Origin of the sequence: Clostridium sp. (genome assembly GCF_051650885.1) — a bacterium.
Taxonomy (GTDB): domain Bacteria; phylum Bacillota; class Clostridia; order Clostridiales; family Clostridiaceae; genus Clostridium.
This window is the reverse complement of the sequence record NZ_JBOFRG010000313.1, coordinates 1-57,671: the sequence shown is the minus strand read 5'-3', so window position 1 is coordinate 57,671 and position 57,671 is coordinate 1. Positions and strand designations below refer to the sequence as shown.

General features: G+C 29.4%; 44 protein-coding genes, 2 pseudogenes and 1 riboswitch. Of the genes and pseudogenes, 10 read left to right on the top strand and 36 right to left on the bottom strand.

Annotated elements, in window-relative coordinates:
* Positions 1 to 346 precede the first annotated feature (346 nt).
* From ACRC28_RS15230 to ACRC28_RS15220, 3 genes and pseudogenes are all read left to right on the top strand, one after another.
* Positions 347 to 1,188, top strand: a pseudogene (locus ACRC28_RS15230) (IS1595 family transposase); the annotation flags it as partial.
* Between the two features lie 264 nt (positions 1,189 to 1,452).
* On the top strand, positions 1,453 to 1,710 hold the full coding sequence (locus ACRC28_RS15225; RefSeq protein WP_438544290.1) for a DUF3781 domain-containing protein: 258 nt from the start codon (positions 1,453 to 1,455) through the stop codon (positions 1,708 to 1,710).
* Entirely contained in the window at positions 1,707 to 2,174 is a 468-nt protein-coding gene (locus tag ACRC28_RS15220; protein WP_438544289.1) for a GyrI-like domain-containing protein, read from the top strand. Before ACRC28_RS15225 ends, ACRC28_RS15220 begins: the two co-directional genes overlap by 4 nt.
* Positions 2,175 to 2,283: 109 nt before the next feature.
* On the opposite strand, the pseudogene ACRC28_RS15215 reads toward ACRC28_RS15220, so the two are convergent.
* The 12 genes and pseudogenes from ACRC28_RS15215 to ACRC28_RS15160 all read right to left on the bottom strand — a co-directional run bounded on the left by ACRC28_RS15215 (position 2,284) and on the right by ACRC28_RS15160 (position 20,264).
* Positions 2,284 to 3,963, bottom strand: a pseudogene (locus ACRC28_RS15215) (TnsD family Tn7-like transposition protein).
* Complete coding sequence (locus tag ACRC28_RS15210) at positions 3,963 to 5,546, bottom strand: ATP-binding protein (protein ID WP_438544288.1); 1,584 nt, start codon at positions 5,544 to 5,546, stop codon at positions 3,963 to 3,965. The pseudogene ACRC28_RS15215 and the gene ACRC28_RS15210 overlap by 1 nt, the downstream one beginning before the upstream one ends.
* Positions 5,536 to 7,656, bottom strand: a complete 2,121-nt coding sequence (locus ACRC28_RS15205) for a Mu transposase C-terminal domain-containing protein (RefSeq protein WP_438544287.1) — start codon at positions 7,654 to 7,656, stop codon at positions 5,536 to 5,538. Before ACRC28_RS15205 ends, ACRC28_RS15210 begins: the two co-directional genes overlap by 11 nt.
* Positions 7,637 to 8,440: a TnsA endonuclease N-terminal domain-containing protein gene (locus ACRC28_RS15200; RefSeq protein ID WP_438544286.1), complete on the bottom strand. Its 804-nt coding sequence runs from the start codon at positions 8,438 to 8,440 to the stop codon at positions 7,637 to 7,639. The genes ACRC28_RS15205 and ACRC28_RS15200 overlap by 20 nt, the downstream gene beginning before the upstream one ends.
* Before the next feature lie 243 nt (positions 8,441 to 8,683).
* Complete coding sequence (locus ACRC28_RS15195; RefSeq protein ID WP_438544285.1) at positions 8,684 to 11,182, bottom strand: DEAD/DEAH box helicase; 2,499 nt, start codon at positions 11,180 to 11,182, stop codon at positions 8,684 to 8,686.
* The gene (locus ACRC28_RS15190) at positions 11,136 to 12,578 is read right to left on the bottom strand and encodes a hypothetical protein (protein ID WP_438544284.1); all 1,443 of its coding nucleotides are present in this window, start codon (positions 12,576 to 12,578) and stop codon (positions 11,136 to 11,138) included. The genes ACRC28_RS15195 and ACRC28_RS15190 overlap by 47 nt, the downstream gene beginning before the upstream one ends.
* A gap of 3 nt (positions 12,579 to 12,581) precedes the next feature.
* Positions 12,582 to 13,709 (bottom strand): ComEC/Rec2 family competence protein, encoded by a 1,128-nt coding sequence (locus ACRC28_RS15185; protein ID WP_438544283.1) that lies wholly within the window; start codon positions 13,707 to 13,709, stop codon positions 12,582 to 12,584.
* Positions 13,710 to 13,843: 134 nt separating this feature from the next.
* Entirely contained in the window at positions 13,844 to 15,304 is a 1,461-nt protein-coding gene (locus ACRC28_RS15180) for a TnsD family Tn7-like transposition protein (RefSeq protein WP_438544282.1), read from the bottom strand.
* A gap of 78 nt (positions 15,305 to 15,382) precedes the next feature.
* Positions 15,383 to 15,538, bottom strand: a complete 156-nt coding sequence (locus ACRC28_RS15175) for a hypothetical protein (RefSeq protein WP_438544281.1) — start codon at positions 15,536 to 15,538, stop codon at positions 15,383 to 15,385.
* A 137-nt stretch (positions 15,539 to 15,675) separates the two neighbouring features.
* Positions 15,676 to 17,502 carry a glutamine--fructose-6-phosphate transaminase (isomerizing) gene (gene glmS, locus ACRC28_RS15170; RefSeq protein ID WP_438544280.1) on the bottom strand — a complete coding sequence of 609 codons (1,827 nt, stop codon included), beginning with the start codon at positions 17,500 to 17,502 and terminating at the stop codon, positions 15,676 to 15,678.
* A gap of 543 nt (positions 17,503 to 18,045) precedes the next feature.
* Positions 18,046 to 19,947, bottom strand: a complete 1,902-nt coding sequence (locus tag ACRC28_RS15165; RefSeq protein ID WP_438544279.1) for an FUSC family protein — start codon at positions 19,945 to 19,947, stop codon at positions 18,046 to 18,048.
* Between the two features lie 50 nt (positions 19,948 to 19,997).
* Entirely contained in the window at positions 19,998 to 20,264 is a 267-nt protein-coding gene (locus ACRC28_RS15160; protein ID WP_438544278.1) for a GIY-YIG nuclease family protein, read from the bottom strand.
* 106 nt (positions 20,265 to 20,370) lie between these two features.
* Between ACRC28_RS15160 and ACRC28_RS15155 the strand changes: the two genes are divergently transcribed.
* From ACRC28_RS15155 to ACRC28_RS15145, 3 genes are read left to right on the top strand one after another with little or no spacing between them, the layout of a single operon-like run.
* On the top strand, positions 20,371 to 20,823 hold the full coding sequence (locus tag ACRC28_RS15155) for a MarR family winged helix-turn-helix transcriptional regulator (RefSeq protein WP_438544277.1): 453 nt from the start codon (positions 20,371 to 20,373) through the stop codon (positions 20,821 to 20,823).
* 2 nt (positions 20,824 to 20,825) lie between these two features.
* Positions 20,826 to 22,559 carry an ABC transporter ATP-binding protein gene (locus ACRC28_RS15150; RefSeq protein WP_438544276.1) on the top strand — a complete coding sequence of 578 codons (1,734 nt, stop codon included), beginning with the start codon at positions 20,826 to 20,828 and terminating at the stop codon, positions 22,557 to 22,559.
* Positions 22,552 to 24,402: an ABC transporter ATP-binding protein gene (locus ACRC28_RS15145; protein ID WP_438544275.1), complete on the top strand. Its 1,851-nt coding sequence runs from the start codon at positions 22,552 to 22,554 to the stop codon at positions 24,400 to 24,402. The genes ACRC28_RS15150 and ACRC28_RS15145 overlap by 8 nt, the downstream gene beginning before the upstream one ends.
* Positions 24,403 to 24,467: 65 nt before the next feature.
* Here the strand turns inward: ACRC28_RS15145 and ACRC28_RS15140 are convergent, their stop codons facing one another.
* The 3 genes from ACRC28_RS15140 to ACRC28_RS15130 are packed head-to-tail and all read right to left on the bottom strand — an operon-like array spanning position 24,468 to position 28,226.
* Positions 24,468 to 25,868: a PTS galactitol transporter subunit IIC gene (locus ACRC28_RS15140; protein ID WP_438544274.1), complete on the bottom strand. Its 1,401-nt coding sequence runs from the start codon at positions 25,866 to 25,868 to the stop codon at positions 24,468 to 24,470.
* Between the two features lie 59 nt (positions 25,869 to 25,927).
* On the bottom strand, positions 25,928 to 27,082 hold the full coding sequence (thiI, locus tag ACRC28_RS15135) for a tRNA uracil 4-sulfurtransferase ThiI (protein ID WP_438544273.1): 1,155 nt from the start codon (positions 27,080 to 27,082) through the stop codon (positions 25,928 to 25,930).
* A 1-nt stretch (position 27,083) separates the two neighbouring features.
* Positions 27,084 to 28,226 carry a cysteine desulfurase family protein gene (locus tag ACRC28_RS15130; protein ID WP_438544272.1) on the bottom strand — a complete coding sequence of 381 codons (1,143 nt, stop codon included), beginning with the start codon at positions 28,224 to 28,226 and terminating at the stop codon, positions 27,084 to 27,086.
* A gap of 228 nt (positions 28,227 to 28,454) precedes the next feature.
* Between ACRC28_RS15130 and ACRC28_RS15125 the strand changes: the two genes are divergently transcribed.
* Both ACRC28_RS15125 and ACRC28_RS15120 read left to right on the top strand, forming a co-directional pair.
* Positions 28,455 to 29,279: a M15 family metallopeptidase gene (locus ACRC28_RS15125; protein ID WP_438544271.1), complete on the top strand. Its 825-nt coding sequence runs from the start codon at positions 28,455 to 28,457 to the stop codon at positions 29,277 to 29,279.
* A gap of 2 nt (positions 29,280 to 29,281) precedes the next feature.
* The gene (locus ACRC28_RS15120) at positions 29,282 to 30,538 is read left to right on the top strand and encodes a CapA family protein (protein WP_438544270.1); all 1,257 of its coding nucleotides are present in this window, start codon (positions 29,282 to 29,284) and stop codon (positions 30,536 to 30,538) included.
* A gap of 42 nt (positions 30,539 to 30,580) precedes the next feature.
* Here ACRC28_RS15120 and ACRC28_RS15115 read toward each other — a convergent pair whose 3' ends face one another.
* Entirely contained in the window at positions 30,581 to 31,210 is a 630-nt protein-coding gene (locus ACRC28_RS15115) for a cyclase family protein (protein WP_438544269.1), read from the bottom strand.
* A 101-nt stretch (positions 31,211 to 31,311) separates the two neighbouring features.
* Positions 31,312 to 31,412, top strand: a riboswitch (TPP riboswitch).
* Between the two features lie 52 nt (positions 31,413 to 31,464).
* Here ACRC28_RS15115 and thiT point away from each other — a divergent pair.
* Positions 31,465 to 32,139 carry an energy-coupled thiamine transporter ThiT gene (thiT, locus tag ACRC28_RS15110; protein ID WP_438544268.1) on the top strand — a complete coding sequence of 225 codons (675 nt, stop codon included), beginning with the start codon at positions 31,465 to 31,467 and terminating at the stop codon, positions 32,137 to 32,139.
* Between the two features lie 67 nt (positions 32,140 to 32,206).
* Here the strand turns inward: thiT and ACRC28_RS15105 are convergent, their stop codons facing one another.
* From ACRC28_RS15105 to kdpF, 19 genes are all read right to left on the bottom strand, one after another.
* Positions 32,207 to 32,851, bottom strand: a complete 645-nt coding sequence (locus tag ACRC28_RS15105; protein ID WP_438544267.1) for a hypothetical protein — start codon at positions 32,849 to 32,851, stop codon at positions 32,207 to 32,209.
* A 76-nt stretch (positions 32,852 to 32,927) separates the two neighbouring features.
* Positions 32,928 to 33,596 (bottom strand): M48 family metallopeptidase, encoded by a 669-nt coding sequence (locus tag ACRC28_RS15100; protein WP_438544266.1) that lies wholly within the window; start codon positions 33,594 to 33,596, stop codon positions 32,928 to 32,930.
* A gap of 124 nt (positions 33,597 to 33,720) precedes the next feature.
* Positions 33,721 to 34,725, bottom strand: coding sequence for a ketol-acid reductoisomerase (gene ilvC / locus ACRC28_RS15095; RefSeq protein ID WP_438544265.1), 1,005 nt, complete (start codon positions 34,723 to 34,725; stop codon positions 33,721 to 33,723).
* Positions 34,726 to 34,742: 17 nt separating this feature from the next.
* A complete protein-coding gene (ilvB, locus tag ACRC28_RS15090) occupies positions 34,743 to 36,413 on the bottom strand; it encodes a biosynthetic-type acetolactate synthase large subunit (protein WP_438544264.1) in 1,671 nt (556 codons plus the stop codon).
* A gap of 33 nt (positions 36,414 to 36,446) precedes the next feature.
* Positions 36,447 to 38,105 (bottom strand): dihydroxy-acid dehydratase, encoded by a 1,659-nt coding sequence (gene ilvD / locus ACRC28_RS15085; RefSeq protein ID WP_438544263.1) that lies wholly within the window; start codon positions 38,103 to 38,105, stop codon positions 36,447 to 36,449.
* A 3-nt stretch (positions 38,106 to 38,108) separates the two neighbouring features.
* Entirely contained in the window at positions 38,109 to 39,188 is a 1,080-nt protein-coding gene (gene leuB, locus ACRC28_RS15080) for a 3-isopropylmalate dehydrogenase (protein ID WP_438544262.1), read from the bottom strand.
* A 1-nt stretch (position 39,189) separates the two neighbouring features.
* Positions 39,190 to 39,684: a 3-isopropylmalate dehydratase small subunit gene (leuD, locus tag ACRC28_RS15075; protein WP_438544261.1), complete on the bottom strand. Its 495-nt coding sequence runs from the start codon at positions 39,682 to 39,684 to the stop codon at positions 39,190 to 39,192.
* 13 nt (positions 39,685 to 39,697) lie between these two features.
* The gene (gene leuC / locus ACRC28_RS15070; protein WP_438544260.1) at positions 39,698 to 40,957 is read right to left on the bottom strand and encodes a 3-isopropylmalate dehydratase large subunit; all 1,260 of its coding nucleotides are present in this window, start codon (positions 40,955 to 40,957) and stop codon (positions 39,698 to 39,700) included.
* Between the two features lie 45 nt (positions 40,958 to 41,002).
* Positions 41,003 to 41,515, bottom strand: a complete 513-nt coding sequence (gene ilvN, locus ACRC28_RS15065; RefSeq protein ID WP_438544259.1) for an acetolactate synthase small subunit — start codon at positions 41,513 to 41,515, stop codon at positions 41,003 to 41,005.
* A 249-nt stretch (positions 41,516 to 41,764) separates the two neighbouring features.
* Positions 41,765 to 43,324: an AAA family ATPase gene (locus tag ACRC28_RS15060; RefSeq protein ID WP_438544258.1), complete on the bottom strand. Its 1,560-nt coding sequence runs from the start codon at positions 43,322 to 43,324 to the stop codon at positions 41,765 to 41,767.
* 175 nt (positions 43,325 to 43,499) lie between these two features.
* On the bottom strand, positions 43,500 to 44,453 hold the full coding sequence (locus ACRC28_RS15055) for an ABC transporter permease (RefSeq protein WP_438544257.1): 954 nt from the start codon (positions 44,451 to 44,453) through the stop codon (positions 43,500 to 43,502).
* On the bottom strand, positions 44,454 to 45,536 hold the full coding sequence (locus ACRC28_RS15050; RefSeq protein ID WP_438544256.1) for an ABC transporter permease: 1,083 nt from the start codon (positions 45,534 to 45,536) through the stop codon (positions 44,454 to 44,456).
* Positions 45,529 to 47,061 carry an ABC transporter ATP-binding protein gene (locus tag ACRC28_RS15045; RefSeq protein WP_438544255.1) on the bottom strand — a complete coding sequence of 511 codons (1,533 nt, stop codon included), beginning with the start codon at positions 47,059 to 47,061 and terminating at the stop codon, positions 45,529 to 45,531. The genes ACRC28_RS15050 and ACRC28_RS15045 overlap by 8 nt, the downstream gene beginning before the upstream one ends.
* 93 nt (positions 47,062 to 47,154) lie before the next feature.
* Positions 47,155 to 48,246, bottom strand: a complete 1,092-nt coding sequence (locus tag ACRC28_RS15040) for a BMP family lipoprotein (protein WP_438544254.1) — start codon at positions 48,244 to 48,246, stop codon at positions 47,155 to 47,157.
* 340 nt (positions 48,247 to 48,586) lie between these two features.
* Positions 48,587 to 49,750, bottom strand: a complete 1,164-nt coding sequence (locus ACRC28_RS15035) for a universal stress protein (protein ID WP_438544253.1) — start codon at positions 49,748 to 49,750, stop codon at positions 48,587 to 48,589.
* Between the two features lie 64 nt (positions 49,751 to 49,814).
* A complete protein-coding gene (locus ACRC28_RS15030; protein ID WP_438544252.1) occupies positions 49,815 to 50,393 on the bottom strand; it encodes a potassium-transporting ATPase subunit C in 579 nt (192 codons plus the stop codon).
* A 10-nt stretch (positions 50,394 to 50,403) separates the two neighbouring features.
* Positions 50,404 to 52,473, bottom strand: a complete 2,070-nt coding sequence (gene kdpB / locus ACRC28_RS15025; protein ID WP_438544251.1) for a potassium-transporting ATPase subunit KdpB — start codon at positions 52,471 to 52,473, stop codon at positions 50,404 to 50,406.
* Between the two features lie 13 nt (positions 52,474 to 52,486).
* On the bottom strand, positions 52,487 to 54,172 hold the full coding sequence (kdpA, locus tag ACRC28_RS15020; RefSeq protein ID WP_438544250.1) for a potassium-transporting ATPase subunit KdpA: 1,686 nt from the start codon (positions 54,170 to 54,172) through the stop codon (positions 52,487 to 52,489).
* Positions 54,173 to 54,189: 17 nt separating this feature from the next.
* Positions 54,190 to 54,267, bottom strand: a complete 78-nt coding sequence (kdpF, locus tag ACRC28_RS15015; RefSeq protein WP_438544292.1) for a K(+)-transporting ATPase subunit F — start codon at positions 54,265 to 54,267, stop codon at positions 54,190 to 54,192.
* Positions 54,268 to 54,730: 463 nt separating this feature from the next.
* Here kdpF and ACRC28_RS15010 point away from each other — a divergent pair, with 463 nt between their 5' ends.
* Positions 54,731 to 56,011 (top strand): DUF4317 family protein, encoded by a 1,281-nt coding sequence (locus ACRC28_RS15010; RefSeq protein ID WP_438544249.1) that lies wholly within the window; start codon positions 54,731 to 54,733, stop codon positions 56,009 to 56,011.
* Positions 56,012 to 56,058: 47 nt separating this feature from the next.
* On the opposite strand, the gene ACRC28_RS15005 is transcribed toward ACRC28_RS15010, so the two are convergent.
* Positions 56,059 to 57,671: iron-containing alcohol dehydrogenase (locus ACRC28_RS15005; protein ID WP_438544248.1), on the bottom strand; the 1,613-nt coding region annotated here is incomplete at its 5' end.

Genomic DNA, 57,671 nt, shown 5'->3' with positions numbered 1-57,671 from the left:
AAATTTTTTTTAGTATAAAAAACTTTGCATAAATTTTATTTTATATCTCTATTTTAAACAATTCTTGATAATGGATATCAAAAAACTGACAATCAATATTGTGTATTTTAAGCTTATAACAGATTAACCTCATTCCGCTAGTCCAATCCGAACTTAGAATTTATTTAATAGTTTATGTCTATCTTTCTTAATATAAACAGTATTAGTTCTCTTTTGTTTTTATAATATTTTTGGTCTCATTAAACATTACATTATAGCTTCTATCAAGCTTATTTTTAACAAAATTAGTACTGTCATCAATATTAGCAAATGCTAGATAATATAATCAATTTTGGGAGGTATCACTATGAGTAATGTAACATCAGTATTATCACAAGCAAAAGCCTTGTCAGAACAAGAAGAACAAGAATTATTAACTCAATTAGAAGAATATCTTGTTTTAGGTTCTCAAGTTGTACAAGTGACTAAAGAGGGCAAAGAGATGAGATTTTCTAAAGGTAGAGTTTGTTGTCATTGTAATAGTACTGATGTAGTTAGAAATGGAAAAAGAAATGGCATTCAAAGATATTTATGCAGAAATTGCAGAAAATTATTCTCCGATTTAACTAACTCTGCTACTTACAGAAGCAAGAAAAACTTAGATAAATGGCTTAGATATGCAAAATGTATGTTAAATGGTTTTTCTATAAGAAAATCTGCCCAAGAAGTAAAAATTAACATTGCAACATCTTTTTATTGGAGACATAAGATACTTAACTGCATCAGTGAATTTCTTGGTGTAGGTTCTGTTGATGGTATAGTTGAAGCCGATGAAGTTTTCTTTGCTTATTCTTATAAAGGTACGAAACCAGCTAATATGCCAAGACCTTCTCGTAAAAGAGGTAAACAAGTTAAAAGCAGGTGTGTGTAGGGACTGCTCTTGATAGGCAAGGAAATATAATAATTGAATTATTATGTACTGGTAGAGTTACTACTAATGAATTAGAACTCTTATATGAAAATCGTATAGGGGCGCAATCTATTCTATGCACAGACTCGCACAAGTCCTACATTCAGTTTGCTATAGATATGGAATTAGACCACAAGAGAATTAAAAGAGGCAGACATAAGGAAGATATATACCATATAAATCACATAAATAGCTTACATTCTAATTTAAAGAGATGGATGAGCCGATTTAACGGTGTATGAAAAGTATTTTTTTATGAAATTAACATGTATCATCAAAATTTAACATAACTCCTGCCAAAATTACCTTTAATCAGATTCTGTTTTAAAACATCCTATTGAAGTTAATAAATATACACTGAATATGAGAGTACAAAGTATTTCCTCTAATTCATATGTAATTATATGGAACACCACTCCTATTATAAGGTATAATGAAATTATCAATTATGATGATGATATAAAATCAATATAATATATGTTTTATAAATATAGGGGGTGATTATGAATATGATTATAAACAATGGGTTACTTAAAAATTTAGAAAAATTACATACAACAGAATTGGGTGTTGTACGAATTAAAAAAAATATTTCTTTATGTACAGATGATGTGGTTGAATGGTGTAAAAATAAAATAAAATCACCTGAAGCTATTATTGTAAGAAAGGGTAAGAATTGGTATATTAATATAGATGGCGTTATTATAACAGTAAACGGATATAGCTACACAATTATTACAGCACATAGGGAGCGTAAATGAAGTATTATATAGATAAATTGGAAGAGTTTTCAGTTATAGGACAAGAAATTGAACTTTCAAATTTTCAGAAAATAAACATTCAAATTAGCACCAGGTTTTGGACACAATTTAATGTCAATTTGAAGAAAGCCTATTTATCACAATACGGAAATTGGGTTAAATATGCTTTTACAGAAAGACGAGCGAGAAAGCTATTCTATTATTGTGCTATACCTACGAAAACAGTTACGCCAAAACATTTTATGTTAAAAGAAGTTAAAGCACATAGATATTTAGTTGTTGAACATACAGGCTCTATGGATAATATTTATGCTACTTATAGAAAATTTTATCAAGAAATATTACCTAATAACAATTACAGACCCATTCAAAGTGATTTTTTACATTTTGAAAAATATGATTATCGCTTTAATTGGAATAGAGATAATTCTATTATCAATATTTATATTCCAATAGAGGGTTAAATGACTTCTAAACTGTTCTGTTATAACATTATAGTTTAGAATAAAAGTGGACAAGTTAATTATCCACTTTTATATACTCTGTTATCAACCTTCATTTAAAACATAGCCTTTAGTTTTTATCACAAATTTTTTTTAAATATTTTTTTGTTAATGGAATTTTATCTATTTTTTTCTGTAAAATTGCTTTACAACCTACTATCTTACCAATTTTAGATATCGTTATTTTCCTTATTACTTTTTCCTTTCTTGATTTTTCATATATCCCCTCTATCTCATTTAATATATTTAAATCTTTTTCTTTCCAATATTCAGTAAATTCTTTATTATTTCCTCTCTTTATTTTTTGAGGTAAATTTTTCATAAGCCATTCTTTATTATTTCTATATAAAAATGCATACTCTTTCTTCAATTTCTGCCTTAACTCTTTTCTATTTTTTTGTGGATATTTCTTTTTATACTCTATCAATGTATTTTTGTATGTTTTCTCCATAATATTCTTATGTTCACTATTTTCAAAATTTCTTTTAACTCTAACTTTTTGCTTTGAACTTAAATATATTGCTCCGCCTATTTTATGTGCATATTTAATCACAGTATCTCTGTTACATTTCATCTTTACTGCTAATTCCTTTATTGAATACTCTCCAGTTTTCAAATACATCATTAGCCTTTCCTTTCATACCTCCCCATACTCTATAATTCTTTCTCTCCCTTCTGATTTTCTATCAGTTCCTTTTGAATATCTCATTCCACAACTACACTTAATTTGTGCTATAACTTTTTTACTTTTGTAATCTTTTTTATAAGAAACCTCTACCCCATTATTTGTCATGAAATTATTACAAAATTGATTTAAGCATCCTAATTTTTCACTTTCCCCTTGCTTACAACTTATAAATGTTTCTACATCTCCAGCTAAAAATATCATATATACTATCCATCTTAATGGTTCTACCTTCTCACTTGATTCTAATAGAATTTTATTCAACCAATTTTCATAATTATCTAATTGAACATCACATTTAAAATTATTTAAAAATTCCTCTTCATAATATATTTCAAATTCCTTAAATAGCCTTTCTCTATCAACTTTCTGATATTCAGTCTTTAATCCCTTCCTTTTTAACCAATAATCTTGCATTTTATATAACTCTTTCTTGTTTAATTCTTTTGTATCATTTAAAATAAGTTCTATTCCTTGTGCAATCCTATGTAATCGACTTTCATAAATACCTTTCACATATTTTTCAACTAAGTCTTTTTCTATAATTATATATTCATTTGGTTTAATCTCTTTTGGGTAAACTTCGAGCATACATTTATGTTTCGTGCAAACCAACATACCTTCAATCTGGTGCAATTTATGTATATACGCTTCTCCAATTTTATCAAACTCTTCTCGTGCGCACTTTGGACAATAATATATATCTTTTTTTCGACAAACCCCACCTGCTATTTTTCCTGCTCTATATTCACACTCTATCGTACTTTTAGTTAAACAATCTCTTCTTAAATCATTCGCAACCTTTTCTTCCATAAAAACACATTGATAATTTATCAATGTGTGATTCCCTATTAATTCATCTTTCTCTAATCCAAGATATTTTCCAATTCTCATATAGAAGCTTTCTAAATATCCTTGAAAATAAACTGTTGCAACAAAATTTTTTTGTCCAAATAATTCATTTTTAGTATCTCCTATAGAGTTATTCCCTGAATATCTATGATATCTTCCAATAAAACTATATATTATCTCGTCCTCATAAATTCTAGGTAATATTGAAATCATTAAACTTTAAAATCCTCCTTTATATATTTTTCTGCAAACCCCTTTTCAACTCGGCTTTTCTTAATTTTACGCTCATTTTTTACATCAGATTTTATTTCTTTTGATAATAATTCCGTACAAATTTTTTTAAGCATGACTTTTTTCTCTATTTTTCCTTTACTATTTATATATATATCTTCAAATATAGGTATTATATCTTTTTCATTTAACCCCATTGCTGATAGCATAACTATAACTTCTGATTTTAAGTCATTTTTTCTTTGTATCTTCTCCTTCGTTATTGCTCTCGCTCTTTTTAATTCATTTTCATCGACTACTTGTAATGCTTCATTAACTATTTCCTTCCAATCTCCCGCATATAAATCATCATATTTCGCTAGCGCTTTAACATCACCTCTTTCTATTGCTTCAATTGCTTCAATAGTTATACTAAATTTTTCTTTAGCAATTTTCACTATATCTTGTATCCTTATCTTTTCTTGTTCTGATGTAATTGCATATATTTGAACACTCATAAAAATTTTAATGATTCTATCTACTATTCCTCCTGTTTTTTGATACATTACTTTTTTTATTTCATCTGTTAATTCTGTTGTTTTCTTAGTCCACTGATACTTCCAAAGTGTTTCTAAAAAAATATCATATTCTTCACCTTTGAGACTATCCCACTTAATAATTCCACTTCCATTTATTCTTCTTCTATGCCTAAAATCCCCTGTTATAGCTCCTTTATACGCCTTATATGTACCTATGTAAACTATAGGTACCTTACATTCATTTGTTAATGATAATAGAAAATCCATAAATTCATTTCTTTTTACACACTTACTCAAGTTTTGAATCTCATCTAAAATAATTATCCCGACTCCATGCTTATAAACTAAGTGCTTAACAGATGCAACCATATAATCTACCCCTCTATTCTGTTTTCCATGCATCTCTAGGTATTTTGTTCCTAGTACCTCATCAAATTCTTGAAATATCTTTTGACAAAGACCTTTAATTGCCCCATTATATGTGCATTCTATTTTTAAATATGGTACTTGTAAAAAATAAAAACTGCTATCATTCTCACCCCTATGCTCTATCACTCGTGGATAGTATTTTAAAATTTTTGTAATAGCTGTTGTTTTTCCTCCTCCACTTATTCCTATAATAGAAAATCCACTTGGAGCACTCGCTCTATTATCTATCAATTTTAAAAGGGATTTTCCTTTTTTCTTATCTGCTAAGTTTAATAAATCCCTTGTATACTCTGAACTTTCTATATGTTTATCTACATACCCATGCCTTAATGCTATTGATATCATTTGCTCTGTCTTAATATGATGTGCTATTGGTATTATGATATTTTCTAGCCTACAAACTGCATTAATTCTATATCTTTCAGATTCGTCTTTTTCTTTTTCATCATAAATAGGCATCTCACAGATATCTCTAAAAACTTGCTCTATATTTCTCTCAGGTGGTAACGCTTCAATTAACTTATTCCCTGTGAATGTAGGCTCTTCTTGCTTAGTGTATCTCGCCATAACATACATACTATTCATCATATACTCACTATTTTTTTCTTTAATTTCCATTCTTCAACCTCTCCCTCAGAAAATCTATAGTTTTTTTATTATATATGTCTTCAACAATTTTCTCTGATTTGTTTTCCTCATGTTTTTCAATCTCTTGTTTTTTGTACAATTTATTTATTAAATTCACCTCCTCATTCATTAACAATTTTTCATTCTTTCTATTATCTTTTATTCCTCGTATAGTCTTTTTACTAACCTTGGTCTTTTTAGCTGCTGCTATTATATTTTCTATTTCCTTATCAAAATTTATATCAATATTGTTATTGTGCTTTTCATATTCTAGCTTTTTAATACCAGTATTATAGTTATAATCCTCTACTTCATATACTGTAACACCTTCAAATTTTGTATTTCGTGTCATTGTTTCAATCAACCTAGCTTCTTCATATCTTCCTCTATCCACTTCTATCCAAATAACCGTAATATTTCTCTCATCATATCTTATGTTAACATAAAAATTTTTTTGAGATTGGGCAATAAAACACCAATTTTTTTCAATTGCATATTCACAATTATAGAATAACCCTTTAAATTTAATTCCCTTTCGTTCAACACATGCCCTATCTTTCCTTAATAAATTTAAAACTAAAGTTTTCTTTGGCACATTTCTCAAATTTCCACTTAGGTTCTTAATTCCCCAATTCCATATTTCTTGTGGAATTGGCTTCACTCCATCCTCCAACATTTTTTTTGTTAACGGATAATCAATACATTGATTATTTCTTTTTCTAACTGCCAGTATCATTATCTTGGTAAATTCTTCTATATTTAAAATTGCTTCTTTTCTATAATCCTTACTTCCTCTCTCTAAAAAATCTTTCTTCACAGCACCTGGCATATAATGCTTTATTTCTAAATTTATAACATTAAAGAATTGTTCTACTATCCCTTTCGCACACCCCATATAACTAGGTGTATTTTCAATAGTAATTTTTAATCCTTCAATAATATTGTTACTAATTGGACACACCATTTCACCTCTATCAGCCAACAAAATTGAGGGTAACCCTTTTACATTCCATTCACCATCATTTAGCTCAATTCCATATTTTTCACAATACTTTTGTTTATCTTCCATGCAGTTATACAATGTTGTTGCGGCACCATTCCATGATGGACCTTCGAGTCCTACATGAAGCCCAACAATCATTCGACTAAATGTATCGACTATCATATAAACTACTGGTCTTCCTATTATAGATGCTCTATCTACTGAACTTACTAAGTATACATCACCAATAGTAGCATCAATTTGATATCTTGCTCCAGGTCCTTTTGTTTCAAAAATACTATCGCTTTTTATTTTTTTGTAATTTAAGTCTACTTTTCTATTTCCAATCTTCGCTCTTTTTTCTTTCTCAATATCACGTTCCTTATAATACCAATATTTAAACTGTGCATATGATGGAATTTCATCATCAGCTTTCACTTTATATTCTGTACCATCAAAAATTGTAAATTCATTTCCTAACATTTTTTTATACACTTTCTTTAATGAAATAGTATTTGTGCTCAAATAATATTTTGCTATATATTTGTTAAATATTTTCTGAATCTCTGGTGTTATATTTATTCCAACTGCATATCCTGTAAGTTCAGTTATTACATTTTTTCTTCCTCTTTTTTTGATTCCCACACTTTTTACTTTATTCCTTCCTCCACATGAATTAAACCTCGGTATCAATGAATATTTCACTTGTCCCCCTTGTAGATATCTCATAATGTATCTGCGAACACTTTTTTCAGAACTCTTACATTCTTCTACACACTCTAAAATTGCTTTTCTTCTTTTTTTTCTATCTCTACAAAAAGTTTCCATACTTAATTTTGAAAAAATATTTTTTATAACTTCTAATCCTTTTCTCATAACTCTTTTTTCAGGTTTTGTTAACTCTTCTTCTTCAACAATCATCCCTTCATCATCAATCATATATTTTGCTCCATTAGCAAATGCCATTTCCATATCATTATTTGTGAGACATCTTATATCTTGTTTAATAGTATTTAATTTAATAGCATAATATATCATATTATCTCCACTCACATAAAGAATCCTAAATACTTCCCCTTCACTTAATTCAATAACATCATTAATGCTCATTAATATCATGATAATTTTCTCCTTTAAAAATTTTAATTCCATCATAATTTAATTTTATATTCATATTTACTTTAATTATTTTCTTTAGTATCAAAAAATTTAGAATACGTATCCCTTCTCCACATTGTAAATTTTGCTCTTTTTCTAAACTTCCAGTTGCTTCTAGTACATTATTCTTTTTCAAAACCTTTAATAATAACTCAGTAATTACTCGTTTCTTTTTTTCGATTTCATAATCACTCTCTTCATACCAAAAATAATCCATATATATTTGATATATATTCTTTGCTTTAGTCATTGGCATATTCTTTTCTGTTACTATTCCCCATTCAATATTTCTTTTTTCCCAAAATTCTTTTTCTATCTGCAGTTTTTCTAGTGTTCTTTTGCTCTTTATATCACTAGAACTTTTTATAGCTCGTGCTATATTTTTAGACTTGCCATTTTGATTTAATGTTATTATAAAGTCTGTTGTCATAACCACTTTTTCTTTACTATTTTTAGGTGGATGTGTTACTCCAAACTCTTCCGCAATAAGCTTTGTACATTCTATAGATAATAATGGGTACTGCTCTCTAATATCTATTACTTCATCCTCCCATTGTCTTAATACGAAGTAATACAATTCCAAATCAGACATAAATTGATATACCCTTCTTATTTTCCATCCTAAAATTCTATGAGTCCTTCCTTTTGACCCAAATTCATGAACCTGTATCCATGGAGAGTATTCTTCGAAATATCCAGTTCCTCTTTTTTCTTTTCGTTTTGCTTTATCTGTTTTTCTTCTCATTCTAAATCTCCCTATAATTCACACTACAATTATAAACCTTTTTATTACATTTTATACACTTTTTAGATGTTTTAAAAGCTATTTATACTAAAATAAATAGCATTAAGTAAATATATTTTTACTTAATGCTATTGCTCGCAATCTTAACTATCTCTTTATTCCTTAGAAAATTTTCTAATTCTAATCAAATTTATTAGAAAGACTTATTATTTCTAAAATAACAAGTCTTTCTCTATTTTTTATTTACAATATGTTTATTTGCTCCTTCAACCTTTGTTTTATATAATTACTACAAGTTATTTCCTCAATATTAATACTTTTTATTTCCTTCTTAATATCAAGTAATTCCTCACTTTTTACATATCTCTCCAACAAAATAGCTGTTTCTCTCATAAACCCCATACACATTAAATCCAAAGTTTTTTTTCTTGCTGCTCCAAACTCCAAATATAATGGATAATTAGGCATTTTAGCTATTAATACTTCTTTATTTTGTAATTTCAAAATTTCTTTCAAAATTTCTTGGTATGCATAAATATATTTACTCATTTCATAACGTATATCTGTATTAATCACCTTCAATGCCGTACTTATTTCATTATTTATTTTTTCATTGTCCATTAAAGCAATATTTTTATTTTCAAAAAGAATTTGTCTAAAACTATTTTCTCTTATCCATTTTAATGCTTTGCTAACAATATATCCTCTATACGCTACGCTTTTATATTTATTCTCTAAAAATATTTCACTTATAATTCCCAACACTTCCATCAATTTCTTGTTTGCATTCTTTGCAAATGGATTTACTAATATACATTCCTCAATATTTTCACAATCATTCATTTTCTCCCATAATAAATTTAATTTTTTTAAATCTATTCCTATAAGTTTTCTTACTATTTTTTCTGGCACTTTATTTTCCTTAATTTTTATTTCTATCAATTTATCTATTTTTTCAATTTTTTCGTCTTCTTTTTTTAAGAAACCTTCAATAACTAATGTACTTTCTATATTTTCATAAATTTTCTTCTTATTTTTATCTAAAAACTCATTATCTGCTTTTTCTATATAATTTTCTAATTGTTTTTTTTCATTATTAATTATTTCTTCCTTTGCAAAAACCACTCCCCCAATATCTGCCCTTCTATATTCAGGAAATTCTTCTGTTAACTTAAGATTTATTAATATAATATTTCCACATACATCATACTTCATCCGCCCTGCTCTTCCAATTAAATTCCAAAATTCTAAATTTGTTAATTCATCATTTTTCTTTTTGGTCTCATATACATATATATTATTTGCTTGAACATTAACGCCTGCTAGCAAAGTTGTCGTACATGCTATTACTTTTAACTTTCCTTTTGTTGCTAATTCCTCAATGCCATTTTTGATAATACTTGGTATTCCACTAAAATGGTATGCTACACCTCTTTTTATTAAATCAACCAATTCATATTGTTCACATATATAACTTTTTAAAAATTCTACAAATATTTCAATTTCACTATCTATTACTTCCTCCATCTCCTTAGCTATCTCTATAGCTATCTTTCTAGCTTCACTCGGTATTTTAGAATAAATAATGGAATTTTCATTATTATTAAAATTTCTAAAAATATAGGCAATCTTTTTCTCTTTCCTACTTAAATCTTCTTCTCTATACGGAAACTCCCCAATATGACTATTTTCATATCTTATTTCCATTTTTGATTTTCCTCTAATTCTTTCTAAAGATATTAAATTTTGATTAACAGTTCTAAACTCCTCTTTTTTACTATAACTTTTTTCCAAGTTAAACTTTTCTATAAATGTTTCAGGATTACCAATTAATGGTGCTAAGAATATAATATTGCATTTCTCCCATCTTCGTTTCGCATTATTAATAACATACTCAAGTAATACACCTCTCGCACCACCGCCTATTTCCTGTGCTTCATCCACCACTATAACATTTATATCTAAATTTATTCCTTCTTCAAAAAAAATTTGATTTAGTCGTTCTTGTGTAAGCACCAATATGCATCTATCTTTTAAATCTCCTTCTTCAATATGTGACGTACAACTTAGTGTTGTCTCTTTACTTAATCCTATATTTTTCAATTCTCTTTGAAAATCTGTCATTACTTGACTTATTAAAGCTCTCGTCGGTACTACATAAATAATTTTCATTACCTTTTCTTTGGATATCATATCAATAATATTTTTCTGCATTAGATATGATTTTCCTGCAGATGTTGAAGCTGAAATACTTACATTTTTATAATTGTTAATCGCATCATTTAACTCTGCTTGAAACTTATTTAATAAAACTTTTTCATTTCCAAGATTTCGTAAATATTTTCTTCTGTGTCCAAGTTCTTCCATTCCTGAAAAACCACTTCCACTCAATTCTACTTTGTCTTTCTCTTTTCTTCTAAGAACATCTTCAAATGTAAAAATTGTTAATCTATTTAATATATCACTACATCGCTTTATTATTTTTTTATCTTTAACTACAGTTGTTATTATTGTTGCATATTCTAATGCTAACTCCACATAATCATTATTTTTATATCCTATTAATAGCTCGCTAAGAGCAAGTCCATACTTTATTTCTTCTAAATTAATTTTTTCAATTACTTCATTCTCCAAAAATTCTTTTTTTATATAAAGTATCGTATATTTTTTATTGATTTCTTTTAAATATTTATACTCATCTTTTAACATTATCTCTCTCCAGTCCAAATTTATTAAATTCATTTACTGGTAATATAAATAAATTCAATTTTTTTTCACTAATTGTCGATACCATATACTTATAACTTTCATTTTGAATGTCGTCCATATATTGTCGTTGTATAACTCCTTTTTTATTTGTTATGTTTTTTGCCTTCTTGTACATTTTACTGTTATACATTATTAATGCAATAATTTCTATCTCTACCCCAGAATATCTTTTTTCTACCGCTTTTCTTAATTCATATTGCTCTATATATCCTAGACAAGCTACTGCCTCACCATCAAGTTGTATGTCATTTAAATTTATCAAAGTACTATCTTCTCTACTCATACTTGTAATTAAATTTTCAATCCCTTCTTTCAAATTTTCACTATAACTGATGAACGGAATCAAAAATTTTATTTTCCCTTCGCCATTATGTCTACTTATGAATATATCTCTTTCATAAAACTCTCCATTTCTCTCACACAATATTTTTCCTATTTTAGGTGCAAACTTTTTTCCTTCTGCTAACATCCATAGCACTATATACATACTATTAAAATCTTTACCTATATATTCCTCTACTATTGCTATTTTTTCATTAATATCTCTAAAATATCTACCTGTCCTTTCTACACTTTCATCATCTAATAATAATGCATATTTTTCTAGTACTTCAGTTATTTCATTTAAGATATGCTTTTCATTGATATTATTTTCAAAATTAAAACAGTTTGGTTCTATTTTTTCTATTGCTTCTCTATGTTCGATATCTCTATATAACTCTTGACATCTATTTTTATTTTCTCTAACTCTCTCATTTAACCTTTTTCCTATCGTCGCCCTTGGAAAGCCCGTTAATAATTCCTCTTCTTTTTTTTCTATTAAATAATTTATTATTTTATCAAATGAAATAGCTTCTAATCTTGTTTGAATTCCATCACCATAAATTTCTTTTAAAACAATTCCCCTAATGCCATCACTACTCCAAACAGGAGCTCCTGATATTCCCTTCCAACTTCTATCATCATTGCAGCCTCTAATCATAAGTGTTTCATCAATTATTTTATCTCCATATTCTGTCGGATACTCTTCTAGCTTTAATTTCATCCCCTCCGATTCCTCGCTATATAGATTTGTATAACCATATGTATAACTTTCCTTCTTAGTCCTCCCTAAATCTATATTAAATTCTATACTCCTCCTATCAAAAACCTCTTCATCAAATATAACAATTGCAAAGTCCAACTCTTCAATTTTCTTCACATTTGTGAAGCAATATTTCTTTTTTATCAACTCTACATAACCCTTCTCAATATCTTTAACACAATGTCCAGCTGTACACATTTGTTTATCATTTATAAAAAATCCTGTTCCTAAAAATTCTTTGTTATTACTATATATTTTACATATATAATTTTTATTCATTTCCATATTTTACACCTCTATAAGTATCCCTTCTTGTTCAGGCATTTCTATTTCATAATTTAAACTCTGTTTCAGTTCTTTTTTATTCAATTTACTTTTCACATCTTCTCTTAAGTAATTAAATATAATGGTTTTATATTCTTTCTGATGATAAATTATTTTACTTAAGCATTCCATATCTGGATGGTTAAATCTGTGCCCATTTGTAGATATTAAATATTTATCTGACTTGCAAATACTAAAAAACTCTTTGTCTGTATTATTTTTGCTACCATGATGACTCACTTTAACTAAATCTACTTTTAAATTATCTATATTTTTATCACTCATATATTCTTTCAATGCATTCACTACATCCTTACCGTTAGCATCACCTAAAAATAATATTTTTTTATCAAATATCTCTATCAAAAATGCAATTGATGAATTATTCACAACACTATTTTTATTTCCATCATAATCTGCTAGCTTTTCTATATCTAGCCCATTATTCCCACAATTATTCTGCACTCTTGTTGCAATATAATCATTACTTTTAATAAATTTATAAAAACTATTGATTTCATTTGTGTCATATTTCAACTTTACGTCTCTCATGTGTGCTATCCATGCCAAAAACAACTCATTTACTCTCTCTATATTCGGTGATAATAAAATAATTTTTCCCAAACCATTTAATATTTTTATTTCTTTATATTTTTTAGCATCACAACAAATTAGAGTATGATTTTTATTCCATACCTCTAAATAATTCTCATACAAATAATTGGAAATTGTTTTTGCTTTTGCATATCCTACCTCTCCTTGTTTCCCTTTGTTTTCACTAATATGCTCCATTGTCGTTTTTATTTTTTTATATTCATATATTTTATATAAATCATTAAACCATATCTCTTTTATATCTATTTTCGGTATCTGATTCAATATTTCTAAAGCTCCTCCAATATGGTCTTCATCAATATGTGTCAATATTAACATATCCAATTTTTTTAATTCTTTCTCTTTTAAACAATTTAAGTATGTTCTCTTAAATCCACAGTCAATCAAAATCCGATATGTTTCCATATCATTAATTATTTCTAATAAAAATGAATCTCCATAGCTTGCTGGGAAACTTGTTACTTCAACCTTTTTCATTTTCCTCACCTCTCAAGTTTAATATTACTATTTATGATATATATTTACAATATTTGCATCTAATTTATTTACTCATTCCTTGGACACTAAAAATAAGCATAATAGAAACCACAGGTTCTATTATGCTTATTTTATTATTCCAGATTATATCTTACTATCATATCATCTAAATCTTCTTTGAACTTTTTATATAAATAATAATATTCTTTTGAATATATTTTTCTTATTTTTTTTTGTGTGCAATTTGGAGTATTTTTTATATAATCTTCAATTACTTCTATATGTTTCATTTTTATCTCCTCACTGCAAATTCCATTATTACCAAGTTTCTTTGTTAAATCCATTCTCCTATCAGTATTTACTAATTCTATACAATTTTTCATCTGCGCAAACTTAATTATTGCTCGTTCATCACACTCCATTAATTTAGATATATTTGCTAACTTTTCTTTCCTTTTTATTAGTTTCAAACATTCATCTTCCCATTTTTCCCCATAGCTAATAACTTTTAATCTACTCTTTATATTTCCTTTTAAATATCTTGTATATACATATCCGCAGTTGCACTTATATGTAACTATATACTTATCTCCTTTTTTATTTTTCCTCTTATTTTCATATTCTAAATTAATATTATTATAATTTTCGCAAAAAGGATTTTGACAAATTCCTTTTTTATTCGAACTTTCTTTTCTTTTTGTATTTAACACCTTATCTCTCTCTCCTAAAAACTCACTAATTAATATATATCTTAGGTATTGTTGATTTCTCTTTTTAACTAATATTCTTTTTAACCAACTATTTGATTCTTGTTTTACTTCACAACCCAATTCCTTTAAAATTTCATTACTATATTTTTTCTCAAATTCTTCAACTAACTTTTTAGTTCTTAATCTCTCACTATGTCCATCCATAATTAAATTTCTCTCTTTTAACTTCACTTTAAATTCATTTATTATTTTTTCTTTCTGCCCGTACTGCCACGAATTAAGAATTTGATGAACTGTTCTTGCTATATTCCAATATATTTCATTCTCATAATATTCTACATTTTTCACCAAGTTTTCTCTTTTCAATATAATATAGGTATTTTTCTTTAGCTCTTCAGAATACTCATATAATTTACATTTGTGCTTTTCGCAAACTACAACTCCTCTTACTTGGTGTGTTCTATGAATATAAGCTTCTCCATTTCTTTCAAACTCATCATTTGAACATATTGGACAATAATAGATATTTATTTTTTTTGTAATATTACTCCCATTATCACCCAATTCACGAATAACATCTAACGAAGCCTTATGTAAAACCACACTTAAAATTTTTCTTGCTTTCTCTTTTGAAGAAAAAAAACCATACACTGGTATTAGTGTGTGATTGTTTATAAGTTCCATTTCATTTTTCTTCATAATATTCCCAACATTTTTTGCGAATGCTCTCATATATCCTTGTACATCCTTAGATGCACAAATTTTTTTATTAAATAATTCTTTTGTTGTTTCTGAAGTTTTATTGTTTCCGCTATATTTATGATATCTTCCTATAATGCTATACATTAATTCATCATCATATACTTTTGGAAAATATGTAATCATTCTCATCACTCCTTAATAAATATATTGTATCTAAATCAAAAAGAGATGTCGAATTTAATCAACACCTCTTTATCTATTCTATATTTTTAAAGTTTCTAAATCTTTTATTATCATTTTTACTACATCCAATTTTGCTTTTGCAAAATCATTATTTGGTAACCACTCTAATCCCATAACCAAACATTTTTCTGTTTCTTTGTACTCATTTAACAATAACTCTAATTTATCATTCATATCTATTAACCTCTCCTTTTACTTTTCTGTAAAATACCTTTTACTTTAGGCAAAGTTTTTTATATATATGCAAAGTTTTTTATATATACGCAAACTTTTTTTTACAACAACATAAATCTTAATTTTAATAATAATTTTTACTCTACAGTTACAGATTTAGCTAAGTTTCTTGGTTTATCTATATCAAAACCTTTTAAGCTTGCCACATAATATGCTAATAACTGAAGTGCTACTGCGCAAACTATTGGTGCTAAAATTTCATGTGTTTCTGGTATAAATAATATATTATCTAATACCTGACATGCTTTCTCTTCACTTTTGAATGTTATTCCAAAGTTTATAGCCCCTCTAGATTTTATCTCTACTACGTTACTTATCATTTTATCTATTAAGTTCTTTTGAGTTAATATTGATATAACTTTAGTTCCTTCTTCTATTAAAGCAATTGGTCCATGCTTTAATTCTCCACCAGCATATGCTTCTGAATGGATATAAGAAATCTCCTTAAGTTTTAATGACCCTTCAAGAGCTAATGAATAATCCATTCCTCTTCCTAAGAAATAAAGATCTTTTTCATCTTTAACTTCTTTAGCCACTTTTTCTATATCTTCTTTTATATTTAAAGCTTCCTCAATTTTTTCTGGAAGCATTAACATCTCTTCTTTTATTTTATTTAAGTTTTCTTTAGTAACTGTCTCTCTTAATTCACTAAAGTAAATTGCTATCATATGCATAACTAATACTTGTGTAGTGTATGCTTTTGTTGAAGCAACAGAAATCTCAGGACCTGCCATTGTATATATAACATGGTTTGCTTCCCTTGACATTGTACTTCCTACAACATTTGTTACAACTAATACTCTTGCACCAGCTTTTTTACAATCTCTAAGTGCTGCTAAAGTATCTGCTGTTTCTCCTGATTGACTAAGGATTATTACTAAAGATTTGTCTGTAACTAATGGATTTCTATATCTAAATTCAGATGCTATATCTACCTCAACTGGTATCTTAGCCAATCTTTCAATAGATGCTTTACCCATAAGTCCTGCATGATATGCAGTTCCACAAGCAACGATATATATTCTATCAATAGCATCTAGTTCTTCTTTTGAGATGTTAAAGTCGTCAAAAAAAACACCATGTTCTAATGATATCCTAGAAGTCATCGTGTCCCTAATCGCTTTTGGTTGCTCATGTATTTCTTTTAACATAAATGAATCAAATCCACCTTTTTCGGCTGCACTTTCATCCCATGTTACGTTAAAAATTTCTTTATCGATTTCTTTGCCATCTCTAGTTACAAGAGTTACTCCCTCTTTGTTCATGATAACAAATTCATCATCCTCTAATAAGTATACTTTTCTTGTATAACTTAATACTGCCGGTATATCTGAAGCAATGTAATTTTCAGTATCATTAAGTCCAACAATTAATGGACTATCCTTTCTTACTCCAATTAAAGTGTTTTCATCATTTTGTGAAACTACTCCAATTGCATAGCTTCCCTCTAATCTTTCAGTAGCTTTAACTACCGCCTCAAAAAGGTCGCCATTATAGTAATATTGTACAAGGTTTGGTATTACCTCTGTATCAGTATCTGATTTGAAAGTATAACCTTCTTCTCCTAAAAATTTTCTAAGTTCGATGTAGTTTTCTATTATACCATTGTGTACAACAGCTATACTTCCATCATTGCTTAAGTGTGGGTGTGAATTTCTATCTGATGGTGCTCCATGTGTTGCCCATCTAGTATGTCCAATCCCGACACATCCATTTAAAGGGTTCGTAGTTAATTCTTCTTCAAGGTTAGATAATCTACCCTTTTTCTTTTTAACTACAAGGTTTCCTCCTTCATTTACTGCGACACCAGCTGAGTCATATCCTCTATACTCCAGCTTTGATAATCCCTCTACTAAAAAGTTAGTTGCTTTTTTATCTCCAACATATCCTACTATTCCGCACATAAAAGTTCATCCTTCCTTCATATCACTTGTTTATTTAATTTTCATCTTCTATAAACTTCAGTCCTAGCTAAAAGAATATTAAAGTAGGTATAATAATCCTAGGAATCTTCTAAAATTTAATATTGAAGGCTTTTAACACCAAGTTAGATTTGTACTACGAATTACTCCATAGCTTTGCTAACTGTTAACGGTAGTGCGATACCGTGGGGCACCCGCCGAAAGTTCGATAAACTCCCCATCCTCGTCAGCTAATATAATATTAGCTCTGGCGCTTTACATTGTTTTTGCATTTAATCTATTCTATAAAATCACTCCTCTTTATTTTTTTCTTATACCTTTGCACATATAATATCATATTCTTTTGTCTTTTTATATTAACATTCTATGAATTTATATAATAAATGTGCTTCTTTTTTTAATACCTTTGCATAAAACTTTGTTTTTTCTTAGCTTTCTCGCTAATTTCCCCCTTATTTTTTATTTATTTTCAAAAATTAATAAGCAGATTATTAATTTTTTCTTTTAATAATCTGCTTATATTTTTTATATTATACTTTTATATTCTCTTTTTATTTGAACTAAAAAGCTAACTACTACTTTTTCTTCTACTGATTCAAATTTAGCCCATTGTATTCCTTCATTTATAATTTCATCTTTCTTTTTTTTGTTTTCTATGTTTAATTCTACTATTACATTTTCTAATTTAATTCGTTTCTCTTCTGATATTTTCTCATTATTAATGAATTTATTTAATTCATATACCATTGCTACTAAGCTTAATCTTCGACTTAAAATATGTTCTTCATTTTCATTTAAATCATTCTTCTTTACTATTTTCATATTTGTTTTTATAGTTTCATTTACCTGTGTCATTAAAATATAAACATTATTGATATAATCATCTAACTTTTCTCCACTTAAAATCTTATCTAGATTGCTTATTAAGTCCCTAGTTAGATTTCTAGATACCCCTTCTAAATTATCATTTACTTTTTTAACATCATATCTAAAGAAAAATCTATTGATTATTAATGCGATAATTACTCCAAGTAGTATTAATCCTATTCTTTGTAATGCTAATAATACTGGATTTGTAACTATATGTCCCACTCCAACATAAGCTTCATTTGCCATAATAGCAGCTCCAACAGCTGACATTGTTACAGTAATCATTTTTTGTGCATATGTTACACAATATACATTTGCATATCCTGCTCCTAAAACTACTAAAGTTCGTATTGTTGGATTCTTTATAAAACTAAAAACTATTCCTATAAATACTGCTCCAATTATTGTTGCTATTACTCTGTCTTTTGCCTTGTTTTTTGTAACTTCTAATATTGGATTTGTAAGTGATAACACAGTATACATTATCCATCTTCCTTGATGTAAGTGGAAGTAATCCATAATAAAACATCCAATTGCTACTTCAATTGCTACATGTAATGCATAACTTATTCTAACTGAATTAAATTTAATATTCTTTAATCCATATGCATCCTCTTTTATTCCTTTTATTATATTTGTTTTAACAGTTTTTTTCTGCTCTAAATTCTTTAATGTATCAATTAATAATATTATTGAACCTATTCCTTGAATATTAGAAATGCTTACACTATTTTTATAATTTTCTTTTATTTCTTTAACATATTCTGTTACATTATTTTCTTCTTTATTAAATAATGCTTTAACCTCTGAAATTCCCTTTTTTATATCATTTAAAGCTTTTTCATCTAATGTTCCATTTACCATTAAATGATTAAGCTTGTCTAAACTTGCAAGTATATCTAAGTATCCTCGTCCTTCTGCACTTATATAAAACTTTTTTTCTTTTTTATCATAAATGATATTTTTTAAGCTTGTCATCATTCCATTTATTTGTGCATCTAACTCTTTTGTTTTTTTCTCTTCTAAAACAAATTCTATTTTTTTATCTAATAAATCAAATAATCCATTTATTATTTTAGAACTTGCTTTTGGCACTTTATTTTTATTTATTAATAACTGTGGTGCTACAATCACAAGTGCTCCTACTACTAATGCTATAAGCCTCATAGGTAACGCATGTACTGTTACTGGGTAAGCTAATAAAAATAAATATAGTAGTGTAAATGGTAAGTACATTGCATTTTTCAGAACATGTCCAAAACTGTAGCTAATAAAAAATACAATTGCAAAGTTAATGAATATTGCAATCCACATATTCCCTGATGCAATAAATGTTCCAATCCCTATTAATAAATAAAATCCAATAAATTTAAATGTATATTTTAAAAGCTCCCCTGTTAAGTCTCTTCCCATATACATAAGCATACCTGTTACAGACATTACTGCAATTAATATATTATCTTCACCAAAAATGGTTTTAAAAAGTATAACATATGCTAAAATCCCTACAAATAATAATGTTTTCCCAAATATAAATTTTCTCATCTCTTTCTTCATCTGTTCTCACCTTATCTTTCTTCACAAAGAATAATTCTATCACCTTGCTTTTATTTTTCAAGTGCTTTATTTAGATTTGCATTTTCTATAAGTTTAATTTTATCACTCCTATCCATTCTTTTTATTTTATATTCCTTTTTCATTGCCTCTTTCTTATCTAAAAATTCTTCATAATACATTAATTCTAATGGTCCTCTTCCTCTAGTATACTTTGCACCCTTTCCCTCTTTATGCATTTTAATTCTATTATCTAAATCGTTTGTCCATCCTGTATATAAAGTATCATCTTTACATTTTAATATATAAACATAATTCATTTTTTCACCTTTTAAACTTTCCACTTGCTTTTTATTTTATTTTATCATAAAATTAGTTAGACGACTAATAATTAGTCGACTAACTAATTCTTTGAAGGAGGATTTTATGAATATTGAAGATGCTGTTTTTCTAAAAACTCTTGGTTCTGTAATGAAAGCTCACTTTAGACTAAGTCATGAAGAGCTTGAAAAAGAAGGTCTTTACCCTGGACAACCACAACTTCTTTTTGTTCTATATAAAAAAAATGGAATAAGTCAAAAAGAAATTGCAAATGAGCTCCATGTTAAACCTTCCACTATTGCTATTATGATTAAGCGTCTTGAAAAAACTGAATTTATCTATAAAGAATCAGATGAGAATGATGGACGTATCTCTAGAATCTTTTTATCTAATAAAGGCTTTAAGGCATGTGAAAATCTTAAGGTTCTTACTAAAAAAATGGATAAGATTTGTTTAGATAATTTTACAAATGAGGAAATTAAAACTTTAAATAATTTACTTATTAAGGTTAAAACTAACCTTGAAAGCTATGAAAAAATTAAGAATGGGAGTTGTTGAAATTGCTAAAACTATTTAAAAGACTAAAGCCTTATAGATTTCCACTTTTCTTAGTTATATGTCTTCTTCTAATTCAAACTGTATCACAACTTTATTTACCAACTATGCTATCTAAAATAGTTGATAAAGGAATTGTAGGAAGAGATGTTAACTATATCATGAAAATTGGTGTCTATATGATTATTATCACTTTGATAGGAAGTATTGCAACTATTTGTGCTAGCTTCTTATCTTCAAGAGTTGCTATGGGATTTGGACGTGATGTTAGAAGGTCTATATTTACTAAAGTAGAATCTTTCTCTTTAGCTGAAATGGATAAAGTAGGTACTGCTTCTTTAATCACTAGAAATACTAATGACGTAACTCAAGTACAACAATTATTAATAACCATTTTAAATATGATGGTTGTTGCTCCACTTACATGTGTGGCTGGTATTTATATGGCAATACAAACCGATGCTAAATTATCTTCAATTCTTTTAGTATCTATGCCAATTGTTGTTATCTCAATTTTAATTGTTGGAAAAATTGGTATGCCTAGATTTAAGGCAATGCAAGTTAAACTTGATAGAATTAACAAAGTTCTTCGTGAAAACTTAACTGGTATAAGAGTTGTTAGAGCTTTTAACAAACAATCAGTAGAAAAAGAACGTTTTGAAGAAGCTAATGCTGATTTTACTAATAATGCAATTAAAGTAAATAAAATAATTTCTAGTTTAATGCCTTTATTAATGCTTATTCTTAACGTTACATCAGTTGCCATCCTTTGGTTTGGTGCTGGAATGGTAAATGATAATGCTATGGAAGTTGGTAACTTAATGGCATTTATTCAATATACTATGCAAATTATGTTTGCTCTTATTATGGTAAGTATGTTATTCATTATGATTCCTAGAGCTGCTGCATCTGCTGATAGAATTAATGAAGTTTTAGCTATTGAACCTTCAATTATAGATGCTAAGAAAACTACTAATGAGTTTTCTACAACTGGTTCAGTTGAATTCAAAAACGTATCATTTGCTTTCCCTGGTGCTGAAAATAATGCTCTTTCAAACATTAGCTTTAGCGTAAACCCTGGCGAAACAACTGCTATCATCGGTGGTACTGGTTCTGGTAAATCTACTATTTTAAATCTTATAAGTAGATTCTATGATTCTACTGAAGGTGAAATACTTCTTAATGGTGTAGATATAACTAATCTACCTTTAGAGCTTTTAAGAAGTAAAATCGGATTTATACCTCAAAAAGCTGTTTTATTCTCTGGTACTATAGAGGATAACTTAAAATACGGTAAAGAAGATGCTTCTATGGATGAAATGATTCATGCAAGTAAAATTGCTCAATCATATGATTTTATTTTAAATAAAGAAGATGGCTTCCATTCTCTTGTTGAACAAGGTGGAAGAAACTTTTCTGGTGGTCAAAAGCAAAGACTTTCTATTGCAAGAGCACTTATAAGAAAACCTGATTTATATATGTTTGATGACAGTTTCTCTGCACTTGACTTTAAAACTGATGCTATGCTTCGTGCTGCATTAAAAAATGAAACAAAAAATGCTGCTGTTTTAATAGTGGCTCAAAGGATAAATACAATTAAAGATGCTGATAATATTTTAGTTTTAAATGACGGTAAAATAGTTGGTCACGGAACACATAAAGAACTCCTTAAAACTTGTACTGTCTATAATGAAATAGCATCTTCACAACTTTCAAAGGAGGAGCTTGAAAATGAGTAATAAACGTTCTTCTATGGGCTTTGGTGGAAATAGAGGTGCTATGGGTTCTGGTGAAAAAGCTAAGAACTTTAAAGGTACTAGTAAAAGATTATTTTCTTATCTAAGTCCTTTTAAAGGTAAATTATCTTTAATAATTTTAATGACTATAATTAGTACTGCTTTTACTGTTTTTGCTCCTAGATTACTTGGAGATGTTCTTAATGTAATTTTGGATGGTATGATGGAAAAATTCAAAGGAATTCCTGGTGCTGGAATTGATTTCACTAAACTTACACGTTATATTTTAGTGTTATTAGGATTTTATCTTTTAAGTGCTGCTTTCCTTTACCTACAAAAATTTATAATGTCAGATGTTGCACAAAAAACTGTTCAAAGTTTAAGAACATCTGTTGATAAAAAGCTTCATAAGTTACCTATAAACTATTTTGATACTCATCCACAAGGTGATGTCTTAAGTCGTGTAACTAATGATATTGACACTATAAGTAGTACACTTCAGCAGTCTTTAACTCAAATTATAACTGCTATTGTTACCATTATAGGTATTACTATTATGATGCTTACTTTAAGTCCACTTTTAACTTTAATTTGTGTTATAACATTACCACTTTGTATGTTTGTTGCTATGCCAATAGTAAAGAAATCTCAAAGATTCTTCTTTAATCAACAAAAAGAACTTGGTCAGTTAAGTGGTCATGTTGAAGAAATTTATTCTGGTCATACAGTTATAAAATCTTTTGGACGTGAAAAAGATTCAATTGATAAGTTTAATACTATCAATGATAGACTTTATAATTCTGCTTGGAAAGCTCAATTTATGGCTGGTATCTTAATGCCTATTATGAGTCTTATAAGTAATATTGCTTATGTTGGTATTGCTGTTGCAGGTGGTGTAATGGTAATAAACGGTAAGCTTCAGGTTGGGTATATACAATCATTTATTCAATATTCAAGACAATTTACACAAATGATTAGTCAAACAACTAACATTGCAAATGTACTTCAGTCTACTATGGCTGCTGCTGAAAGAGTTTTTGAAATATTAGATGAACCTGATGCAGTTCCTGAAAAAGTTAACCCAGATGTTATTGAAAATCCTCATGGTGATGTTGATTTCAAAAATGTTAAGTTTGGTTATTCTGAAGATAAAATTCTTATGGAAGATATGAATATTCATGTTAAAGCAGGTCAAACAGTTGCTATAGTAGGTCCTACTGGAGCTGGTAAAACAACTTTAATAAACCTTCTAATGAGATTTTATGAAATAAATGATGGCTCTATAACTTTTGATGGTGTTGATATTACAAACTTTAGCCGTGAATATTTAAGAAGCATGTTTGGTATGGTTCTTCAAGATACCTGGTTATTTAATGGAAGCATAAAAGATAATATAGCTTACGGTAAAAAAACTGCTACAATGGATGAAGTTATAATGGCAGCTAAAGCAGCTCATGCTGATCACTTTATAAGAACTCTTCCTAATGGATACGATACTATTTTAAATGAAGAGGCTTCTAATATATCACAAGGTCAAAAACAACTTTTAACTATTGCTAGAGCTATCTTGGCAAATCCGAAGGTTTTAATCTTAGATGAAGCTACAAGTTCAGTTGATACAAGAACTGAAAGTTATATTCAAAATGCTATGACAAGACTTATGGAAGGAAGAACAAACTTCGTTATTGCTCATAGACTTTCAACAATAAAAGATGCTGATTTAATCTTAGTTATGAATAATGGTAATGTTATTGAACAAGGAAATCACGCTGAACTTATGAAAGAAAATGGATTCTATGCAAATCTTTATAACAGTCAATTTGCACAAACTGAAGAAACTGCTTAAGATATCCACATAAATTAAAAACAATCCTCAACTTTATGAGGATTGTTTTTTTATTTGTGGATTATTTATATATTTTTTTCAGCCTGTCTATCTATATAATTATGTATTCTATCTAAATTTCTCATAACTATAAAATATAGTACAAAATATAACACTATAATAAATCCAATTAATATATAATTTTGAGTTAAAAATGCAAAGAACATTAATGATGCTATCGGTTGTGCCATCATGTTAAAGCTTGTTATATAAAGTGCTCCAACAGGAAGTGCCACTCCTGCAACTATTGCTGCATGTGTGTATATTGGTGCTAAAGCTGAACATGTATAAAGGCCTATTGAAAACCAAATTCCACCTGTGATTATAATCTTAAGCATATTTCCCTTAGTCATTGCAACTAAAGCTTCCACCATAAAAGGAAGGGCGATTAAATCAACCATTGGAAGTGTTTTGTTTCCTGGTAATATTAAAGCCATTACTATCATTATTGGAATTAATAATGTTCCTGATATTAACGTAGCTGGTTCACCATACCCTGTTGCATCATCTACACCTATATACCAGTCTCTCTTTCTTTTTGACTTTTTTTCTTTATCTAAATTTTTATTTACCGCTTCTGCCATTGGCGAAAAAGCTTTTCCAAAAATTTCTGCTATTTTAGGAAATACAATCATTAAAGTGGCAAGCACTATTCCTAGCGTCATTATCTGCCCCCATGCTTTCATTGATCCGAGTCTTTTTATATTTCCTAATATACCAATGAATATCCCAAGTATAAGCCCTATTGTTCCTGGTTCTCCAAATACACCTAATTTTTCTTTCATTTTTTCTGGATTAAACTTTAGTTTATTTACTCCAAACTTATTAAATATAGGGTCTAATACATATAAAAGAAGTGTTACTTCTGTATTATGCATTGAAATAATAGTACAGTTTGGATACTTGTAATATTTCGACCAACTCTTACATATAACTTCTATGTTTAAAATACTATACATCATTATAACTACCATAAAAATCATAGATAACCACACATTTTTGGTAGCTACATAAAGCATTGAACCCCATATCATATATGTGTAATTTAACCATAAATCTGATGGTAAAAATATATTTGTCCACTTACTTGCAAAAAGTACAAGTTGGATTATAATCGCAAATACAAAGAATATTAATCCTATCTTGCTTGAATAAGCTATTATGGCACTTGTTTGCCATCCTAAATCTAAGACAGGTAAGTTAATGCCTGTGGATGATACCATTTGTTTAATTACTGGCATTATGATAGGTGTAAATGCTCCTATTAAAAGCATAAATCCTTGCAGTCCTACCCCTGCATATAAACCTGATAAAAAGGCTTTTTTACTATTAACCTTAAGTGCCTTACATATTATAAAAATAACTACTGGTAAAAATATTGGCGCTCCAAAAACAGTAAAAAACTCTTTTATTTCTTGTAAAATCATCTTTTCTATTTTCTCCTTTATCTTTAGTTAGAAAATGGGTCCATAAAGAACCCATTTTTTTAAAATACTACAACTTCTGTTTCATCCATTGCTTTTTGTACTAATGCATCAACATCTAAAGCACTTTCAGATTTTTTAATTATATCTAATCTTGGCTTTGTTTTTGGATGCTTTGGTACAAATATAGTACAACAATCTTCATAAGGTAATATTGATGTTTCATAAGTTCCAATTTCTCTTGCTATATCCATTATATCTTCTTTATCCATTGCAATTAATGGTCTAAAGACTGGTCTATCTGCTGAATCTGTACTTACAATTAAACCTTCCATAGTTTGACTTGCAACTTGCCCAATACTCTCACCTGAAGAAACTGATTGAATTCCATCTCTATCAGCAATTGAACATGCAACCTTCATCATAAATCTTCTCATAATGATTGTTAATTCATCCCCTGGACACTTATCTATAATTTCCATTTGAATTTCTGTAAATGAAACTATAAATAATCTTACTCTTCCTGTATATCCTGCTAAAATTTTAGCTAAGTCTTTAACCTTATCTTTAGCTCTTTCTGATGTGTAAGGATGACTGTGATAATAAACACAGTTAAGCTCTACTCCTCTTCTTGCCATTAAGTATCCTGCAACTGGTGAATCTATTCCTCCAGATAGCATAAGCATAGTGCTTCCATTCATTCCGTAAGGAAGTCCTCCAACACCTTTAACTTTGTCTGCACTTGTAAATACATAAGCTCTTTCTCTTATTTCAACATTTACTAAACATTCTGGCTCCTTAACATTAACTGAAAGTTCACCTTCATAATTGTCTAAAACATATCCACCAATTTCTCTTGATATTTCTACTGATGTCATATCAAAAACTTTATTTGCTCTGTTTGTTTCTATCTTAAATGTCTTTGGCTTTACTTCATTTATTTTCTTTAATACTTCTGTCTTTATAACATCCATATCTCTCTCAACTTCTGTAACTATACATACTGCTGATACTCCAAAAACTTTTCTTACTCTATCTATTCCTTCTTCTAAATCATCAACCTTTATAAAGTATCTTCCTTGGTCAATTATCATTTCATATTCTAGACCTTTTAACTTTTTCTTTATGTTGTCTCTTAATTTTTTTTCAAACTTATTTTTATTAAGACCTTTTAAAAATATTTCTGATGCATACTTAACTAATATTAATTTTCTCATATTATCTTTTCATCCTCCTCAAGAATTTCATTCCATTTTTAAGTTTTTCTATTGTATAATCTACTTCTTCCTTAGTATTTTCTTCAGAAAAAGAAAATCTTATAGCTCCATTTATTTCATCATTAGAAAGTCCTAATGCTTTTATTACATAACTTCCATTTACTCCACTTGATTTTGATGTACAAGCAGAGCCTGTTGAAACGTAAATATTATTTTCTTCTAAAAAATGAAGTAAAACTTCTGCTCTAAGACCTTTAAATGAAACATTTAATATATATGGTGATGTTTTATCCATTGGACTATTAATCCTTATATCCTCTATTTCATCTAATCTTTCTATCATGTATTCTTTTAACTTAAATACTTTTTCATAATTCTCTTTCATATTAGAATTTACTATCTCTATGGCTTTTTTTAATCCTAAAATGCTAGGTACATTTTGTGTTCCTGCTCTTAAAGAACCTTCTTGACTTCCACCATGAATAAGAGAATTCATATTCATCCCCTTTTTCATATATAAAAATCCAGTTCCTTTAGGTCCATGTATCTTATGTCCTGTCATTGTTAATAAGTCTATCTTCATCTTTTTAACATCAACTTTAAACTTCCCATAACCTTGAACTGCATCCACATGAAACTTTGCTCTATTACTAATTTCTTTTATAGTATTTCCTATTTGCTCTAAATCTTGGATTGCCCCCATTTCATTATTTACAAACATTATTGATACTAATACAGTATTTTTTTTAATCTCTTTTTTTAATTCTTCAATTGATATTTTTCCATCTTTATCTACTTCTAAATATGTAACTTCTACTCCATTTTTCTCTAACTCTTCTGCTGTTTTTAAAACTGATTGATGTTCAAATTTTGTAGTTATTATATGTTGGTCTTTCTTTGCTATTCCTTTAAAAATTAAATTATTTCCTTCACTTGCACCTGAAATAAAATAAATTTCCTCTTTAGATGCATTTAAAGTTTTTCCTATAACTTCTCTAGTTTCATTAAGTGCTTTCTCAGCTTTTATTCCAAGTCTATGTAATGAGGATGGGTTTCCAAAGTTTTCTCTCATTCCTATGCTAACTTCTTCAATAACTTCATCATATGCTTTTGTTGTCGCCGAATTATCAAAATATACTTCCATTTAATTCACTCCTTAATGATAGTATTAATTTTTTCTCCTTCACTTATTCTATTAAGTATTCTGATAAGTTTAGTCTGAAATATTTTATCATAATAAGATTAATATTTAAACCTAATGCCTCAAAAACATGTATTTTTTTCTATTTTCTTTCTTTTTTATTACATTAATGTTTATTTTTTATCTTTTATGGTAAAATTGTAAATAAAATACTTTTAGAGGTGAAAATTAATGAATAAGAAAAAAATTATTTCTTTATTTCTTTTTAGTGCTCTTTTAATCGTCTCTTTTTCTTTTATAAATATAATGATTTCTGAATCATTTTTTAATAAATCAACTTCTGATTCTACAGATGAATCTCCTAATGTTTCTACTGATGTTCCTACTGATGAAGAAACAAAAGAGGCTTCTGCTAAGGTTCAGTTAAAACAAAATTTAGATAACTTAAAAGAAATTCGTTCTGACGAGCATTTATTGCTATGTAATAAAAAAGTTCTTTTAAATGATAATTATAAACCTAATAACCTAGTAGATTCTAATTTACCATTTATATCTTATGTAACTGCAAGAAAGTTAAATGAACCTACAAAAAAAGCTGCAACAGAAATGTTTAATGCTGCAAAAAAAGATGGTATTTCATTGCTTGGAGCTTCTGGTTATAGATCAAAGGAAACACAAAAAAATCTTTATCAATCTAATGTAAAAAAATATGGATATGATTATGCAAGTAGATACTCTGCTCCACCAAGAAGTAGTGAACATGAAACTGGATATGCTTTAGATATTGTATCCACTAATCATCAAGTTTTAACTACTGCTTTTGAGAAAACTTCTGCTTTTAAGTGGCTTGATGAAAACGCTTATAAATTTGGGTTTATATTAAGATATCCAAAAGGAAAAGAAAATATAACTTCATATAATTATGAACCATGGCACTATCGTTATGTCGGCACAAGCCATGCAAAATCTATAAAGGAGAATAATTTGACCCTTGAAGAATACCTTTTAGAGTTAGACTCTGAAATTCAAGTTTTAACTTCAAGCTTAAATAATTAATTATGAAAAAAAATAAAAATTTAATTCCCTTTTGTATTGGAACTTTACTTATTTTAATTATGGTTGCGTTTGGGTACTTTGCTCTTAATAATAAAATTATTAGTAAAACCCCACCATTAATTGAAGCTATTCCAAAGGAAGATATAAAAATTAAAGAACCTTCTGACATGGAATTCAATATAACTTCTCTTGGTAATTTAATCGTTCATCAATCACAAATTAATGGTGCTAAAACCTCAAGTGGAAACTACAATTTTGATAGAAGCTTTGAATATATCAGTCCACTACTAAAAAATGACTCTCTTTCTCTAGGGATTGTTGAAGGTTCTTTTGCTGGTGGTACTCCTAGTGGATATCCTTTATTTAATATTCCTGATAGCTTTCTTTCCTCTTTAAAAGCTTCAGGACTTGATATTATTAACTTCTCTACAAATCATTCAATTGATAAAGGAATTTCAGGCTTTAAACGTAGTCTTAATAAAATATCTGAAAATGACTTTAAAACTATTGGTGTTCGAAAAGATACTTCTTCTCCTAAGTACCTAATTTATGATTTAAACGGCCATAAAGTTGGATTTTTTGCATACACCTTTAGAACTGCTGCAAATAACGGAAATTCAATAAATAGTATTCCTCTATCACCTGAGCTTGCACCCTTAATAAACTCTTTTGACTATAATAATTTATCTAGTTTTGATAAGGAAGTGAAAGATATAATCTCAGATATGCAGAAAGAAGGTGTACAATTTATTATAAGTTCAATCCATTGGGGAAATGAGTATAATACTACTCAAAATAATTATCAAAAAGAAATGGCTAAAATTTTAAATAATAATAATGTTGATGTAATTTTAGGTGGTCATCCACATGTTATACAACCATATGAAACCTTAAAAAACAAGTTAGGTAAAGAAACTTTAGTTTTTTATTCTCAAGGAAATACTTTATCTAATCAATGTTATGAGGAAATCGGTAACTATAATGCTGAAGATGGTATTATTGTTTCTTTAACTCTAGGTATTAAAAATGAAAAGCTCTATTTAAAAAATTATGATATCATTCCAACTTGGGTATATAGGAAGAAAAATGAAAATGGAACACTTACTCATCAGATAATTCCTGTAATAGATGCCCTTAACTCACCCGATAATTTTAATTTATCGAGTGATGTAATCACTAGATTAAATAATTCTTTAAATAGAACAAAAAATATAGTCGGCTCTAATAATCTCTCTTCCTTAGAAGAAACAAAAAACTAAGAAAAGTTCAGTAGAAACTCTTTAATTTCTACTGAACTTTTGCTATTTTCTTAATAAAATTCTTGCTGGTGCTCCGTCCCCTGCTTTAATCTTTAGTGGTGCTATAATTATTTCAAATTCACCTTCTAAATCCTTCAAATTACATAAGTTCTCTAAAATTATCTTTCCACTACCTAATATTCCTTTATGATTTTCTAACTCTTCACAGTCTACTCCATCTATCGAAATTGCATCAATTCCTATACCATATAAATTATCTAAATTTCCTAGGAAATCTACAGCATCTTTTGTAAAAGTAATATATTCCTTTAGATATGCTTCATTTCCCCATAATCCTTCTGTACCTGTTTTAAATAACAAATATCTGTAAGTTTTAATATCCTTTATATTCTTTTCAATAAAACTTTTACTTATCTCTTTTTGTTTTCTACAATCTAAAACAAAAGCCTTTCCTATAAATTTATCCTCTGTAAACCACTCTAAGTCTTCTCCATTTTGGAATAAATGCTTTGGCATGTCTATATGAGTTCCACTATGAGTATTTATCATTAATTCAGTAACGTTATATCCCTCATTTTCTACTGACCACAAGCTTTTTATTTGTACTTTTTCCTCTTTACAATATGCTGTCATATTATTTTCTATTGTATGTGTTATATCATAAATCTTCATAAACTGACACCTTTCTTTCTTAAACTTTCTTTTTCCCATTATTCTGCTATTATTTGACTTTTTATAAATATAGTTTTAGAATTAAGTTGTTAATTAATAATTATTCGTGCTAGGGGTGCCATTGGCTGAGAGATGATTTTTATCATTAACCCTTTTACCTGATCTAGATAATACTAGCGTAGGAAAGCTTTAAATGTTTCAAAAATACAATGATACATGTTTAAGCCTTCTAGCACAAAATGGAGGTTTTTTTTATGCACTTAATCACAGACTGGGGAGACAGATTACTTAAAACATTTTCTGATTTACCTCATAAACTTTATCAGGTTGTTAAAGACCCTATGGTTATTTTAGCCTTAGTTGGACTTTTATTAATCTTTATAGTTTTCTTTAAAACAAGTAAAATTAAATTTAATGCAAGAATGCTTACTTCAATTGCTATAGCATTAGCTTTATCTTTAATTTTAAGTATTTTTAGAATTTATCATTTCCCACAAGGTGGTGATGTTACACTTGGAGCACTGCTTCCAATTTTAATAATTACATTTGCTTATGGAAAAGAAGCTGGTTTTATTACAGGATTTTTATATGGATTTATTTCATTAATCACAGATCCATATATTCTACAACCTGTGCAAGTCTTATTTGATTACCCACTTCCAAACATCGCTATGGGACTTGCTGGGTTCTTTATGGGAAGAAAATATATAGGAATTATTGTTGCATTTTGCTTCAACCTTTTAGCACACTTTATATCAGGTGTAGCTTTCTTTGGTTCATTTGCACCAGCTGGAATGAATCCTGCATTATATTCCTTCCTTTATAATTTACCAACATGTTTTATAAATATGGTAATTTGTATTGTTATTTTTAAATTATTACCTATAAATAGATTATTAAAAATAATAAACCCTAACTTTAAGGGCTAGTAATTAAATTTTACATCAATTAAACCAGTAAGAAAATCACTCTTACTGGTTTTTATATGCCTAAAATTTATTTAATATCCTCTAAATCTATTTTCAAGTTTGATTTTTCAAATTTATCTGCTACCCAAACTCCATGTTTCTTTATATATGTCCATATTTCTTCTTCTTCTCTTAAATATCCATTCTTAAGTCCCTTATATTTAATTATCAGTACGACTAAATCTTCTGAATCCCCAATCTTATCTATAGCTTTTATAGGCACTACCTTTAATATTTCTATTTCTTCTAGTCTTCCATTTTTTAATTTTTCATCTATATTATCACTAAACTCTTCGCTTATATATCCTGAAATTATGCTTAAATCATCTTCTTTTAAACTATTATTTATTTGTCTAAAACAAATCTTAGCTCTGCTTATTAAATTGTCATAAATCCAACTACTATCACTTGGATTTTCTAATGTCTTTTTAGCTTTTTCTCTTTCTTTTCTAAAGACAGTTGTTGTCTTGTGAAATTGATATATTGCAAATACACCTCTAGCACAAACTAAAATAACTAATACCACTAATGCAATATACATTTCATTTATATCTCTTGTGCTTTTAACCTTCTCCTCTGCTAATGCAGTTATTCCAAAAACCCCTTCTAATCCTATAAAGAATACTATCATTGTTAATACTCTTAATGCTATTCCTTTTATCTTTTTGTACATATCTATTCCCCTTTAGTAAAATTACTCTCACTAAATAATATGCACCTCGTCTGTTCTTTGCCACCTAGATAAAAAATTATCTTCCATTCAAATAAACTTCTTCTTCTCTATAATCCTTCATATACTTTTCTACTAAACTATAAAACTCTCTTGAATGATTTGGATGGATTAAATGGCATAATTCATGAATTATAACATACTCAATAGCCTTCTCTCTTTTTGTTATAAGCTCCCCATTTAAATTAACAAATCCTTTCGCCTTGTTACAACTTCCCCATCTCGTAGTCATAAATTTAATGGTCATCCGTCTTGGAATCAATCCTGTATATTCTTTCATTTCATTTAATTTTTCTATCAAAATTCTATTTATGCTATCTATGTAAAATTTTTTCAATATTTCTAAAGCATTTTCTTTTTTATAACAATTAATAATCAAATCCTCTTCTGCGAATTCAATCCCCCCATTACTTCTTTCTTCTATTTTAATATTATACTCCTTGCCTAGATAGTTAACCTTCTCTCCGTCTTCAATTTTTTCTCTCTTTAATAACTCGTTAACTTTAAATTCACTCTTCACTTTTAACTTTTCTTCTATCCATATTCTCTTCTTCTCTAACAAGTCAAAGATATACTCATCCGATATTCCTAAAGGTGCCGATACTAAAATCTTCCCATCACGAATTCTAATGCTTATGTTTTTCATTCGCTTTTTACTTATTGTAACTTTCTCTTTAAAATCTACCATTTACTCACCTTGTTCCTCTGTTCTTCTGTTAATCTTTAAACTAATTATAACAAAAAGCCCTTGTTTTGGGACACAAGGGCTTTTCAAAATTTATATATTTATTTTAGGGAATGCTTTTTAATGATTAATCTAATTTCTTAGTATCAATCCAACTCATCATTTCTCTTAGTTCTTTTCCAACTTTTTCGATTTGATGCTCTTTTTCAATTCTTCTAACTGAGTTGAAGTAAGGTCTTCCTACTGCATTTTCAGTTAGCCAGTTTCTTGCAAATGTTCCATCTTGGATTTCTGCTAAAACTTTTTTCATTTCTTTTTTAGTTTCTTCTGTTACTATTCTATTTCCAACTACATAATCTCCATATTCAGCTGTATCTGAAATTGAATATCTCATCATTTCCATTCCACCTTGATATAAAAGATCAACTATAAGTTTCATTTCATGTAAACATTCAAAGTATGCATTTTCTGGTGCATATCCACCTTCTACTAATGTTTCAAATCCTGCTTTTATAAGTGCAGTACATCCTCCACATAAAACTGCTTGCTCTCCAAAAAGATCTGTTTCAGTTTCATCTTTAAATGTAGTTTCTAAAACACCAGCTCTAGCTCCACCAACACCATTTGAATATGCTAAAGCTAAGTCTCTAGCATTTCCAGTTGCATCTTGATATACTGCGATTAAACATGGAACTCCTGAACCTTCTGTGTAAGTTCTTCTTACCATATGTCCTGGTCCTTTTGGTGCTACCATGAATACATCAACGTTTGCTGGAGGTACTATTTGTGTATAGTGAATATTAAATCCATGTGCAAATACTAATGCATTTCCCGCCTCTAAATTTGGCTCAATTTCTTCTTTGTATAATTTAGCTTGTTTTTCATCTGGAATAAGAACCATAATGATATCTGCAGACTTTGTAGCATCTTTTACTGTTGCTACTTCTAATCCTGCAGCTTGTACTCTTTCCCATGATCTACTTCCTTCATATAATCCTACTACTACATCAACGCCACTATCATGTAAGTTTAATGCATGTGCATGTCCTTGGCTACCATAACCAATAACAGCCACCTTTTTACCTTTTAATAATTCTAAATTTGTGTCTTTTTCATAAAACATTTTTGCCATAATTTCTTTTCCCCCTTTTATTCCTTTATGTCATCTTCGCTTATTATTTCATCAATTGGAGCACCAGGTGCTACCATTGGAAATACTTTTTTATCAGTATCTATAACGTAATCTATTATTACAGGTACTTTTTCATTTAATGCTTTTATTAATACATCTTCTAACTTGTCTTCTTCATCTACTCTATAACCTTTTCCACCAAAAGCTTCTGCAAGCTTTACAATGTCAGTTTTTCTATTTAACGTAGTATGTGAATATCTTCCTTCATAGAAAAAGCTTTGCCATTGTCTTACCATTCCTAGAACCTTATTATTCATAACTACAATAACTATTGGTAGATTATTTGTAACTGCAGTTGCAAACTCATTACAATTCATTGCAAAGCTTCCATCTCCAGCAATATTAACAACCTTCATATCCGGTCTTCCCATTTGTGCACCTATAGCTGCACCAAGACCAAACCCCATTGTTCCAAGACCACCGGATGATACAAATGTTCTCTTTCCTTTAAAATCAAAATATTGTGCTGCCCACATTTGATGTTGTCCAACTTCTGTTGTTATAAGAACATCTCCATTATTTATTCTATTTAAAGTTTTAAAGAAAAATTCCGGTGTAAGACCTTTTTTCTCATCTTTTTTTGAAAGCTCTTTAAATTTATTAACCCTTTCATTCCATTCAGTTCGTCTAACTCTATTTACTTTTGGAATTAAAAGATTTAAAACTTCTTTTAAATCACCTATTACAAAAGCATCTGATTTTATATTTTTATTTACTTCAGCTTTATCAATATCAATGTGAATTACTTTAGCATTCTTTATATTATCTTGATTAGTTATAACCCTATCTGAAAATCTAGCACCTAAAGCAATAATTAAATCACTTTTTGTTGCACTTAAATTAGATGCTTTTGTTCCATGCATTCCTATCATTCCTGTATGAAGAGGATGATTTACACAAAATGCACTTTTCCCCATTAAAGATGTACATACTGGTGAATCTATTTTTTCAGCTAAATTTCTTAATTCATCTTCTGCATCTGCTGATATAATTCCTCCACCTGCATATATTAATGGTCTGTTGCATTCATTTATCATGCTAGCTACAACATCAATATCTCTTTCTGATATTTCAAATTCTTTTATATCAATTCTAACTTCATCATGATTTCTATATTCTGCTTTTGCAGCTGTTATATCCTTTGGAATATCTATTAAAACTGGTCCTGGCCTTCCTGTTTTAGCTATATAGAAAGCTTCTTTTATAATTCTTTGTAAGTCTTCTACATCTTTTACAATATAATTGTGCTTTGTAACTGGCATTGTTATACCTTGAATATCAACCTCTTGAAAACTGTCTTTTCCTAAAAGGTTCTTAGGAACATTTCCTGTTATTGCAACTACTGGAACTGAATCCATGTATGCTGTTGCAATTCCCGTTACTAAGTTTGTTGCCCCTGGTCCTGATGTTGCAAGACATACTCCAACCTTACCTGTTGCTCTTGCATATCCATCTGCCGCATGTGCTGCATTTTGCTCATGACAAGATAAAATGTGATTTATTTTATCCTTATACATATAAAGTGAATCATATATATTTAAAACTGACCCACCAGGGTATCCAAACATGGTCTCAACACCCTCATCAATTAATGCTTTTACTAAAATTTCTGCCCCTGTTATTAACAATATAGCCCCCTCCTTTATTCTTACTCTCCCTTCTTATTTAAATACTGCTCCAGTACTTGCTGAACTTACTAATTTAGAATATCTTTTTAAATAACCAGTTTTTATTTTTGGTTCTGGCATTACAAGATTTTTTCTTCTTTCATTTAAGATTTCTTCTGAAACTTTAAGCTCTAGCTTTCCTTCAATAATATCAATGGAAATTATATCTCCATTTTCTATTAATCCAATAGCTCCACCTTCTGCTGCTTCTGGTGATACATGTCCTATTGCTGCCCCTCTTGTTGCACCACTAAATCTACCATCAGTTATTAATGCAACACTTTTATCAAGTCCCATTCCTGCAATTGCTGAAGTTGGTGAAAGCATTTCTCTCATTCCTGGTCCACCCTTTGGCCCTTCATATCTTATTACAACTACATCACCTGAAACTATTTTCCCTGTCTTAATTCCATCAATAGCTTCTTCTTCAGAGTTAAATACTTTTGCCGTACCTTCATGCTTAAGCATTTCAGGAACTACTGCTGACTTTTTAACAACAGCACCGTCTAAAGCAATATTTCCTCTTAAAACTCTAATTCCACCTGTTTCACTATATGGCTTTTCTATATTTTTTATGACATCATAATTTTTAACTTTAACTTCTTTTATATTTTCACCTTGTGTTTTTCCTGTTACTGTTATGCACTCTTCTTCTAACAATCCTTTTTTAGATAATTCATTCATAACAGCAGTTATTCCTCCCGCCCAATACAAATCTTCAATATGTGTATCAGATGCTGGTGCAAGTCTACAAAGATTTGGTGTTTTTTCTGATATTTCATTTATAATATCCAAATTCATTTCTACTTCTGCCTCTGCTGATATTGCAGTTAAATGAAGTACTGAATTTGTTGAACATCCAAGTGCCATATCAACAGTTAAAGCATTCTTTATAGATTTTTCTGTTACAATATCCTTTGGTTTTATATCTTTTTCTAAAATGCTCATAATAGCTTTTCCAGCCATCTTTGCAAGTCTTATTCTTTCTGAATATACTGCTGGCACTGTCCCATTCCCAGGTAATCCAAGTCCTAAAACTTCAGTTAAACAGTTCATAGAATTTGCTGTAAACATTCCTGAACATGACCCACATGTTGGGCATGCCTTATTTTCCATATCACAGAAATCTTCTTTATTTATTTTCCCTGCTTCAAAAGCTCCAACTGCTTCAAACATAGTTGATAATGAAATATCTTTTCCCTTAGCTTTTCCTGCAAGCATTGGTCCACCACTTATAAAAATTGATGGAATATTCATTCTTAATGCACCCATTATCATACCTGGAACTATCTTATCGCAGTTCGGTACAAATACTAATGCATCAAATCCATGAGCATTTACCATACATTCAATAGAATCTGCTATAAGCTCTCTTGTTGCTAAAGAATATTTCATTCCTATATGCCCCATTGCAATTCCATCACACACTCCTATTACAGGAAATACAAGAGGTGTTCCACCATTTGAAAGAACTCCTTTTTTAACCGCTTCAACTATTGTATTTAAATGTACATGACCTGGAATAATATCATTTTGTGCTGAAACTATACCAATTAACGGTCTATCTATTTCATCATCAGTTAAGCCCGTTGCCTTAAATAATGACCTATGAGGTGCTTTATCTACACCTTTTTTTACTCTATCACTTCTCATATTTTATACCCCCATAATTTTCTCTATAACTAAGTCCCCCATTTCCTTTGTTCCTACTTTTTTCATTCCTTCACTAAAGATATCTGCTGTTCTATATTCATCTTCTAATGCATTTGTTACTGCATCTTCAATAGCTTTTGCTTCTTCTTCAAGCCCAAATGTATACTTAAGCATCATTGAAACAGAAAGTATAGTTGCAAGAGGATTTGCAATTCCCTTTCCTGCAATATCTGGTGCACTTCCATGAATAGGCTCATATAATCCAAAACTATTATCTCCTAATGATGCAGATGGTAACATTCCTATTGAACCTGTTATCATACTAGCTTCATCTGATAAAATATCTCCAAACATATTATCAGTTAAAATTACATCAAATTGCTTTGGATTTTTTACAAGTTGCATTGCTGCATTGTCTATATAAATGTGGCTTAACTGAACCTCTGGATAATCTTCTGATATTTCTTCTACAATTCTTCTCCATAATCTTGAAGAATCTAAAACATTTGCTTTATCCACGCTAGTTAATCTTTTATCTCTTTTCATAGCTGCTTCAAAAGAAAGCTTTGCTATTCTTCTTACTTCATTTTCATTATATTTTAATGTATCAAAAGCCTCTTCCACACCATTTACAAAAGCTAGTCCTCTATCTCCAAAATAAATTCCTCCAGTTAACTCTCTAACTACAAGAACATCAATTCCATCTCCAATTATTGAATCCTTTAAAGGTGATGCTTCTTTTAAAGCTTTATGAAGAACTGCTGGTCTTAAATTACAATATAATCCTAGTCCTTTTCTTAACCCTAGTATTGCTTGTTCTGGTCTTATCTTTGCACTTGGATTGTCCCACTTTAATCCACCAATTGCTCCCATTATAACTGCATCACTTTTTTTACATTCCTCTAAAGTATCTTCTGGTAATGGCACTCCATATGCATCAATTGCACAGCCTCCCGCTTGAAGGAATGTATAGTTAAATTTATGATTAAACTTTTCACCAATCTTATTTAAAACCTTAAGTCCCTCATCTACAACTTCTGGTCCTATTCCATCACCTGGAATAACAGCTATCTTAAAATCCACTTTACTTTTCCTCCTTTTTCTTTATATAACCAATTAGCCCATTGCAATTTATTATTTCTTGCATAAACGTTGGAAAGGCTTCACCCTTATACTCTTCATTTTTAGTTACATTTTTTATAACTCCAGTATTAAAATCAATTTCCACAACATCGTCTTTTTCTATTTTCTTTGCTGCCTCATCACACTCTAAAATTGGAAGTCCTATATTTATCGCATTTCTATAAAATATTCTTGCAAATGTTGATGCTATAACACAGCTTACTCCCGCTGCTTTTATTGCTATTGGTGCATGTTCTCTTGATGAACCACATCCAAAATTCTTATTTGCAACAATAATATCTCCCTCTTTAACATTTTTAATAAAATCTACATCAATATCTTCCATACAATGCTTTGCAAGCTCTTTATGGTCAGATGTATTTAAATATCTAGCTGGAATAATAACATCTGTATCTACATTATCTCCATACTTAAAAACAGTTCCCCTTGCTTTCATTTTCATGCCCCCTTTATATTAGCTCTGGATTAAATATTTTACCTTTAATAGCTGATGCTGCTGCAACTGCTGGACTAGCTAAATATATTTCTGATTCAACATGTCCCATTCTTCCTACAAAGTTTCTATTTGTTGTTGAAACACATCTTTCCCCCTTAGCTAATATACCCATATGTCCACCTAAACAAGGTCCACAAGTTGGAGTTGAAACTGCTACTCCTGATTCTATTAAATCTGTAATAATCCCCTCTTTTATTGCATCTAAATATATTTTTTGAGTTCCAGGGAATACAATACATCTAACATTTTCATGTACCTTATTTCCTTTTAATATATCTCTTGCTATTCTTAAATCTGAAATTCTTCCATTAGTACATGAACCAATAACAACTTGGTCAATTTCTATGTCAGAAACTTCATCTATAATTTTTGTGTTATCTGGTAAATGTGGAAAAGCAACAGTTGGTCTTATAAGACTTAAATCTATCTCGTAAGTCTTTTCATAAACTGCATCTTCATCTGCCTCATAGATTGTCCACTCTCTTTTACTATGCTCTTTCATATATTCAACAGTCTTTTCATCAACTACAAATATTCCATTTTTAGCACCTGCCTCAATAGCCATATTAGCCATAGTAAATCTATCATCCATAGATAAATCCTTAATTCCATCACCTACAAATTCCATAGATTTATATAAGGCTCCATCAACACCTATCATTCCAATAATATGAAGTATTATATCTTTTCCCGATACCCATTTAGTTTTCTTATTTTTAAGAATAAACTTTATCCCTTTAGGTACCTTAAACCAGCACTTTCCAGTTGCCATTCCAGCTGCCATATCAGTTGAACCAATTCCAGTTGAAAAAGCTCCAAGTGCACCATAAGTACAAGTGTGCGAATCTGCCCCTATAATTACATCACCAGAAACTGCTAAACCTTTTTCAGGAATAAGACAATGCTCAATCCCCATTTGTCCTATTTCAAAATAATTCTTTATATTTTTTTCCCTTGAAAATTCCTTTATACACTTGCATTGCTCTGCAGCTTTCATATCTTTATTTGGTGCAAAGTGGTCTGGAACTATTGCTATCTTTTCCTTATGGAAAACTTTATCTATTCCAAACTTTTTAAACTCATTTATAGCAACTGGAGTTGTAATATCATTTCCAAGAACTAAATCTAAATTAACCTCTATTAATTCTCCTGCCTTCACACTGTCTAATCCTGCATGCTTTGCTAATATCTTTTGAGTCATTGTCATCCCCAATTTTCATTCCCCCTTTTTACATTATTGCTTATTTAAAATCTAACCTTAAATTCTAAAATCACCCTTCTTAGTGATAGTTGTATCGCCTCTTTCAAGAGCTGTGATTCCAGTTCTTACAACCTCTTCAATTCCATACTCGTCCATAAGCTTAATAAGTGCTTCTATCTTGCTTTCATCCCCAGTCAGCTCAATAGTTAAAGTATCTTTAGAAATATCAATTATCTTGCTTCTAAATATCTTTACAACTTCATTTATAGCTCCTCTATTTTCAGTAGTTGCCCTAACCTTAATTAAAACTAACTCTCTATAAACTGATTTATCAGGTCTTAAATTTTCAACGCTTATAATCTCCTCAAGCTTTGTTATTTGCTTTTCAAACTGCTCAAGAACATCATCATCTCCATTTAAACTTATAGTCATTCTTGATATATTAGGATTCTCAGTCTTCCCAACAGAAAGACTGTCAATGTTATATCCTCTTCTTGAAAAGAGTCCTGCCACTCTACTTAAAACCCCTGATGAATTCTTAACTAAAACTGCTAACACATGTCTCTTCATAAAACTTGCCCCCTTTTAATTAATTTAAAATCTTTAATTAAAATAATATGATTTCCCATTTACTCTTATACCAACATATTAACGATAAAACTTATCTTACTTTTTTTACCATTTATTCTTTTCTAAGATTCTACTCTTCCAAAATACAATTGTCAATTTTTTCTATCTACTCTTACAAATAATCTTTTTTGTATTTATATACGCTAAAAAAGCCTAGATTACATTAAATAATCTAGACTTTTAAGCGCTTTATAATTCTTCTATTATGCACTGATGCTCTTTTTCTTTTGAATTATAGCAAATTGCTACTGCTAAAATTCTTTTTCCTTCATTTTCTTTTTTAAACTTTTCTATATATTCTTTTTCTTTTATTTGTTTTATTGCTTCTTCCGGTTTAACATCTTTTTTAAGTTCTACAATAAATGCTGTATCATTTTTCCTTCTAGGATGGAATGTAAAATCTGCATATCCTTTTCCTGTTTTTTCTTCTCTTTCAACTCTATAAGTGTCTCTTGCCGAAAGATATGCTAGTGTCAAAACGCATGATAGGCTGTTCTCATCATTATACTGCAAGATTGGAATTTCTGAGTTATGAATATCATGAAGAATCTTTTCTATCACTTTTGTATCTTTATTAACTGTAGCCTCTAGCATAGTTCTTGATTTTTCTACTATTTCAGCTACATAACCGAAGCTTTTATCTTCTAGTGCCTTTTCAAACTCTCTCATTAATTCTTTATTAGGAATTTTCAAGTACCCATCATAGTAAGATAAAAATCCTAAAACTATCATTGCTGAATAAATTTCTTTTTTATCTCTTGGTGCTCCCTGACCTGCTCTAAATTCCTCATTTATAGTTATATCAATTTCTCCACCAGAAACCATTTCTATGATATCATCTCTTATTTCTAATACATCATATTTAATTAAATTTATTACTTCATCCATAGCTCCTGTATTTGTCCAATAGCTCTTACATTTTTTATTTTGAAGTGCCTTAACTACAGAACGTGGATTATACAATCTTTCATCTTCTTCATTTACATACCCATTATACCAATCACTTATCTCTTCAAAAGATATTTTCTTTTCATTTTTACAAAGCTTTTTTACTTCTTCTTCTGTAAATCCAAAATATTCTCCATATCTTAAATCACTAAGCATAGTAAATTCATCAAACATATTAAGTGCACTTCCACTTGAATATTTTTTTATAGGTAATACTCCTGTCATATAACAAAGTGCCACGTATGGTTGGTCTTTCAAAAGATTTCTTAAAAATTCTAAAAACTCATTTTGATTTTCTTTAAATAAATTATTGTTAAATATATAATCCCACTCATCAAAGATAAATATAAATTTTTCACCAGTTCTAGTTATCATTCTACTTAAGCTATCATTTTCATTAACAATCTTTGTTTCAAAAACTTCTATAAGTTCTTTTTTAACTTCACTTACAATATTTTTTATATATTCTTCATAAGTCCTCATATTTTCTGGAATCTCATTAAAACTAATATTTATAACATTATACTTATTTATATGCTTTTCATAGTTACAATCCTTACTTACATTCAATCCACCAAAAACTTCTCTTGAATCAACAGCTTTAGAATAATACGCTCCTAGCATGTCTGCTACAGATGTTTTTCCAAATCTTCTAGGTCTAGTTACACAGATATACTTGCTTTTAGTAGATATCTTTTTACTTACTAGATTTATCATTTCTGATTTATCTACAAAGTATTCTTCATTAACAAGTTCCCTATAATTTTCAAAAGGTTTATCACCATTTAAATACAAATTCACTTTTACCCCTCCTCTTTGAATTTACTCTATTCTAATATAATAATTATATCATAGCCTATTAACTATTATTAACCTAATCCCAACTTTTAAACACCTCTAAAAAAATTCCACTAGCCTTAACTAGTGGAAAAATTCTTAATTTTTAATTTTTAATTTTTAATTTCCAATTATCTCCCTATCTTTTTCCAGCATCAAATGGCTCTCCTGCAGCTTTTGGTGCTTGTGATGATTTTGAGAATACTATAAGTGCTAATAATGTTACTATATATGGGAATAATTTTAGTGCAACTGGTGGTATTTGCTCAAGTGATGGTATAGCCCCTGATACATTTGCAATTGTTGTTGCAAATCCAAAGAACATTGTTGCTCCTAATATTCCAAGTGGCTTCCATTGTCCAAATATAAGTGCTGCAAGTGCTAGGAACCCAAGTCCTGCAACGCTTCCATTAAATTCTCCTGAATAAGTTACTATAATAATAGCTCCTCCAAGTGCTGAAAGCCCTCCTGAAATCATTACTCCTATATATCTCATTTTAAAAACACTTACTCCTGCTGCCGCTGCTGCTTGTGGATGTTCTCCACATGCTCTAAGTCTCATTCCAAAGCTAGTTTTATAAAGTATAAAAGCACTTATTAAAACTATTGCTAAAACAAGCCATGTTGTTGGATATGTGTTTGTGAATAACATTCCTATTACAGGTATTTCTGATAACATTGGAATATCTTGTGGTACAAATCCCATTTGAATTCCTATATTTCCACTTCCTGTTATACTTCTTGCTAAAAATATTGTTAATGCCCCAGCTATCATATTTATAGCTGTTCCACTTATTACTTGGTTTGCATTTAAGTTAATACTTGCAAATGCATGTAATAATGAAAATAATGCTCCTACTATTACTGCTACTAAAAGTCCAATCCATAAATGCATATTACTTCCTGCTGGAAATTTCCCTTGTAATTCTGATATTGTAAATGCTCCTGCAAATGAACCTACTATCATAAATCCATCTAATCCTATATTTACAATTCCGCTTCTCTCACAATATAATGCTCCTAAAGCTGTAATAAGTAGTGGTACCATATATGCCATTGCATAAGGAAATATTTGCTCAATTGTTTCAAACATCTACACTACCTCCTTTACATTATTTTCTGTTTTATTTTCTACTTTATTTTTTCGTTTCTTCGATATTTTATCCATAACTCTACTTATAACTACGCTTGTAGCTGCAAAGTAAATTATAATTGCTATTATTGTATCAGCTATTTCTGGTGGTATCTGAGTCATAGCTGTCATAAATCCTTTTCCTGTATAAAGTATTCCAAAGAATATTGCTGAGAATAATACTCCCACTGGAGAATTTGCTGCAAGAAGTGCAACTGCTATTCCATCAAATCCTTGTGATGGCATAACCCCAATTTGAAGTGATGTTGTATTTCCTGCATATTGTGCTATTCCTGCAAGTCCTGCAAGTGCTCCTGCTATCATCATTGATAATACTATATTTCTATTTACAGGCATTCCTGCATATTCAGCTGCATGTCTATTGAATCCTACTGCTTTAAGCTCATATCCTAAAACTGTTTTATTTAATATAAATGCTATTACTGTTACTGCAACTAAAGCTATAAATACTCCTAAATTTATAAATGAACCATCAAAAGCTTTTGTTAAAGCTTCTATTCTTAAATTTGCATGAATGGCTAATGAACTTGATTCAGTTTCAACTCCACCTCTGAAGTATGCTGGTATTGCATAAAATACTATCCAATATGCAATCCAGTTCATCATTATTGTTGATACAACTTCATGAACATTAAATTTAGCTTTTAATATTCCAGGAATCATAGCCCAAACAGCACCTGTTATAATAGCTGCCATAATCATTAATGGTAGCATTACACCTTTTGGCATATCTAATGTTAGTCCTATTGCAAGTGCTACAAATCCTCCCATTAACATTTGACCTGGTGCTCCTATATTAAATAGACCTGTTTTAAATGCAAATGCAACTGAAAGCCCTGTTAATATAAGTGGTGCTGCTGTTGCCAGAGTATTTCCTATTCTTTCTAGGTTCATTAATCCCCCTCTAAATAAGAATGTATACCCTTCTACTGGATTTTTACCTATGGCAGCCATTAATAAGGCTCCAGCTAAAAGCCCAAATACTACTGCAAGTAATGATAAAAGCCATTGTTTCTTACCCATTTAAAACACCTTCCTTTTTAACACCAGCCATCATAAGACCAACTTCATTTTCATCTGTTTCTTTTGCTTCTACAACTCCTATAAGTTCTCCACCATTAATAACTGCTATTCTATCTGAAACATTTAAAACTTCATCAAGCTCTAAAGAAACTAAAAGAACTGCTTTTCCTTTATCTCTTTCTTCTATTAATCTTTTATGGATATACTCTATTGAACCTACATCTAATCCTCTAGTTGGTTGTACTGCTATAAGAAGTTCTGGCTTCATTTCTATTTCTCTTCCTATAATTGCTTTTTGTTGATTTCCTCCAGACATTGACCTTGTAATTGTCACTTCATCTTCAGCCGACCTTACATCAAATGCCTTTATTATTTCTTTTGCATATTCTCTTATTGCTTTTTTATTTATTATTCCTTTATTTGAAAATGGTTTATTTTTATAAGATTTAAGAACCATATTATTTTCTAAACTATAATCTAAAACTAATCCTCTTTTATGTCTATCTTCTGGTATATATGCTATTCCTTTATCAATTCTTTCTCTTATAGATAATGTCTCAACATTATTTCCTAAAAACTCAATATTTCCTGAAACAATATTTTTCATTCCTGTAATAGCTTCAACTAATTCAACCTGTCCATTACCTTCCACTCCTGCTAGACCTACAATTTCTCCACCTCTAACTTCTAATGAAAAGTCTTTAAGACCAAGTACACCTTTTTTTCTATTTACAGATAAATTATTTACTTTTAATACAATATCCTTTGGATTTGCCTCTTTCTTTTCTACCTTAAATGATACTTCTCTTCCTACCATCATTTTAGCCATATGGGCTTCAGTAGTATCTTTAACATCTACAGTTCCTATATATTTTCCTCTTCTTATAACTGTACATCTATCAGCAATTTCCTTTATCTCTTTTAACTTATGTGTAATTATAATTACTGATTTTCCTTCTTTTATTAAATCTCTAATTATATTCATTAACTCTTTTATTTCTTGTGGTGTTAATACTGCTGTTGGCTCATCTAATATAAGCACGTTTGCATTTCTATAAAGCATTTTTAGTATTTCTACCCTCTGTTGCATTCCTACTGAAATATCTTCAATTTTTGCATGTGGGTCTATATTTAAATTATATTTTTCTGATAACTCTTTTATCTTTTTTGCTGCACTTTCTTTATCTACTATAAAACCAAACTTTTTAGGCTCAAGTCCTAGTATAATATTTTCTGTAACAGTAAAATTTTCAACAAGCTTAAAGTGCTGATGAACCATTCCTATTCCATATTCATTTGCTTTGCTAGGTCCTGTTATTTTCACTTCTTTTCCATTTATTTTTATTTCACCCTTATCTGGTTGATATAATCCAAATAAAACACTCATTAAAGTAGACTTTCCTGCTCCATTTTCCCCTAAAAGTGCATGAACTTCACCTTTTTTTAAAGTTAAAGTTATATTATCATTTGCTACTATTCCCGAAAATTCTTTACGGATATTTAGCATTTCAACTACATATGCCATCTCTCTTCCCCCTAGAAACTCTTTATATTTTAAAAGAGAGACTCTCAAAATTTAAAAACCTTATTTTTGAGAATCTCTCCTATCTTATAAAAACTAAGCTATTAAGTCACCTTTTTCAGCTGAAACTTTTACTTCTCCAGCTTTCATTTTTTCTGTTACTTCTTTAACTTTTGCTAATGTATCTTCTGAAAGGTTTGGATTCTTTTCTGGAATTCCTACACCATCATTGTTGATATCGTAAACTAAAGTTTGTCCACCTGGGAACTTACCTTCTTGTTCAGCTTTTATCATATCAAATGATGATTTTCCAATTTTCTTAGTAGCTGAAGTAAGAATAACTGACTTTTCACCTTCATATACACCTTCTGCAAATTGGTCAACGTCAACTCCTACAACCCAAGCTTCTTTCCCTTTACTAGCTCTTCCTTTTGCTTCTGTTATAGCTCCAACTCCAACTTTACCAGCTGAAACGAATATAGCTTTAACATTTCTATCATACATAGTTGCTGCTAATTGTTGTCCTACTGCAACATCTTCAAATGAGTTTGCATATTTAACATTTTCTTTCTTTATAGTAGTTTTTGTTCCGTAATTATCATTAGCATATTTAACACCTTGTTGGAATCCCCAGTTAAACTTTTGTACTGGTGGAATTTCTAATCCTCCAATAAATCCTAAGTCACCTTCTTTAATTTGAAGTGCTGTTGCAACTCCTGCTAAGAATCCTGATTGCTCTTCAGCGTAAAATATAGATACTGAATTTTCTCCTACTTTACCTTCTTTTGATTCATTAGTTTCTTTTGGAACTCCATCAAGTAATACAAATTTAGCATCTTTGTATTTCTCTTGTGCTTCATAAATAGCTGTTTCAAACTTATATCCTGGTGTTACAATAAACTTGTTTCCAGCATCATATATGTTTCCAATTTCTTTAATGTAGTCTGCATGAGTTTGTCCTGATGGCTTTAAGTATTGATTTTCAATTCCTAACTCCTTCTTAGCTTGTTCAATTCCTTCCCATGTTCCTTGGTTAAAGCTTTTGTCATCAATAGTTCCAACATCTGTAACCATTCCAACCTTCATTGCTTCTTTCTTTTCACCTTCTGATGAAGAACCTCCACAACCTGCTAAAACGCCTGTTGCCATAAGTAGTGTCATTGCTAGTGCAAGTGCCTTCTTTTTCATTTAATTTTCCCCCTCTAATTCCCGATTGTATCTTTAACAAATACAACCAACCTTTTTTGTTCATAGTTTTGACAAATTTATTATACTATTTACTTCCATTTTATTCAATATATATGATTATTTTTCCATTTTTATAATACTATTAATTTTTTTCTTGTATTTTTATTCATCTTTCATCCCCAAGTTATATTTATACCTTTATTTGTAATATTTTAATCATTTTATTGCCAATTTAATAATTATTTAACTTTTTTACTTATTTATTGCATAAAAAAAGATAACAATATTATTAAATTGCTATCAAAAAAAATATCTTTTTTAATTATATGTGCTATACAATTTACCCTATTTCAGTGTCTTTAATGTATGGTATTACTCTTACCTCTACATTTGGTGCTTCTGATAAAACTTTATTTATTGTAGAACCTCTAAATAAAGTTTGTAATCTACTTCTTCCACTATGACCTAATATAATTTGTGTTATTCCTTCTTCTTTTGCAAAATCTACAATAGCTTTTGAAACTGATTTACTTTCCTTTTCTACAATTACTGCATCTAATGATTTTGCTAAAGCCTTATGCTTTTCTAGCATCACATCAAACTCTTTATATTCTCTCTTTGCTACAACATTTGTACAATCTACTACTAATACATAAAGATTACACCTATATCTTCTAGCCACTCTATACGCATGTCTTACAAGCTTTGAGCTATTCGGGTTAGAGCTTACACATACTAATACCTTCTCATTTATATTTATATTATCTTTAAATTCTCTATTTTTCTTTAAAATAGTTAAATCGTCATCAATTTCATTTGCAGCTTCTCTAAGTGCAAGCTCTCTAAGTGCTATAAGATTGCTTTTTACAAAAAAGTTTTCTAATGCCCTTTTTACATTTTCTTTTTTATAAATGTGACCATCTCTTAATCTTTGTATAAGCATTTCTGGTGGCAAATCTATAACCATAATATCATCTGCAATTTGTAGCATTCTATCTGGAACTGTTTCTCTTACCTTCACTCCTGTTATTTCAGAAACCATATCATTAAGGCTTTCTATATGTTGAATATTTACAGTAGTCATAACATTACTACCACTATTTAAAATATCAAGAACATCTTCAAACCTTTTTTTATTTTTGACACCTTTTGCATTAGTATGTGCGAGCTCATCCACAATGACCCATTCGGGATTTTGTTCAATTATTTCAGGTGTATCCATCTCTTCTAAAATGATGCCCTTATAATTAATCTTTTCTCTAGCTACTACTTTTAGTTTACCTATTTTCTCTTTTGTTTCATGCCTCCCATGATCCTCAACATATCCAATGATTATATCTTTACCTTCCTCTAACATCTTGTTTCCTTCTTCAAGCATTCTATATGTTTTTCCAACACCTGGTGAGTATCCAAGATATATTTTTAATATCCCTCTTCCCTCCTTTTTATTTTTTTTATCTCTATGAAATTCTTCTATTCTATAATCAGTTATCTCCTTATTCATTTTTAATAGTTTCCTTTCTATAAAAAATGAAGAATGACATTACTTCCATTCTTCATTAATTATTTTATTTTATTAAATTTCTTTCCTTAAAAACTTTTAGGTTTAACTCTAAAACATTAACTAAGCCTTTATTTGCACTTTCATTAATATCTTTTTCAAGTATTTCCTTACTTACTCCTGTTTTTTGAGCTATTCTTTCTACTTGAACCTTAGCACCATCAACTGTTATGTTTGGATCTAATCCTGATGCTGATTGTGTAAACAACTCTCCTGGTAGTTCATTTCTTGTTATTGTTGGATTTTCTTTCAAGAAATTATTAATCTCTCTATTCACTTCTTTTTCAAGCTGTTTTGAACTACAACATAAATCTTTATCTCCTGATTCTGGTACAATATTTTTATCTTCTTTGGTCATATTGTAATTTATTGTTGATGGTCTACCATGAAAATAATTAGGATCATTATTAAAGTCTTGTCCTATATATTTTGAACCAACCACCTGTCCATTTTCATATATTAAACTTCCATTTGCTTCTTTATGTGCTGCAACTTGTCCTACTCCTGTTAAAACTAAAGGATAGATTATTCCACAAAGAATTGCAAAAAATATTGTTATTTTTATTCCTATTTTTACCTGTTTCATAACCTTCCCCCTACATTCCTATCATTCTTAAAAGTGGAGTTATTATCATATCAATTATTTTAATTCCTATAAATGGAGTTATTATTCCACCTACACCAAAGATTAAAACATTTCTTAGTAATAACATCTCTGCTTTCATTGGTCTATATTTTACACCCTTCATTGCTATAGGTATAAGTATTGGTATTATTATTGCATTAAAGATTAATGCAGATAATATAGCTGATGCTGGTGAATGTAAGTGCATAATATTTAATACCTTCATTTGTGGTATTGCTGTAATAAATATAGCTGGTATTACGGCAAAGTATTTTGCTATATCATTTGCAATACTAAATGTTGTTAATGCACCTCTTGTAATTAAAATCTGTTTACCTATTTCAACTACTTCTAATATTTTAGTTGGATTAGAATCTAAGTCAACCATATTAGCAGCTTCTTTTGCTGATGTTGTTCCTGTATTCATTGCAATCCCTACATCTGCTTGTGCAAGTGCTGGTGCATCATTTGTTCCATCACCAGTCATTGCAACTATCTTACCTTGGTCTTGTTCTTTTTTTATAACTGCAATTTTATCTTCTGGTTTACATTCAGCTACAAAATCATCAACTCCTGCTTCTCTTGCAATAGTTTCTGCTGTTAATGGGTTATCACCTGTACACATTACTGTTCTAATTCCCATTTCTCTAAGTCTTTCAAATCTTTCAACAAGTCCTGGTTTAACAGTATCTTTTAAATAAATAACCCCATAAATTTTATTATCTACGCAAACAGTTAATGGTGTTCCACCATATTTTGAAACTTGTTCAACTTTTTCATCTAAATCATTTGGTATATTTCCACCTAACTGCTCAGCAAAAGTTTTTATAGCAGAACTTGCACCTTTTCTTACTCTAGTTCCATCTTTTAAATCTACTCCACTCATTTTTGTTTGAGCTTGGAATTCAATAAATTCCATTCCATTGTAATTATCTATACTATCAGTTATTCCTAGCTTTTCTGCTAAATCAACTACTGACTTTCCTTCTGGTGTTGTATCTAAAAGTGATGTAATAAGTGCTTTCTTTATTAGCTCATCTTTAGATACATCTCCTACTGGTAAAAAGTCCGCTGCAAGTCTATTACCAAATGTTATAGTTCCAGTCTTATCTAATATCATTACATCAACATCACCACAAGACTCAACAGCCTTACCTGACATTGCTATCATATTAAATCTTGTAACTCTGTCCATTCCAGCTATTCCTATTGCTGATAATAATCCTCCAATAGTTGTTGGAATTAAACAAACAAGAAGTGCAACTAATGTTGCTACTGAAATCTCTACATTTAAATATCCTGCTAGTGGATACAATGTAACTATAACTACTAAAAATATTATTGTTAATGATAATAATAATGTACTAAGTGCAATTTCATTTGGAGTTTTCTTTCTTTCAGCTCCTTCAACAAGCTTAATCATTTTATCTAAGAAAGATTCTCCTGGTGTTACTGTTATTTCAACCTTTACCCAGTCTGAAACAACTCTAGTTCCACCTGTTACAGATGCAAAATCTCCACCCGACTCTTTAACTACTGGTGCTGATTCTCCTGTTATGGCACTTTCATCAACTGATGCAATACCTTCTATAACTTCTCCATCATTTGGAACTAAGTCTCCTGATTCAATTAAGATTATATCTCCTTTTTGAAGTTCATCAGCATTTACTATTTTATATGTTCCATCTTCATTTAATAGTTTTGCCTTTGTATTTTGTTTAGTTTGTTTTAAGGTACTTGCCTGTGCTTTCCCTCTACCTTCTGCAATCGCTTCTGCAAAGTTTGCAAAAAGAATTGTTATAAATAATATAACTGCTACTATAAAATTATATATTCTTACATCCCCACTAGCATTAGTATGTCCAAATAAATTTGGGAAAATTGCTAACAAAAGAACTATTATGAATCCTATTTCAACAATAAACATTATTGGATTTTTAATCATATTCCTTGGGTCTAGCTTTTTAAATGAATCTTTAAATGCTTTTCCTACTATATCTTTACTTAAAAGTTTCTTTTTTTCTACTTCTTTTTCACTCACAACTTTCACCTCGCTATCCTAAAAATCTTAAATGCTCTGTTATTGGTCCAAGTCCTAATACAGGAAGGAATGTTAATGCCCCAATAACTAAGATTATTACTATAAGCATTACTCCAAAAATAACATTATCTGTTCTAAATGTTCCTACTGTTTTAGGCACTGCCTTTTTATTTGCAAGAGATACTGATACTGCTAAAAGAAGTATTATTGGTGCAAATCTTCCTATTAACATAATTATTCCTGTAATTATATTAAAGAATCCACCATTATTCATATATCCACTCATTAAAGAACCATTATTTGCACTTGCACTTGTAAATTCGTAGAGAACTTGTGTAAATCCATGGAATCCAGCATGAACTCCTGCTATAGCTGCTTCCCCTGAAAGTAATGTAATTACTGTTGAGAATAAAACTAATATAGGATGTATAACAATTGCTAATGCAATGAGCTTAATTTCCTTTGCTTCAACTTTTTTACCAAAGAACTCTGGTGTTCTTCCAACCATAAGTCCACAAATAAATACTGTTAATAATACATACATAATAATGTTTAAGAATCCAACTCCTGTTCCTCCAAACAATGTGTTTAACATCATTCCAAAAAGAGCTGCAAATATAAACATTGGATTCATGGCATTTAAAGCTACATTTGTACTTCCTGTAGTAAATGTTGTGGTTATTGTACTAAATAAACTTGAACCCAAATGTCCAAACCTTAAATCTTGACCTTCTGAACCACTCATACCTTTAGCTAGTCCTAGTTTTTGTAATGCTTCATTTCCATGAGACATTGAATGATACATAATAAAGAACATTCCAGCTACTAATAAGAGTAATGCTACTACTATTACTACGCTTTGCTTTTTATTTTTAACAGTATCACCAAAGGCCACTATAAACGAACCTGGTAATATTGTCATTGATATCATTTCAATAAAGTTTGTTACTATAGTTGGGTTAGCAAATGGATGTGCTGAGTTTGCAGCAAAGAATCCTCCACCATTTGTTCCTAAATGCTTTATAGCCTCTAATGATGCTATTGGGCCAAGCATTATGCTTTGGAAATGCCCTGTTATTGTTTTAAAGCTTTCTATACCTTTAAGACTTTGTGGTACTCCACAGAATACTAAAATAATTCCTATTACAAATGCAAATGGAATTAAAAGTCTTGTTAAAAATCTTGTGAAATCTATATAAAAGTTTCCTAAAGATTTTTCTTTTCCTGCAACAGTTCTGATAAATCCAGATGCAATAGCACATCCTGTAGCTGCTGAAGTAAACATTAAAAATGTTATGACTATCATTTGAGTAAGGTTTGAAACCATACTTGCACCTGCATAATGTTGAAGATCTGTATTTGTCACAAATGATGCTGCTGTATTAAACGCTAAACTAAAGCTAAAATTCTTCCCATGCTTTAAAGAATTAAATATTGGGATAAAGCCTTGTATCTTTAATATGATAAATCCAAATAAAAACATAAAGAAGTTACTTATAAGTAGTGCCTTTACGTATTCTTTAAAACTCATATTATCTTTCTTAATTCCACATATTTTATAAATAAAATTGTCTATTTTATCAAAAAAACCACTTGTCTTGTAATTTCTAAAATTTATAATATTAGAAATATACTTTCCTACAATAGCTATTAAGATTATAAACACTATTAAAAATATTATTAATTGTATTGCTACCAATTTCTTTTCCTCCTAAGCTAAAATTTATCTGGATTAAATAATGCATAAAATAAATATCCAAATATTAATATAACGATAATTCCTAGTAATATCATAATTTACTCCTCCAAAGTTATACTTAATCTCTATCTATTAAGATTATATCTATATTCCCTTAACTTTCTAGGCATTATTTATTACATTTCCTTGAATATATTGTTTTTTATTCCCAAATTTTTTTCCATTATTTTTCTTTATTTTTTGAATAATTAAAGATGGCTTTATTCACATATAAGGATTTTTTTCTATATTTTTATAACTATATATACATTTTTTGCAAGTCTTTTTTTTATTGTTGCATCTCTAAATTTCTTTCCCTTTTAATTTTATGAATTTTTTTCATTTTTAATAAATTTTCTTTGTATTTATAATCTGCTTTTTACTATTTAGACTTATTTTTCCTAGTATTTTTAGAATTTTTAAATAATAAAAGATATGTTAAATAAAACCTTTAACTAAATGAAAAAAAATATTATACTTATTTAATGAGAAAATTTATGTAAACCTAGGGGGCTTATTATGAGAAAAAAAGATATACTCGAATTAAAAAAGCGTTTTAAAAAAGAACAATGTACCTTCACTAAAATGTGTGGTTGCTATGTTAATGGAGAAAAAACCATTTTATCTACCTTTAGAGAAACGTTCTTAAACTTAGAAGAAGATGAATTTTTTAAATACTTAGAGATAGCTAAAAAAGTTCTTTCTGGAACTGTTGGAAACAACATTTTAGAATTAAACTTTCCACTTAACGAAGATTTAGTTAATGAAAAACAAGTTTCATTAATTACTCTTAAAAACAGTGGATTAAAAGATGATGCTCTTTTAGAGCCATTTTATCAATCAATTATAGATAACTATGATTATACTGGAAACTTTTTAATCTTACTTTTTCATGATGCATATGACGTTATAACAAAAACTAAAGATAACCTAAAGCTAGATGAATCAGATGAAGTTTATGAATATGTCCTTTGTGCTATTTGCCCTGTTTCATTATCTAAGCCAGGTCTTAGATATTTTGAAGAAGATAATTCAATAAAAGCACGTATAAGAGATTGGGTTGTTGAAATGCCTACAAATGGCTTTGTATACCCAGCGTTCATTGACCGTAGTGCTGATGTTAGTTCATTAATGTATTACACTAAAAATGCTAAAGAACCACATTATGAGCTTATGGAAAATGCTTTAGGTTGTGCCTCAAAAAGAACCGCTACTATTCAAAAAGAAGCTTTCCAATCAGTAATTATAGATTCACTTCCTCCTACTGAAAAAGATGTTGATAAAGTATTTATGGAGGTTCAAGACAGTCTTAACACTGTAATTGAAGAATATAATTCAATTTATGATGATACAGATGCAGAGCCTATCTCTTTAACTAAAGAAAAGATTCAAGAAGTTTTAATTCAAAGTGGAATTGATGAAGAAACTACAGTAAAAATTGAAAAATCTTTTGATGAAAACTTTGGGGATGAAGTTCCTTTAGCAGAAAGTCTTTTAGACCAAAAGCTTCTTAAAGCTCATGAACAAAAAAGAAAAGAAGAAAGACTTCAAAAACAAGTAGAAAACCTTCAAGAACAACTTGAAGAAGCTAAATCTGAAATAGCTTTAAGCAGTGAAGCTTTAGATTCAGATAATATAGATGATATTGAAAAACAAAATTATGACGTAGTTGTACATGTTAATCCTGAAAAAGTTTCACAAATCAAATCACAAATTATAGATGGACAAAAATGTATCATTATTCCTATAAATGAAGATGAACAAACCAAAATTAACGGACAAGATGATATTTTAAACTAAGAAAAAGGAAGTTCAAATCTGAACTTCCTTTACTTATTTATATCAAACTATTTGTTTTTCTTTTCTTTTTTCGCTGGAGCTACCTTAGCTTCTGCTTTTTTATTTTCACCATAGAATGATGTGATATACATTTCTTTTAATTCTTTCATTAATGGGTATCTTGGGTTAGCACCTGTACATTGGTCATCAAATGCTTGCTCAACCATTTCATCTAATGTTTCTTTGAATTTAACTTCACTTACACCAGCTTCTTGAATAGTTTTTGGCATATTAACTTTAGCTTGTAATCCTTCGATAGCTTTTATTAATAATTCAACTTTTTCTTCATCAGTATTTCCACCTAATTGTAAGTGATCTGCTATTTTAGCATATCTCCATGCTGCATTTGGATATTTGTATTGAGCAAATGCTGCTTGTTTAGTTGGAGCATCTTCTGCATTGAATCTAATAACTTCTTTCATAACTAATGAGTTAGCCATTCCGTGTGGTAAGTGGTGGAATGCTCCTAATTTATGAGCCATTGAGTGGTTAATTCCTAAGAATGCGTTACTGAATGCCATACCTGCCATACATGAAGCATGAGCCATTTTTTCTCTAGCTTTAACGTTAGTCATACCTTCGTTATAAGCATCTGGTAAGTATTTGAATACTAATCTTATAGCTTCTAAAGCCATTCCGTTAGTGAATTCTGAAGCCATTATTGAAACATATGCTTCAATTGAGTGTACTAATACGTCTATACCAGCACAAGCTGTTAATCCTTTTGGAGATGTCATCATTAATTCTGCATCAACGATAGCCATATCTGGAGTTAACTCGTAGTCAGCTAGTGGATATTTTACTCCTGTAGTTTCATCAGTTATAACTGCGAATGGAGTAACCTCTGATCCTGTTCCTGCTGAAGTTGCTATTGAAACCATCATAGCTTTTTCACCCATTGTTGGGAATTTGTATATTCTCTTTCTTATATCCATAAATGTCATAGCTAAGTCATGGAAATTAACTTCTGGGTGCTCATACATAACCCACATGATTTTAGCAGCATCCATAGCTGATCCACCACCAAGTGAAATTACAACGTCAGGTTGGAAGCTTGCCATTTCAGCAGCACCTGCTCTAGCACATCTTAATGTTGGGTCTGGCTCAACATCTGAGAATATTTTGTATTGGATTCCGTTAGCTTCTAATATTTCTGTAACTTTGTTTGTGTATCCCATTTCAAATAATACTTTATCTGTTACGATAAATGCTTTCTTTTTACCCATTTCTCCTAATTCGCTTAAGGCAACTGGTAAACATCCATATTTGAAGTAAGTTTTTTCTGGAACTCTAAACCAAAGCATATTTTCTCTCCTTTCAGCAATACTCTTAACATTGATTAAGTGCTTAGGACCTACGTTTTCTGAAACTGAGTTTCCTCCCCATGATCCACATCCAAGTGTTAATGATGGTGCTAATTTGAAGTTAAATAAATCTCCAATAGCCCCTTGAGCTGCTGGCATATTAATTAATGTTCTTGCTGTTTTCATTCTTTCACCAAAAGTTAATACTCTATCTCTGTTAACTATTTGATCTGTGTAAAGAATTGAAGTATGACCCATACCACCTAATTCGATTAATCTATCAGCTTTATTTAAAGCATCTTCAAATGATGTTGCTT

Excerpts from the sequence above, each read along its gene's own strand:
- ACRC28_RS15225 (WP_438544290.1), top strand. The coding sequence starts at position 1,453 with ATGAATATGATTATAAACAATGGGTTACTTAAAAATTTAGAAAAATTA.
- ACRC28_RS15220 (WP_438544289.1), top strand. The coding sequence starts at position 1,707 with ATGAAGTATTATATAGATAAATTGGAAGAGTTTTCAGTTATAGGACAA.
- ACRC28_RS15210 (WP_438544288.1), bottom strand. The coding sequence starts at position 5,546 with ATGGAAATTAAAGAAAAAAATAGTGAGTATATGATGAATAGTATGTAT.
- ACRC28_RS15205 (WP_438544287.1), bottom strand. The coding sequence starts at position 7,656 with ATGATATTAATGAGCATTAATGATGTTATTGAATTAAGTGAAGGGGAA.
- ACRC28_RS15200 (WP_438544286.1), bottom strand. The coding sequence starts at position 8,440 with ATGAGAAGAAAAACAGATAAAGCAAAACGAAAAGAAAAAAGAGGAACT.
- ACRC28_RS15195 (WP_438544285.1), bottom strand. The coding sequence starts at position 11,182 with ATGAATTTAATAAATTTGGACTGGAGAGAGATAATGTTAAAAGATGAG.
- ACRC28_RS15190 (WP_438544284.1), bottom strand. The coding sequence starts at position 12,578 with ATGGAAATGAATAAAAATTATATATGTAAAATATATAGTAATAACAAA.
- ACRC28_RS15185 (WP_438544283.1), bottom strand. The coding sequence starts at position 13,709 with ATGAAAAAGGTTGAAGTAACAAGTTTCCCAGCAAGCTATGGAGATTCA.
- ACRC28_RS15180 (WP_438544282.1), bottom strand. The coding sequence starts at position 15,304 with ATGATTACATATTTTCCAAAAGTATATGATGATGAATTAATGTATAGC.
- ACRC28_RS15175 (WP_438544281.1), bottom strand. The coding sequence starts at position 15,538 with ATGAATGATAAATTAGAGTTATTGTTAAATGAGTACAAAGAAACAGAA.
- glmS (WP_438544280.1), bottom strand. The coding sequence starts at position 17,502 with ATGTGCGGAATAGTAGGATATGTTGGAGATAAAAAAGCAACTAACTTT.
- ACRC28_RS15165 (WP_438544279.1), bottom strand. The coding sequence starts at position 19,947 with ATGAAGAAAGAGATGAGAAAATTTATATTTGGGAAAACATTATTATTT.
- ACRC28_RS15160 (WP_438544278.1), bottom strand. The coding sequence starts at position 20,264 with ATGAATTATGTTTATATATTAAAATGTAAAGATGATACTTTATATACA.
- ACRC28_RS15155 (WP_438544277.1), top strand. The coding sequence starts at position 20,371 with ATGAATATTGAAGATGCTGTTTTTCTAAAAACTCTTGGTTCTGTAATG.
- ACRC28_RS15145 (WP_438544275.1), top strand. The coding sequence starts at position 22,552 with ATGAGTAATAAACGTTCTTCTATGGGCTTTGGTGGAAATAGAGGTGCT.
- ACRC28_RS15140 (WP_438544274.1), bottom strand. The coding sequence starts at position 25,868 with ATGATTTTACAAGAAATAAAAGAGTTTTTTACTGTTTTTGGAGCGCCA.
- thiI (WP_438544273.1), bottom strand. The coding sequence starts at position 27,082 with ATGAGAAAATTAATATTAGTTAAGTATGCATCAGAAATATTTTTAAAA.
- ACRC28_RS15130 (WP_438544272.1), bottom strand. The coding sequence starts at position 28,226 with ATGGAAGTATATTTTGATAATTCGGCGACAACAAAAGCATATGATGAA.
- ACRC28_RS15125 (WP_438544271.1), top strand. The coding sequence starts at position 28,455 with ATGAATAAGAAAAAAATTATTTCTTTATTTCTTTTTAGTGCTCTTTTA.
- ACRC28_RS15120 (WP_438544270.1), top strand. The coding sequence starts at position 29,282 with ATGAAAAAAAATAAAAATTTAATTCCCTTTTGTATTGGAACTTTACTT.
- ACRC28_RS15115 (WP_438544269.1), bottom strand. The coding sequence starts at position 31,210 with ATGAAGATTTATGATATAACACATACAATAGAAAATAATATGACAGCA.
- thiT (WP_438544268.1), top strand. The coding sequence starts at position 31,465 with ATGCACTTAATCACAGACTGGGGAGACAGATTACTTAAAACATTTTCT.
- ACRC28_RS15105 (WP_438544267.1), bottom strand. The coding sequence starts at position 32,851 with ATGTACAAAAAGATAAAAGGAATAGCATTAAGAGTATTAACAATGATA.
- ACRC28_RS15100 (WP_438544266.1), bottom strand. The coding sequence starts at position 33,596 with ATGGTAGATTTTAAAGAGAAAGTTACAATAAGTAAAAAGCGAATGAAA.
- ilvC (WP_438544265.1), bottom strand. The coding sequence starts at position 34,725 with ATGGCAAAAATGTTTTATGAAAAAGACACAAATTTAGAATTATTAAAA.
- ilvD (WP_438544263.1), bottom strand. The coding sequence starts at position 38,105 with ATGAGAAGTGATAGAGTAAAAAAAGGTGTAGATAAAGCACCTCATAGG.
- leuD (WP_438544261.1), bottom strand. The coding sequence starts at position 39,684 with ATGAAAGCAAGGGGAACTGTTTTTAAGTATGGAGATAATGTAGATACA.
- ilvN (WP_438544259.1), bottom strand. The coding sequence starts at position 41,515 with ATGAAGAGACATGTGTTAGCAGTTTTAGTTAAGAATTCATCAGGGGTT.
- ACRC28_RS15055 (WP_438544257.1), bottom strand. The coding sequence starts at position 44,453 with ATGTTTGAAACAATTGAGCAAATATTTCCTTATGCAATGGCATATATG.
- ACRC28_RS15050 (WP_438544256.1), bottom strand. The coding sequence starts at position 45,536 with ATGGGTAAGAAACAATGGCTTTTATCATTACTTGCAGTAGTATTTGGG.
- ACRC28_RS15045 (WP_438544255.1), bottom strand. The coding sequence starts at position 47,061 with ATGGCATATGTAGTTGAAATGCTAAATATCCGTAAAGAATTTTCGGGA.
- ACRC28_RS15040 (WP_438544254.1), bottom strand. The coding sequence starts at position 48,246 with ATGAAAAAGAAGGCACTTGCACTAGCAATGACACTACTTATGGCAACA.
- ACRC28_RS15035 (WP_438544253.1), bottom strand. The coding sequence starts at position 49,750 with ATGAATAAGGAGATAACTGATTATAGAATAGAAGAATTTCATAGAGAT.
- ACRC28_RS15030 (WP_438544252.1), bottom strand. The coding sequence starts at position 50,393 with ATGAAACAGGTAAAAATAGGAATAAAAATAACAATATTTTTTGCAATT.
- kdpF (WP_438544292.1), bottom strand. The coding sequence starts at position 54,267 with ATGATATTACTAGGAATTATCGTTATATTAATATTTGGATATTTATTT.
- ACRC28_RS15010 (WP_438544249.1), top strand. The coding sequence starts at position 54,731 with ATGAGAAAAAAAGATATACTCGAATTAAAAAAGCGTTTTAAAAAAGAA.